The sequence below is a fragment of the Streptomyces atroolivaceus genome, assembly GCF_000717025.1.
GTDB lineage: Bacteria > Actinomycetota > Actinomycetes > Streptomycetales > Streptomycetaceae > Streptomyces > Streptomyces atroolivaceus.
Window position 1 is genome coordinate 1 of record NZ_JNXG01000028.1, and the last position, 48644, is coordinate 48644.

The window sequence follows — 48644 nt, forward strand, 5'->3', positions numbered from 1 at the left end:
ACCTCGCACCGCCCTTGCCCCCCACCCCGCCCCGACCTGCCACACCCGTACCCGTAGAGGAGCCCACCCATGACCACCGCCACCCTGACCGGTGTCTGCCCCGAGTGCGAGACCGGCCTCACCCTGCCGCCGATCCTCGTCGGCGAGACCCTGTCCTGCCCCGAGTGCATGCTGACCCTGCGTGTGGAGGCCATAGCCGACGGCAGACTGACCCTCGAGATGGTCGAGGTCACCCTGCGCGACTGGGGCCAGTGAGATGGGCGGAAAGGTCGCTGTCGTCGCGGACCGGCTCGGGTGGGAGGAACGCCAGCTGATGCGGGCGGCCCAGCCGGCCGGGCTGCGGATCGACTGGGTCAACGACGAGGACCTCAGCCTCGGATCCGCCGACTCCTCCCCGCTCGCCGGCTACGACGCCGTCCTGGTGCGCAGCCGCAGCTACACCCGCGGCGGACTCGTCGCCACCCTCGCCGAGGCGGACGGCACGCCCGTCCTGAACACCGCCGCCGCCATCCACGCATGCGAGAACAAGCTCGTCCTGCGTGCGGTGCTGCGCGAGGCGGGTGTCCCCGTACCGGACTTCCGCCTCGTGCTGTCCCGCAAGGACTACACCAAGGCGATGACCGACCTCGGCACCCCCGCCGTGCTCAAGCCCGTGTACGGGGGCATGGGCAAGCGGGTCACCCTGGTCCGCGACGCCGACCTGGCGCACTCGGTCTACGACTACGTCGAGGACCTGGGCCACGCCTTCGAGCAGGCATGCCTGCTCGAGCCCTACCTCGGCGGCGGCTCCGTGCGCTGCCTGGTGGTCGGGCGGGAGATCGTCGCCGCCGCCGAGTTCGAGAGCGCGGGCGCCGACTGGCGCAGCAACGCCGCACTCGGCAACCAGAGCCGCTCGCTGGCGCACGACCCGGAAGTGGCCAAGGTCGTCGACGCGGTCGTGGACCGGCTCGGCCCCGGCATCTACGGCGTCGACCTGTTCCGCACCGAGTCGGCCTACCTCGTCAACGAGGTCAACCACGCGCCCGCCTGGCGCGGGGTCGCCTCCACCACGGACACCGACATCTCGTCCGCCGTCATCCGTCACGTACAGGAGACCCTCGAATGATCCGAGCAGGAATCGTCGGAGCCTCCGGACTCGCCGGCGGTGAACTCATCCGGCTCGTGCTCCAGCACCCGGAGCTCGAACTCACCTATCTGGGCGGCAACTCCAGCGTGGGCCGCCGCCCCGCCCAGCTTCACCCCGGGCTGCGCCTCGACCTCGGCCTCACCGTCGAAGCGGTCGACGCGAACCGGATCGCCGAGACCTGCGACGTGGTGTTCCTGTCCACGCCCGCCTCGGTCTCGGCCCGGCTGGCCGCCGAGCTTGCCGACCGCGTCGCCTGCGTGATCGACCTCAGCGGGGCGTTCCGGATCCGGACCCCGGAGCTCCACCAGCGCTGGTACCCCGGGGTGCCGCGGACCACCGAGCTCGCCGACCGCTTCGTGTACGGGGTGCCCGAGCTGATCGGCGAGAGCCTGGAGTACGCCGCGCTGATCTCCGTGCCCGGCTGCTACGCCACGGCCCTCACGCTGGGACTGGCGCCCCTCACCCTGGGGCTCGGCCTGCCCCTGAAGACCGTCGTCGTGGACGGCAAGAGCGGCTCCAGCGGCGGCGGGCTGCACCTGCGGGTGCCCGACCTGCACCCCCTGCGCAGCGGTGCCATCGCCCCGTACGCACCCACCGGGCACCGGCACGCGGCGGAGGTGAGCGACTTCCTGGAGCGCAGCAAGCCAGGCGAGGTGGGCTCACTGTCCATGTCCGCGTACGGCGTCGGCCACGTGCGCGGCCTGATGACCAGCGCGTACGTCTTCACCGACGCGGAGGTCACCGAACGCGAGCTGCAGCGCGCGTACACGCGGTTCTACAAGGGCCACCGGTTCGTGCGGGTGCGGCGCCACACCGAGACGCTGATCCCGGTGCCCGACCCGCAGGCCGTCATCGGCTCCAACTACTGCGACGTGACGGTCCTGCACGACCCCGAGGGCGGGCGGATCGTCGTCCTGTCCGCCCTGGACAACCTGCTCAAGGGGGCCTCCGGGCAGGCGGTCCAGGCCCTCAACCGGCGCTTCGGCCTGCCCGAGGAGACGGGCCTGACCATGCAGCCGGTGATGCCGACATGACCACCACCGGCCTCCGCACCGCCCCCACCGTCGTCAAGCTCGGCGGCAGCTGCCTGGAGGACCTGGACGGCAGCTGGTGGGACGACCTCGCCGAGCACAGCGGGACCCGGCCCCTGGTCCTGGTGCACGGCTGGTCCAAGCCGCTCAGGAAGCTCGGCCCCCGCTACCGGGAGCCGTCCGCGATCCTGCGCGACCGCTACGGCAACCAGAGCCGCTGGACCACCCCCGAGGTCATCGCCGACATCAAGACCGTCAGCGCCGAGCTCGGTGCCGACGTCCTGGGCCGTCTGGAGGCGCGCGGCATCACCGCCGAACGGGTCCTGGGCAGCGACGGCCTGGTCACCGCCGGGCCCGGCGAGCGCTTCTGGTGGAAGGACAAGCAGCTCGTCGAGCTGGAGAACCTCGTCGGCCCCATCACCGACGTGGACCCCTCCGCCCTGAAGAACCTCCAGCCGGGGCACGCCTACCTGGTCACCCCACTGGCCAGGGACGCCGAGGGCCGCGAGGTCAACACCGACGGCGACCGGGCGGCCGCCGCCGTCGCCGGGGCCGTCGGCGCCCACGACCTGGTCCTGGTCACCGACGTCGCCCATCTGCTGATCGACGGGGAACCGGTCCGCGAGATCACTGCCGGCGCCGCGGCGGCCTTCCGCGACAAGGGCGCCACCGGCGGCATGCGCAAGAAGCTGCGCGCCGCGGGCGAGGCGCTGGAGGGCGGGGCCGGACGGGTCGTCATCGGCAGCGCCCCCGTCAGTGAGCTGCTCGCCGGCCGTGCCGGAACCGCCATCACGCGAACCTGAGGAGACCGACGTGGCGAAACCCCGCGTGCTCGTTGTCAACAACGGGACGCTCTCGCTCAAGCAACTGCGGGCCCGGCTGGAGGAGCTGGGCTCCGACACCGACCCGGTGTCGGTGGCCGGCATACCCGCCGGCCTCGGCGGCCGCTACCAGGCGATCGTGCTCAGCGGCACCAAGGTCCGCGCCTACGACCAGGAGTACTACAAGCCGCTCGTCGACCTGGTCCTCGGCTCCGACGTCCCGGTCTTCGGCATCTGCGGCGGCATGCAGATCCTCGCCGTCTCCCAGGGCGGCGTCCTGGCCGAGGGGCCGCAGCGCGTCGGCGGCTTCGAGGTGCGGGTCGACAAGGAGGAGCCGCTGTTCACGTACGTCAAGCCGACGGTGACGGTCTTCCACCGGCACACCCTGTACCTCCAGCAGGCCCCGCCCGGCTTCCGGTCCATCGGGCGCTCCGAGCACGCCCCGGTGGAGTTCCTGCGCTCCGACGACGGCCGGATCCTGGGTGCCCAGGCGCACCTGGAGTTCCGTGCCGACGGCCGGGAGATCCTGCGCGGCTTCACCGACCTGTACCGCTGAGCACACCCCGTACCGCTGTACGCACCACACCTTCTTGCTCACGATTGGGGAAGACACATGACTGACTGGGAAGCACGCGAGCCCGCCCTGACCACTCACCTGAGCGGCGCCGGCGGCGACATCAAGGGCTGGGTCGTCGTCGACTCGCTCGTCGACGGCCTCGCCATGGGCGGCACCCGGATGACGCCGGGGGTCACCGAGGCGGAAGTGGCCGGTCTGGCCCGTGACATGACCGTCAAGTTCACCCTCGCCGGACTGCGCATCGGCGGGGCCAAGGCGGGCATCGTCGCCGACGGCTCCGACCGCGAGACGACGTTCCGCACCTTCGGACGTACCGTCAAGCCGCTGCTGCACGGCGGAATCCACCTCGGCATCGACATGGGCGTCACCCCCGCCGACCGGGCGGTGTTCTTCGAGGAGGCCGGGTACGACCCGCGGTTCCGTCCCGGCGCTCCCGACATGCCGATCGACTGGCGCACGTACTACGAGCCCCTGATCGACTGCACCGGCCACGGCGTCGGCGTCGCCGCCGTCACCGCCCTGGAGGCCGGCGGGCGCACCGGGCCCGCCCGGGTCGTCATCCAGGGCTTCGGCGCGGTCGGCCGCGCGGTCGGGCGTTTCCTGGAGGAGCGCGGCCACGTGGTGGTGGCGGTCGCCGACGTGGCCGGCACCCTCAGCGCCGACCGGCTCCCGGTGGACGAGCTGATCGCCGTCACCGACGAGTTCGGCGCCATCGACCGCACCCGGCTGCCCTCGGGCGTCACCGTCAGCACCGAGTCGGACGCCTGGCTCGACGTCGAAGCCGACCTGCTCATCCTCGCCGCCCAGAAGCACGCGCTGAACGCGGAGAACGCCCACCGCCTGCGCGCCGGCCTGGTCGTCGAGGGCGGCAACATCAGCTCGTCCGACGAAGCCCGCGACAAGGCGGCCGCGGCCGGGGTCCTGCTGGTGCCCGGTGTCATCGCCAACATCGGCGGTGCCGCGTCCGCCGCGCTGGCCGTCACCCGCGTGGTGCCCTTCGAGCTGGCGGCCGAGGCCCGCAGGGCATGGGTCTTCGACTGGGTCGGCGACCGGGTCCGGCAGAACACCCGCGACCTGCTCGACATCGCCGGTGCCACGGCGGGCAACCCGCTGCCGGAGCTCCTCGCGGCACGCCGCGAGGAGCTGGCGCGATGACGTCGACCACCGCCGCCTTCCTGGCCAACGCGTCGGCCGCGGACCGCATGGCGGAGTACCGGCGGCGTGGGTGGTGGCGCGACGGGACCTTCCTCGACGACCTGCGCAGCCAGGCCCGCCGGCGGCCCCGCAAGCTCGCCATCGCGGGCCGCCGCCTGGACGAGGCCCGCACCGACACGCTCGACTACGCCGAGCTGTCCCGGCTGGCCGACCGGTTCGCCGGCGGCCTGCTCGAGCTGGGCGTCAAGCGCGGCGACGTGGTCGCCGTGCAGCTGCCCAACCGCTGGGAGATGGTTCCGCTGATGTTCGCCTGCATGGCGGTCGGCGCGGTCATCTGCCCCATCGCGCCGGTCTGCCAGGCAGAGGAACTGCGCCACCGTCTGGCGCTCACCGAGGCCAGAGTGTGTATCACGCTCCCCGAGTGGGAGGGCTACCCGCTCGCCGAGACCATCTGCGACCTCTCCGGGGAGCTGCCCCTCGAACACGTCGTGGTCGTCGACGGCCCGGGCCCCGAGGGCACGGCCGACTTCCACGACCACTTCGTCTCCCAGCACTGGGAGGAGCGGCTCATGGGTGACCTGGCGGGCCGTCAGCTCCGGCCCGACGAACCGTTCGTGGTGCTCTTCACCTCTGGTACGACCGGGTTCTCCAAGGGCGTGGTACACAGCCAGAACACCGTCCACTCGGGTGTACGGGGGTACGTCGACACGTTCCTGCTCCGCGACGACCTGGTGGCCGCGGTCACCACCCCGCTGGTGCACTACTCCGGCTTCGGCCAGGGTGTGCTCGCCGGAGTGATGCTGGGCGGCACCATCGCCTTCCAGGACGGCCCCGACCACGCGGGCCTGCTCGACCTGGTCGAGCGGTACGGCGCGACCCTGCTGTACGGCCCGCCGCCCACGCTCTCCGGCGTCGCCCGTGCCCAGAACGCCGACCCGCACGACGTCTCCAGCCTGCGCCACACGGTCACCGGCGCCGCGCCGGTGCTGATGGAGCTGGTCGACGAATTGCGCGAGACGTTTGGCGCCCGCACCTACTCGGTGTGGGGCATGTCCGAGTTCGGCCCGGTCACCATCAGCCGCCTGGACTACAACCAGGACTGGGCCGCGCACAGCCACGGACGGCCGATCGACTCCATGGAGATCCGCATCGACCTGTGCCACGACCCCAGCACGCGGGCCTCGGTGGGCCGGCTGCGGGTGCGCGGGGCGTCGCGGGCGCTGGGCTACTTCAAGCAGCAGGAGCAGTTCGACTCCGAACTCACCGAGGACGGCTGGTTCGACACCGGAGACGTGGCCCGTGAGGACGGGCGCGGCGGCATCCGGATCCTGGGCCGCTCCAAGGACACGATCCTGCGCGACGGGATCGTCGTCCCGATAGCGGAGCTGGAGGCGATCATCTCGCGCCACCCCAAGGTGGTCGAGGCGTCCGTCGTCGGACCCACCGGCCAGCTCGACGACCCGATCCTCGCGGTCGTCATCCCGGCCGACGGCGTCCCTCCGACGCTGGAGGAGATACGCGCCCATCTGCGCCGGGCCGACCAGGACGACCGGTTCCTGCCGGACCGTCTGGAGCTGACCGGCACCCTGCCCAAGACGCTCACGGGCAAGGTCCGGAAGATCGAGCTCAGGAAGCTCTACGCACACTCCTGAGCTTCCCGTTCACGTGCCGACACCCCCTTCCTTCCTACCCGTTGGAGCCTCGGATGCCTCATCCAGCGCCGGTGACGATGTCGCCGACCCTCGCCGCCGACGAGGCACTGATCCGCCGGCGGCTGGCCGGGGAGCAGGTCCTGTCCCTGGCCAGCGGGGAGATCGGCCTGCCGGTCCTGCCCGAGCTGGCGGAGCGGCTCGCACTCGCCGCGGACCACAACGCGTACGGCCCCGTCGCCGGGTCTCCGGCGCTGCGCGCCGCGGCCGCCGGCTACTGGGAGCGGCGTGGCCTGGCCACCACCGCGGACGCGGTGGTGGCGGGGCCGGGCAGCAAGCCGTTGCTGTTCGCCCTGATGCTGGCCGTCGGCGGAGACGTCGTGGTGCCGGTGCCGAGCTGGGTCAGCTACGCGGCCCAGGCCCGGCTGGGCGGACTGCGTCCGGTCCCGGTCGCCACCCGGCCGGGTGAGGGCGGTGTCCCGGACCCCGGGCGGGTCCGGGAGGCGGTGCTCCTCGCCCGGGCGGCCGGGCACGATCCGCGCTGCGTGGTGGTCACGCTGCCCGACAACCCGACGGGCACGATCGCCTCGCCCGCCACGGTCGAGGAGCTCGCCGAGGTCGCCAGGGAGCTGGACCTGGTGATCGTCTCCGACGAGATCTACTGCGACCTGGTCTACGACGGCGCCCGGCCGGGTGTCTCCCCGGCCGTGTTCGCACCCGAGCGCACGGTCGTCACCACCGGGCTCACCAAGAGCCTGGCGGTCGGCGGCTGGCGCCTGGGCGTGGCCCGGCTGCCCGAAGGCCCGCTGGGCGAGCGGGTGAAGGGGCGGCTGCTCGGTGTGGCCAGCCAGATCTGGTCGAGCACCGCGGCGCCCGTGCAGGCCGCGGCGGCCTGGGCGTTCACCGAGCCGCCCGAGGTCGTCGCGCACGTCGCCGCCGGCCGCAGGCTGCACGGGACGGTGGTCCGCGCCGTGGGCTCGCTGTTCACCGCGGCGGGCGCCGAGCTGGCGCCGGTCCGTGCGACCAGCTACCTCTACCCCGACTTCGAGGCCGCTCGGCACCACCTCGACCGGGTCCACGGGATCCGTGACGGCGACGACCTGGCCCTCGTGCTCGGCGAGCGCTACGGCGTCGGGGTGCTGCCCGGCTCCGCGTTCGGCGAGTCCCCCGGCCCGCTGCGCGTCCGGGTGGCCACCAGCCGCCTGTACGGAGAGAGCGACGCCGAGCGTACCCGGGCCCTGTGCGCCGCCGACCCCCTGCGGCTGCCGTGGATCAGGGCCTCCCTGGAGCGCGTCGCCGAAGTCCTGACCGACCTCACCGGGGTGTGCGTCGCCCCGCCCGCCCTCCGAAACCGCCCGTAGCACGGCGGCCGCGCACCACCACCCATCTCTTCTCTCCCAGGAGGCCCTTCCGTCATGTCCATCCTCTTCGAAGCCGAGTACCAAGGACGTCGTTACGCGGGAACCGGAATCCCCGAGGCGGGCCGGGCCCACACCCTGCACGCCGTCGAGGACGGTCAGCTGCGCGCCGCGTTCCTCGCGGGAGGTGCCGAGGCCGCGCTCGCCGCCGCCACGAGCGGTGCCGAGACCGTCTCGGTGACCCCCGGCGACCCCGGGCTGAGGCTGCTCCCGCCGCTGCTGCCCACCGCCACCAACAACGCGCTGGTCAACGGATTCATGGGCACGCACCGCTCCAAGTTCGACCACGATCCCGAACCCGACGAGGAGTTCGTGGCACCGAACTACTACATGAAGGGCTTCGGCTCCTGGCTGCGCGTGTCCGACGAGCCGCTGATCACCCCCGCCGACCCGATCTGGCTGATCGAGGAGCCCGAGGTGGTCCTCGTGTACGTCAACGGCGAGGACGGCACCCCGCACTACGCCGGCTACACCTTCGGCAACGACCTGAACGACATCGGCCTGCACCTGAAGAACCCCTGGGCGTACACCCCGTACGCCAAGCTCTGCGAGACCTCGGTGCTCCCCTGGCTGTTCCTGGACGAGCCGCCGCAGAACGTGACGGGCCGGGTCGTCGTCGAGCGGGACGGTGCCACGGCGTGGGAGGGCCCGTTCTCCTGCGGGGCCGACTCCATCTTCCACCGGTTCGAGGACATGGCGGAGCACCTGTTCTCGTACCCCCTGCTGCGCCAGGCCGGGCTGGTCACGTACACCTTCCTGGGCGCCGACAAGGCCACCTACCACGACGGGTTCCGCGTCGAGGACGGCGACCGCCTGGTCCTCGACGTGACCAGCCACGGTGTGGTCCTCGCCAATACCGTGCGGTACGGGACTCAGACCGCGACCGGCTCCGCAGGCCCGTACCTCCCACCGTCGTCGCGCCCGTCCGTGTCGCGCACGGCGTCCAGGTAACCGGAGATCGCGTCCCGGTTGCGGGTCAGGCACCGGATGCGCTCGGTCATCCGGTCCCGCTCCCGCTCCAGGAGCTCGATGGTCTCCGGCGCGGCGTCCGGCACGTGGATCATCCGCGGATCGTTGATGCACGGCAGGATCTTCTTGATCGCCCGCGTCGGCAGTCCCGCCTCCAGCAGGCCGCGGATCTGCAGGACCCGGTCCACCGTGCGTTCCGCGTAGTCGCGGTAACCGTTGGGCGTCCGGTCCGGTACCAGCAGGCCCTGCTCCTCGTAGTAGCGGAGCAACCTCCGCGGGGTACCGGTGCGATCGGACAGCTCCCCGATGCGCATGTGCCCTCCTTCCGTCCCCGTCCACTCGACCGACTTGACATTCACATCAATGTGAGGGTTTGAGGATTCAATCATGTCAACATCCCAACCAGAGCTGCTGGACAACACCTCCCCGGCACCCGGGCAGCGCAAGCTGCCCATGTCCCCCCTTCTGGCGCTCGCCACAGCGGCGTTCATGGGCATTCTGACGGAGGCGCTGCCCGCCGGCGTGCTTCCCGAGATGGCCCGTGACATGTCCGTCAGTGAATCGGCCATGGGCCAGGCGCTGACGATCTACGCCATCGCGACCGGTGTGTCGGCGATCCCGCTGGCCATCACCACCGCCACCTGGAACCGCAAGTGGCTCCTGATGCTGTCGGTGACGACCTTCGCCGTCGCCAACACGGTCACCGCGATCTCCTCGAGCTACGCGCTGACCATGGGGTTCCGGTTGATCGCCGGTGTCGCCGCAGCGGCCGTCTGGGCCGAACTGGTCGGCTACGCACGCCGGTTGGCGCCCCCGCACCTGCAGGGCAGGGCCATCGCCATCACCATGGCGGGCGTACCCCTCGCTCTCTCGCTCGGCATTCCCCTCGGTACGTTCCTGGGCGGCCTGTTCGGCTGGCGCCTCACCTTCGGTCTGGTCACGGTCGTCTCGGTGGTCCTGCTCGCCTGGATCTGGGCCACCGTCCCGGACGCCGCCGGCCAGAAGCCCGGCGCCCGCGAGCCGATCCTGAGGGCGCTCCGGCTGCCCGGCGTCGCCGCCGTCCTGTTCGTGGTCGCGGCCTACGTGCTCGCCCACAACATCCTGTACACGTACATCGCCACCTTCCTCGACACGTACGACCACGGCGACTCCCGCGACATCGTGCTGCTGGTCTTCGGCATCGCCTCCGTGGTCAGCATCTGGGTCACCGGCGCACTGGTGGACCGCAAGCTGAGGATGCTGACCGTCGCCAGCTCCGTCCTGTTCATCATCGCCTCGATCATGCTGGTGATCCTCGCCGGCAACCTGTGGGTCGTCTACGCCGCGATGATCCTGTGGGGCCTGGGCTGGGGCGGCGTCACCACCTTGCTCCAGACCGCCGTCACGGACGCGGGCGGCGACCGCGGCCAGGCGCTCCTGGTCACCACCTGGAACTCGTTCATGGCGGGAGGCGGCGCCGTGGGCGGCATCCTGCTCGACGTGCACGGCCCGAAGTCCTTCCCCTGGAGTGTCCTGGCCCTGATGCTCCCGGTGCTGCTCGTCGTGGTCCTCGGGCGGCGGCACGCCTTCCCCGCGAAGCGTCCCAGCTCCGGCTGACGCCCGCCCTCCGGGCGGACGCCCCGGCCCCGTCCCGGGGCGTCCGCCCGGCCCCAGGCGCGCCACGGCCCGGACCGCCTCCACATCCCCCGTCCGGCGGACGGGTCACGGCGCCGGAAAAGGCCCCGTTCTCGGCATTCCGAGAACGGGGCCTCTCCGCTGCCCTCCAGGCGGTGTGACGGGTGGTCAGCCCGGACCGATCTGGAACCCGACGCTGCGGACGGTCAGGATCCACCCGCTGGAGCCGAGCTTGCTGCGCAGGTTGCACACATGGGTGTCCACGGTCCGCCGGGACCAGGAGCCGCCCCAGACCTCCTGCATGATGCGGCTGCGGGAGATGACGTCGCCCGGGTTGCTCGCCAGCAGGTACAGCAGGTCGAACTCCTTGCCGGTCACCTCCACCCGGCGCCCGGACACGGCCACCTTGCGCGACCCGCGGTCCACCAGCAGGTCGCCGTGGATCACCACATGTCCCTCCTGGCGGGGCAGGCGCGGCCGCACGCGGCGCATCACGGCGCCCATACGGGCCATCAGCTCCGGGAAGCCGTACGGCTTGACCATGTAGTCGTCGGCACCGGCCTGCAGGCCGAGTACCCGGTCGAGCTCCGAGCCCCGCGCGGTCAGCGCGATCACGGGGGTGTCGTCGAACTGCCGGATGGCCCGGCACACCTCGATGCCGTCCAGGTCGGGCAGCTCCAGGTCGAGCAGGACCAGGTCCGCCTCCCTGTAGGCACGTAACGCCGCGACGCCGGTCTCCGCGCTGGTCACGGCATGCCCGTGGCGCTGCAGTCCGCGCATCAGGAGTTCGGTGTCGGCCGGGTCCTCCTGCACGACCAGTACGTTCCAGCCCCGGGGTTCGTCGACCGTGCGCATCGCGCCATTTCCTCGCCCTGTGGGGCGCGCCCGCGTGTGTGTGCCGCGCGCCAGCAGGCCGGCCGGGTCAGTCATAGCCCTTCCCCCCTCGGATCCTCGGCTTTGACTCAACGACGCATCAAATTCAATACCTGCAAGGATGTTTCTGTCAAAGGGTTCACAGAGGATGAGATGCCCAACTTAAGGACGTTATGAGGCAATCTGATGCGCCGAAGCGGACCGTGATGGTCGCAGTGCGCTTACGGTGGCATGTTGACACACGCGGATAAGGGGGGCATTTCAGCCAGCTAAGTTAACTCACTGGTGAAAATTGATTCTCCTAGGTATTTAATGTCTCCATGTCTCCGTCCCAGCCGCAGACCTCCCCGCAGGGGTGCTCGACTGCGCACCCGCCTCCCGTGGTCTGCCGAACCCGTAAGCAGGAGCGTTCCGTCCGCACCCGAAGAGCCCTGGTCCACTCGGCGGCCGAGCGGTTCGAACGCCACGGATACGAAGGAACGAAGCTGAGTGAGGTGAGCGAGGGGGCCGGAGTCACCACCGGCGCCCTGCACTTCCACTTCCGCAACAAGGCCGACCTGGCCGGGGCCGTGGAACACGCGGCCATCCGCAACCTCTACCGCGTCGCCCGCCGGACCCAGTGCGAACACACCGATGCTCTGGCCGAACTGAGCGCCCTTTCCTATGCGCTGGCGCATCTTCTGCACCAGGACGTGGTGTCCCGGGCCGGCTTCCGGCTCAACTACGAGACGTCGGGCCGTACCCGGCTGAGCATCCATCAGGAGTGGCAGAGCTGTGTCCAGCGGCTCCTCGTCCAGGCCGACGAGGAGGAGGGGGCGCCGCTCGGCACGCTGCCCCTGTGCGAGCTCACCGACACCGTGGTCGGAGCCACCACCGGCTTCGCGCTGCTGGCCCGCGACAACCGCGTCTGGCTGTCCCCGAAAGTGCTCACCGGCTTCTGGCGCGCCGTACTGCCGGGCTGCGCCCTGGAGCCGAACGGTGACGGGGACGGTTGAACTCGGCGCGTACCCGCACGTATCCTACGGTTGTGGAGATTCTGTGGAGGCGCGCTCCGTGGGTGTTCCAGACGCAGCGGGGGAACCGGTCCGCCGGACGTTTCTCCAGCGTGAAGTCGATGTCCCGGCACGGGAATCGATGTACGCCCGCAGGCGGGTTCCTTGCCGGGTGCGCTCCCGCGGGCGTGCCGCGTCCCGGTGAACTCGACACCGGAACGCGGCCGGACGCGGGCGACCCGGACAGCGGGAAGCACCTTCCGTCGGAGCCCGAAGTCCCCCACATCGCTTTCCCGGGCCCCTCGTCGCCGTTTCCGTAGTCCCGAGACAGACGCCTCACCCACCGTGCGCGACGCGGCCCTCACCAGCCGTCGCCGACGCTGCTGGAACACCGGCCGAACGCCCCCCGCCCGCCACGTGCCCCTCGTGCGTGCGTGCACGCTCACGGACCGCCGGAGCGGTATCCGTCCCGTTCCCGGCCACTTCGCCGGCACGGTGCAGGACTGAACACGCCCCACCCCGGACCCGAGCCACCGCGACGGTCCGGGCCGGAACGGCGCATACCCGAACCCCATGCGCGCCGTCCCCGCCGCACCCACGCGGAAGCGGCGACACCGCACACAACACCCGTGCTCCGAGGGGCGGCCGGGACGTCCGTCGTACGTCAGCAGTGCCGGCCCCGGCCGGCGGGTGCCGCGCGGCACCCGCGGGTGGACCGGCCTGTCCCGCAGTGCTCTTCCTTTCGCCCCACCACCCCGCGCCTGCCACGCGGCCCCTGCACGCGGCCCGTGTGCGCGCCCATGACCGAGAGGGTTCCGAACCATGAGCATCCGAACCACGGCGACCACGACCTGCCCGATCCACCTCGACGCCTCCGGCGCCGACCCGCACGATGAGATCGCCCGCATCCGTGAGCAGGGTCCGGTGGTCCAGGTCGCCCTCCCCGGAGGCATCCTGGCCTGGTCCGTCACCAGCATGGAACTCCTCAAGCAGCTGATGACCGACCCACGGGTCTCCAAGGACGCCGAACAGCACTGGCCGGCCTGGATACGCGGTGAGATACCCGCCAACTGGCCGCTCGCCCTGTGGGTTTCCGTCCGCAGCATGATCACCGCCTACGGTGAGGACCACGTCCGGCTGCGCAAGCTCGTCGCCCAGGCCTTCACCGCCCGCAACATCAGCACGCTCCGGCCTCGCATCGAGGAGATCACGCGGGTGCTCCTCGACGGCCTCGACGAGCTGCCGAAGGGCGCCGAGGTCGACCTGCGCGCCCGGTTCGCCGTGCCGCTCCCCGTCCAGGTCGTCTGCGATCTCCTCGGCATCCCCGGGGAGATGCGCGGACGGCTGCAGGAGACCATCGGCCTGACCTTTCTCACCTCGGTCGGGCCGGCCGCGAACGAGGAGAACATCCGCGAGCTGTACGGGGTTCTGGCCGCGCTCGTCACCGCCAGACGCGAGACGCCCGGCGACGACCTGATCACCCGCCTCGTCGCCGTACGCGACGAGAAGGACGGAACAGGCCTCAGCCAGCAGGAGCTCCTCGACACCCTGCTCCTGATCATCTCGGCCGGCTACGAGACCACGGTCAACCTCCTCGACCACGCGGTCCACCGCCTGCTGAGCAACCCGGCCCAGCTGGAACTCGTCCGCTCCGGCCGTGCGGCCTGGGAGGACGTGGTGGAGGAGACCCTGCGCTGCGAGTCGTCCGGCTTCCACGTCCCGCTGCGCTACGCCGTCGAGGACTTGGAGATCGGCGGCGTGCGCATCGCCCAGGGCGACCCGATCCTGGTGTCCGTGGCCGGGGCCGGACGCGATCCGCAGGTGCACGGACCCGACGCGGCCGAGTTCGACATCACCCGCCCCACCCGCCGCGAACACATCACCTTCGGCTACGGAGTCCACCACTGCATCGGCGCACCGCTGGCGCGCATGGAGGCGGTCGTCGCCCTGAAGGCCCTCTTCGGCCGTTACCCGGACCTGCGCCTGGCCCGCCCCGGTGAGGACCTGCCGTTGCTGCCGAGCTTCATCACCAACGGCCACCGGGAACTGCCGGTCCGCCTGAGGTGACGCCGGAGCGCCGGGCGGCGTCGCACCGGGGGATGCGGCGCCGCCCGGCCGGGCCCGCGTGAACATATCGGTGAGTACGGAAACGGGGGAGCGCGGAACCGCCCCACGGGGGAGCGGGCCCGGGCGCACGGCTCTCGTTCTCCGCGCGGCGGGCCGCTCAACTGCCGGGGAAGCAGTGTGCGTGGTCGTCCGCCCAGCCGCGGAACGTGCCCGCGGCGCGGCCCGTCAGCGAGGCGAGTGCGTCGCCGCGCAGCGTCTTGCCGCCCCCTGCCTGCAGGGCCGCCCGCTTCAGGAGCGCCTCGACCACGGGGGGCGGGTAACCGTGTGCCAGGCGCTCGCGTGCCTCCCGGACCGTCCACTCGCGGAACCGCAGCGGGCGCCCGAGTACGTCACCGAGGATGCACGCCTGCTGACGGGCGCTGAGCTGCTCGGGACCGACGAGTGTGTATGTCCTGCCCGCGTGTCCTCTCTCCGTGAGCGCCCGCACGGCGACCCGGGCGACGTCGCGCGGGTCCACCGGCGCGTTGGACGCGTTGCCGTACAGCGCGCCCACCGTGCCGTCCCGTCCGATGCTGTCGGCCCAGGACAGGGTGTTCGACATGAACGCCCGTGGGCGGAGCAGGGTCCAGCCGGTCCCGCAGGAGCGCACCTCCTCCTCCATGACCCTCTGGCGAAGGGTGAGGAAGTCGTCGGTGTCGTCCTCGACGACCGCTGCCGACAGCTTGACCACGTGGCCGACGCCCTCGGCGACGGCGGCTTCCAGGAACCGCTCGTCATGGGGCTCGGCCGGGTGGCAAGTGACCAGGAACGCGGCCCGCACCCCGCTCAGCGCTCTCGCCAGCGAGTCGGGCCGGGCGAAGTCCGCGACGACGGTCTCCACCCGGGGGCCGGACACGGCGGGGCGCGCGGGGGTGCGGCTCATCAGCCGTACGGCATGGTCCGCCGCGAGCTGCCGCGCCACCTCCCGCCCCACCGTGCCGGTGGCGCCGGTGACCAGGATCAAACCGGTCTCCGGGGCTGTCCCGCCGAGAAGACCGAGGTGAACACAGCTTGCCCGTCCTGGTGCCCGGTGACCTTCATCGTCCAGTCGGCCCCCGACAGGGAGACGTCGGTGACCTCCATGAGCAGGGGCCGGGAGAACTCCGCGTACCGGTGGAAGGTGTTGTCGCCGGTCCAGGGCACGAAGGCGGAGGGACCGATGGTGGCGTGCGCGGCCTGGCGGGCAGCCTCGATGAGGACCATGCCCGGCACGTGGTCCTTGGGGCCCTGGTAGAGCGTGCGGTGACCGGTGTCGATCTTGAGGATCCAGTGGCCCCAGATACCGGTGGGAAGGAGCAGGACGTCCTCCGAGCGGAGGCGTCCCACGAGTTGGGCCGGCACATCGGGTGCGTACTGCCGGGGCAGGGGCTGCTGTGTGAAGGCGCCCCGCACACGACGGTAGGCGCGGGCACTGATCAGGTTGATCCGGCTGACACCGGTGCCGGCCTCCCGGCCGTCGCGGCCGACCGTGACGGTGGCGCGCATGCCGGACAGCATGTGTCCGCGGTAGGTGAGTTCGTCGAAACCGACCTCGATCTCGACGTCCGGCTTGCGGCCGACGAGAAGGTGCTGGGGCCGGCAGGTGAAGTCCAGCGAGTGCATCAGGTAGTGCGTGTCGAGTGGGACGTCGTAAGCGGCATGACCGAGCAGAATCGTACTCTGACGCATGGATTCCACCAGCAACAGCGGATCGTGGTATCCGCCGACCGGCGCGAAGAACGGGTGTTCTTCGGGCCAGTTGCCTTCGACGAGGAAACGGTGCTCCGAGAGGCGTTTCCAGTGCGTCGGTACGACGTCCTGCGGTCTCTCGCGGTGTGCCCACTGCATGGGCACGGAAGTGGGCTTCCGGGCGCCAGCGTTGATGATGTCTAACACGATCCCCCCAAGGAAACGTTGTTGGGGCGCAACGTTACGTACCCCAGGATATTCTTTTCAACGGCTTGAAGTGTGACGCGAATCACACTGTCCGGAATCGAATAAGTGCAGGTCACAAGTGATCTAGAGGCGATCTTACGTTTTGTGAATGTTTTGAGTGGGCTGGAAGGTGTGCCTCCGGGAGGCGCAGGATCGCCTTTCGGGCGACAGATTCGTACGTTAACGTTTTTCCCGCTTCCGGAGCACAGAGCGAGGGATGAACTTGACCAAACAGGACCGGGCCGCTCGAACCCGGCAGAAACTCATCGAGGCCGCCGCGATCGTCTTCGACCGGCGCGGCTACGAGGCCACCACCCTCAGTGAGATCGCCACCGCAGCCGGAACGACCAAGGGGGCCATCTACTTCCACTTCAGGAACAAGGACGACCTGGCTCAGATAATCCTCGCCGAGCAGCAGCAGACCGAGGAACTTGCCCTGAGGCCGCAGCCCGTCAAGCTCCAGGAGCTCGTCGACTCCGGGATGGTCTTCGCCGAACGCCTGCGTACCGACCCGCTGGTCCGAGCCAGTGTCCGGCTCAGTCTGGACCAGCAGGCCACCGGCATCGACCGCGGCGGTGTGTTCCGCGCCTGGCGGGACGCCAACCTGGCCATCCTCCAGGAAGCTCAGGAACGAGGTGAACTCCGTTGCCACGTAGACCTTTTGGCGACAGCGGAACTGTTCGTGGGCACCTTCGCGGGTCTCCAGCAGATGTCGCAGCTACTCAGTGACTACGACGACCTGCCGGACCGTGTGACGGTGCTGCTGACGCACCTCATGCCCAGCATCGCCGTCCCCCCGGTGCTCGGCGTGCTCGACATGTGCGCGCAGCGCGGCGCCCACCTGATTGCGGCAGCGAAGCCGGGAGGAGGCGGGGACTCCGTGGTGGTGGAGCCGGCCGCCGCGCAGGGCTGACGCCGCCGCACTTGTTGTCACCTGGGTGCGGGCGGAGTCCCCGCGTGCTCGAGAGCGTGGCGAGGGCGGGGAGCGGCATGATCATGTCCGCGGTAGCGGTAGCCGCAGCCGCATGCGGGGGCGAGGATTTCGGGAAGGAGTCGGGCCGATGCGCCGCAGACCTGCCCTGACGGGTGGGCGCTCGGGCCTGACCGGCTATGTCCGGTGGCGCGGGCGGCCCGACGCCTTCTTCGCGCCCTGATCCCTCGACGTACCGGCCACGCTCCTGGCCTTCTTCGCCGTTGGCTTCGCTGCGGACGCCTTCTTGGCCACGGCCTTGGCGGGGGCGGTCCTCCTCTTCGGTGCCGCGGATCCGGCTGCCGTCTTCTTGCCCCGGCTCTCCTTGTCCGCGGGATCCGCGCGACGGGGCCTGTCCGCATCGGTGGAGGCGTGCTCCGGGGCACGGCGCCGCCGGCGGGCGGCCGGGCGCTCAGGTTCTTCCTCCTCTTCCGCCCCGTCCTCCTCGCCGTCGAGCTCTTCCTCACCGACATCCTCGACCGCGTCCGCGGCGCCGCTGCCCACGTCCTCCACGGCGCCGCCCGCTCCGCCGCCCACGTCCTCCACGGCGCCGCCCGTGCCCGCACCGACGTCCTCCACGGCGCCGCCCGTGCCCGCACCGACGGATTCGACCGCGGTCCCCGCTCCCCGGCCGACCTCGTCCACAGCCGCGCCGGCGCCCTTGCCCAGCTCTCCCGCCGCCCGGCCCGTACCGGCCCCGACGTCCTCGACCGCCGCACCCACGCCCCGCGTCAACTGCTCGAGGATCTGGGGGTTCCTGTCCACCGTGGCGAGCAGCCGGGTCACGATGGCGGCGATGTGGTGGAGCCGGACCTTGAGCTGTGCCTGGACATCCACACCTTCGATATCCAGCTGGACCCGCCCGAGCCGCACGTCCGCCCCGACGTTCAGTTTCAGGAGGTCCAGCACCTCCGCCTGCAGGGAGACGTGGGCCTCCAGGTCGTCGACCTCCAGCTCCAGCTTGTCCACATGGAGGGCGGGAACGTCCAGGAAGACGTCCGACGGTCCGGCGTCGGTACCGTCGTCCTGCGGAACCGCGATCTCGGCGTCCGGGTTCCGGCCTCCGTCGCCCTGGCGGCCCTTGTGGCCGGCACTCTCGGAGCTGGGCATGATGCGCGCACTCCCTCGGTAGATTCCGGGCAGATGCTCACGTCCAAGTGTCGACCGGGCGAAACCAGGACGCAATCGCCGCTGCCGGACGGCGCGGTCCGCCCCCGCAGGCCTGGTGCGAGGGCGGGGGCGGACCGGGCGGGAGATCCGGCCGGCTCTCTAGCTGTAGCTGATGTCCGACTCGGAGTAGCGGCAGTACGTGCCGTCGGGGCCGCTGCCCACCTCTTCCGGCTCGTCACCGTCGTCGTTGCCCTCGTAGCGGACGCACGGCTCGATCTTCTTGCTGCTGTCGCCGTGGATCCGGATCGAGCTCAGCGTGGCGGTGTCCCCGTAGTTGCTGTTGATGCCCACCAGGGACTTGCCCGGGGCCGTGACGTCGACGTCCTTCAGGACGATGTCACGCTTGTACATCGTGGAGCAGTTGCCGCAGGACCGGACGAGCTTGCCGAAGTCCTCGACCTGGAAGCCCGAGACAGTCAGCTTGCCCGCGCCGTTGAACTGGAAGACCTTGTCCTCGGCTCCCTTGGCGCCGCCGCCGGTCACCGTGTACGTGGAGCTCGACGACTTGCCCTTGAAGGAGGCGGCGTCCTCGCCGACGTCCGTCCACCAGACGTTCTCGAGGGTACAGCTGCCGGAGCAGTGCACGCCGTCGGCGGCGGGGGAGCCCAGGACGACGTTCTTGAGGGTCGCCCCGTCTGCCAGTTCGAAGAGGGCGTCCTGGCCCTCCTCCTGACCGTCGCCGCCGAGGTCTCCCTCGCCGTAGAACTCCTTGAGGTCGCCGTCGTACGTCCCCGAGACCTCGATGGTCTTCGAGACGCCCTCGCTGCCGCTCGGGGTGGGCCACTCGGCGACTGCGGCCGTCGCCGCGCCGGCGGGCTGGAGCATGACGTTCGTGGCCAGGGCGGCACCGGTGAGGCCCAGAGCCGCGGTCAGCGCGGCGGCCATGCGGCGCTTGCCTTTGCGTCGGCGGTGCGTGTGCGCGCGTTCACTCATGTTGGCTGGTCCTGATTCCTAGGAGGTGGGGGGAGCTCTTGCACACCTGAGTCGCCACCGTCCATGGAAGGGTTGCCGGGTTTCGGAATCGTTTCCTCCGGCGCCCCGGCGGCGCTGCCGCGCGCTCAGCGCGTCTCGGTGAAGCCGCCACCCACCGAGGTCTGTCCACCCGTCACACCCGCACGGGCCGTGTAGTCGTCCCGCCCCGTGTCGCGGGTGCCCTGCGCGTGGTTGTACTGCCCCGCGAAGGTGTGCGTACCGGTCGGCACGCTCCGTCCCGGCTTCAGACTCCAGCGGTAGACGAGGAAGCCGTCCTCCTCGCGCGCCGACGCCGCGAAGTCCTGTTCCGGCAGGGAACGCCAGGAACCGGTGGTGTTCACCCCGCCGTTCAGCGCGATCCGTAGCTCCACGGTGAGCGCGGACAGCGGCCGGTCCGTCTTGACCGTCACTTCGCTCTGTGCCCAGAAGTCGTTGCTGTTCGGATTCACGGAACCGTCCGACCACAACGGGCCCTTCCCGGCGGGCAGCGCACCGCCCCGGTCAGGGGACGGCGACACCGGGCCGGGTGACGTGGGCTCGGCCGCGACCCGCTGTCCGCCCGCCGGCTCCTCCTGGCCCGCCGACGTGACCGCGAACGCACCTGCCGTCAGCACCCCGCACACCGCCACCGTCGCGCCGGCGACCCGCAGCCACGGCGTCGGCGTGCGCGGAGCGCGCGCGGGACGAGCCGGCGGCTCCTGCGCCATGCCGCGCTCGATCCGGGCCAGCATCCGGGCCCGGTCGGGGCGGTGCGCAGCGGCGGCCGTGCGCAGCCGCTCACGCAGGTCCTCGTCCATCACTGCCTTCCTCCGGTGCGCTGTCCGGCAGCCGCCACCTGTACCCGTACCGCCGGCGCCTCGGGCCCGAGCAGCCGCTGGAGTTCCGCCACACCACGCGAGGTCTGGCTCTTCACCGTACCCACCGAGACCCCGAGGACCAGAGCGGTGTCCCGTTCGGACAGGTCGAAGGCGTGCCGCAGCACCACGCACGCACGCTTGCGGAACGGCAGCCGCCGCAGGGCCCCTTGGACGTCGACCACGGCCGACACGTCGGGCCCGTCCGCCGCGTAGCCGTCCCCGGCCCCGCGGGGCGCCCAGAACAGTGCGATTCTCCGGCGCTCGCGCACCGCGCTGCGGATGCGGGTGCGGGCCAGGTTGGCGACGACCCCTCTCGCGTAGGCCGCCGGGTGGTCGGCGCCTCTGACCCGGTCCCAGCGGTGCCAGAGCGCCATGAGCGCGTCGGCGGCCAGGTCGTCCGCCGCATCGGCCTCACCCGTCAGCAGGTGGGCGAGCCGGGCGAGTTCGGCGTAGTGCGCCTCGAAGAACGCGTGGAACTCGGCGGCAGCAGCATCATCCAGGACTGTGCCCACGGGTACCTCTTCTCTGCACGGGATCCCTGCGCGCTCGAACGGGTTGTGTACGTTCCCAACTCCGTTCGCGGGGCGAGAGCGTACCAACGCGTACCCCGGAAGCGCTTCGACGCGTGTGCGCCTCCCAGTAAGGCGTAACGCGGCGAAAACCTGAACCCCCCTGCGCCAGGTGAACGAACCGGGGGACCCCCGTGTCGCCCCCTCACGACACGGAGCCCCCCTTGGATCACCCGGCCGTACGGCCGAGTCCAGCCAGTGCAGCGGCCTTCATGGCCCCGTGGTCCTCGATCTCCTGCCGCCACTTCTCGCGGCTCTTCCTCTCCGCGTCCCCTTGAACCTCCGCCGCGGCTTCGGCCAGGCGGGCCTCCTGCTGACACACCAGGTCGTCGCCTGCGAGCGTCAGCTCGGTGCGCCCCACGGAGCGCTGCCCGGCCGGGTCCCCGTCGGCCTTCTCCAGAAGCCGCCCCGTTTCGGCGCGGGGATCCGACAGGCCTCGGTAGGTGTGTCCCTTCTCCGCCATACAGCCGGCCCACGCCTGCTCCGCCTCGCGGAAGCCGGGCGTCTTCCGGACAGTGCCGGCGATGTCGTTGGTGAGGGCCTCCATGAGGTGGTGCAGTTCCGTCCAGCGCTTTCCGAACACCGCGCCGCTCGCCGCCTGGACGCAGGACCGGGGGTCGTACCGTATCTTCACGCCGTCCGGAAGGGTGAGGGTGCGGTGGTGCTTCTCGTCGCCCACCAGCGCCTTCTGCCACGCCGTGCGGTCGGTCTCGGACAGCGCGGAGAGGTGTGAGGCGTTCGGATCCTGCGGGCGGTCCACCACCTGCTCGGCGGTGATGCCGTAACCGTCCTCGCGGGCCCGGTCGGCGTCCAGCAGGCCGTAGGGGTTCTCCGCGACGAGCCTGTAGGGATCGGACACCGGGACCGCTCGGTAGACATGGCCTCGTCCGCGCATGCAGGAGCGGACCTGCTCCTCCTCGGACCGGTGCAGGGCGCCGGCCTGGGCAGCGGAGAAGTGGACGGCTCCCGACAGGGGCCGAGGAAGTCCGGGTTCCCCACCGCCGGGCCCCTCGTGGCCGGATGCCCCGCATCCGGCCACGAGGAGGCATGCTGCGGCGGCAGGCCACAGCTGTCGCCTCATCGGGTCAGCACACCCACCTGTTGGCGGCGATTCCGTGCGCGAAGCGGCCGTCGGAGAAGTAGGTCTGCAGCGTGGCGATGCTGGCACCACGCTGGAGGAGGTAGGTCCGGCCCTCGTAGTTCTTCAGCGTGTAGATCCGGACGTCACAGTCGTTGCCGCGGTTGTAGACCGAGCCGGCGTTGTTGAACTTGTTGTACTGCCGCAGGTCCGCATTGTTGCCGAAGACCTCGCCCGGGTCGCCCGCGTAGCTGGTCGCGAGCCACGCACACAGCGCTCCCGCGCTGCAGTCCGACTTGGCGGCCTGCGCCGGTGCGGCCGTCGCGGCCACACCCAGCCCGGCCAGCAGGACGGCCCCCGATGTGACAGCTGCCTTCGCTCGCAGTCCGATGAACTTCTTCATGCCTTTCCCCCTTCAGGACTTTCACGATCGCCCACGGACGTGCACCGGAACTCTGCGGTCCCGTGCGCCGTGTTCGGTGCAAGCCACTCTCGCCCGGGACCGCCCCGCCCGGCCACACCGTTGCGTCTGACCGCAAAAGCCGGGGTGAAGGGGGAGGAAGGAGTGCTCCAGACCCCTTTCGGCGCGCGTACGTGCCGCGCAGGACGTAACACGGGGAAAACCTGAAATCCCCGTGACCGGTGAACAATTCGGCTGACCGCCGCGTGATCCGCACACAAGGAGGAGTGCCATGCCGGAAAGACCTGATCCCGCCGTGCCCGTGCGCAAGACCGAGGGAGCCGCGGTGCCGGCGCCGTCGGCGTCCCCGGAAACCCCGGTCACACCGACCGGGCGCCGTGGCGCTGTCGACCACTTCTTCTCCATCAGCGCCCGGGGTTCCGACTTCGGCCGTGAGATACGCGGCGGCTTCGCCACCTTCTTCACGATGGCGTACATCCTGGTGCTCAACCCGATCATCCTCGGTTCGGCCGAGGACAAGTTCGGCAACCACCTCTCGGGCCCCCAACTCGTCACCGCCACCGCCCTGGTGGCCGCCGTGATGACCGTCGTCATGGGGATCGGCGGCAATCTTCCGCTCGCGCTCGCAGCGGGGCTCGGCCTCAACGCCGTCGCGGCCTTCCAGCTCGCGCCGCTGATGAGCTGGCCCGACGCGATGGGCCTCATCGTCATCGAGGGCCTGCTGATCTGCGTCCTGGTGGTCACCGGGCTGCGCGAGGCGATCATGCACGCGATCCCGCCGTCCCTCAAGCGGGCCATCAGCGTCGGCATCGGGCTCTTCATCGCCTTCATCGGGTTCGTCGACGCCGGCTTCGTCACCCGGATCCCCGGCGAGACCGGCGCCGTCCCCGTCCAGCTCGGCGCCACCGGACATCTCTCCGGCTGGCCGGTGCTGGTCTTCTGCCTCGGTGTGCTGCTCACCGTCGCGCTGCTCGCCCGCAGGACGAAGGGCGCCATCCTCATCAGCATCGTCGTGACGACCTTCGTGGCCGTCGTCATCGACGGGATCGCCGACATCGCCCCCGCCGCGTGGGGCCTGACCGTGCCGGCGGTACCCGACGACCTGGTGGCGGCACCGGACTTCGGACTGATCGGTTCCTTCAGCCTCTTCGGGGCGTTCCAGCACGTCGGCGTCATCACCGTGGTGCTGCTGGTCTTCACCCTGCTGCTGAGCGACTTCTTCGACACCATGGGCACCGTCGTCGGCGTCTCCCACGAGGCCGGACTCCTCGACGAGGACGGCAAGGTGCCGCACCTGGGCAGGGTGCTCCTGATCGACGGCGCGGCGGCGGTCGCGGGCGGTGCCGCCTCCGCTTCCTCCGCCACGTCCTACGTCGAGTCCACCGCAGGTGTCGGTGAGGGCGCCCGCACCGGCTTCGCCTCCCTGGTCACCGGTGGCCTCTTCGCCGTGGCACTGTTCCTCACCCCGCTGGCCACGATCGTCCCCGCCCAGGCGGCGGCGCCGGCTCTGGTCGCGGTCGGCTTCATGCTGATGGCGCAGGTGCGGCACATCGAATGGGAGAAGTACGAGATCGCCATCCCGGCCTTCCTCACGATCGCCGTGATGCCGTTCACCTACTCGATCACCAACGGCATCGGCGCGGGCTTCGTCGCCTACGTCGTGATCAAGGCCGTTCTCGGCAAGGCCAAGGAGGTCCACTGGCTGCTGTGGGGCACCGCTGGCCTTTTCGCGGTGTACTTCGCGATCGACCCGGTCGAGCAACTGCTCGGAGTGAGGTAGCCGACGGCGGCGTCTGTGCCCCGCCGTCGACGAAGGCGACGGGGCACAGACGGGGGGACCGGAGCCGGACCGGTCCCGCGATTACTCGATGTCGAGGTCGATGACCTGGTAGAACGCGTGCGCGGTGTCCGCTACCTCCCACACCGACAGGAGCACGTGGTAGCCCCGGCGGTCCTCGGGAAGGGTGACGCTGTGGACGGTGGGGTCCTCGGGAAGGAGGTCGTCCGCCGACCAGTACGGCTGTCCGCTGTTCTGGTACGTCGCGATCGGTGCCGGGTCGAACTGGGCCCGGGACAGCGGCTTCGACGGGTCCCAGCCGTCCTTGGTGAGGAAGTAGTTCCACCGGCGGGTCTTGTGCGGGGCGTGGTAGGCCCAGGTGATGTCCAGGGCCTCACCCGAGCGCACCGGGTGCTTCTGCCATCCCTGCTGCGAGTCGGGCTCGTCGAGCTTGGCGGCGAAGTCCTTCCCGGCACTGGCGATCCGGCCGTCCTCCGGGGGCCGCGCGTTCACGACGTCGTCCGGTGCGTACGGGTCCCGGAGGCCGGATTCCGTCCCGGGGAAGAACTTTCCGGCCTCCAGGCCCGCGGCCTGCCAGTCCGCGAGGTGCAGTTGAGCCCTGGACTCGGGCTTGGTGACCGCACCGTGCCGCGCTTCTCGTTCCACAGATCTCTCCTTGAGCTGCGAGGGGCACCCCATCGGGGCCCCGTGCGCACAAGGTATCCATACGACTACTCTCTGTGAAGACGAGACGCTCCTGATCACTCCATGGGGTGGGTAAGCCGATCATCACCCCATGGCTGTCCGAACCGGGTGGACCGGTTCCGCCGCCCGGTGTCGTGACGGTTCAGCGCCCCAGCGCCGCCTTCATCATCTTCTGCGCGACCGGTGCGGCCAGCCCGTTGCCGCTGACCTCGGACCGGGCCGCTCCGGAGTCCTCGACGACCACCGCGACCGCGACCTGCTTGCCGGTGGAGTCGTCCTTCGCGTACGAGGTGAACCAGGCGTACGGCGTGTTGCTGTTGTCCACGCCGTTCTGCGCGGTTCCCGTCTTGCCGCCCACCTCGGCGCCGTCGATCTTCGCGTTGCTTCCGGTCCCCTCGTCCACGACGGTGACCATGGCGCTGCGCAGCTGCTCGGCCGTCGACTCCTTCACGACCCGCTCGCTCTCGCCGTCCGGGAACTCCTGCAGCGTGGAGCCGTCGCCGCCCGTCACCTTCGAGACCATGTGCGGCGAGGCCAGCTCACCACCGTTGGCCAGAGCGGCCGAGACCATGGCCATCTGCATCGGGGTCGCGGTGACCTCGAACTGCCCGATGCCGGTCAGCGCCGTCTGGGCCTTGTCCATACCGGTCGGGTACACGCTCTGCGACGCGCGCACGGGCACGTCCAGCTCCTCGGTGTCGAACCCGAACGCGTCCGCCATGGCCTTCAGCTTGTCCTGGCCGAGATCCGCCGCCACCTTCGCGAAGACGTTGTTGCACGAGTACTGGAGCGCGGTGCGCAGCGTGGCGTTCTCGCAGGGGGCCGAGGGGTTCTCGTTCGAGAGGACCGTGCTCGTGCCCGGCAGGGTGTACGGGTCCGGGCTGTCCGTGGGCTCGTCGACCGAGCCGTACAGGCCGTTCTCCAGAGCCGCCGACGCCACCACCAGCTTGAACGTCGAGCCGGGCGGCAGCGGCTGCCGCAGCGCCCGGTTCACCATCGGCTTGCTCTCGTCGTCGAGGAGCTTCTGCCAGGCGTCGCCGTCGCCCGTCCCGCTGATGTCGGAGGGATCGTACGAGGGGGAGGAGACCATCCCGAGGATCCGCCCGGACTCCGGATCCATCGCGACCGCAGCGCCCCGGTCGTCACCGAGTGCCTCGAAGGCAGCCTTCTGCACGTCCGGGTCGATGGTCGTCAGTACGTCGCCGGGGGCCGTCCGCTCGCCGGTGATCAGATCAGCCGGATTCTTGAGCCGGTCGTCGGTGCCGTCGAGGACGTCGCCGTAGATGCCCTCGAGCTGGGTGGCGCCGTAGGCCTGCGAGCTGTAACCGGTGACCGAGGCGTACAGCTCACCCTGGGTGTAGGTGCGCTTGTACCGGAGGTCGTCGCCGTGTGTCTCCTTCGAACCGGTGACCGGAGAGCCGGCCACGATGATGTTCCCGAGCGGCTGCGCGTACTGCGCGATCGTGTTCCGCCGGTTGTGTTCGTCGTCTGCGAGCGCCCGGGCCTCGTACGCCTGTACCCAGGTCGCCCGCACCAGCAGGGCGAGAACCATGAGCAGACAGAAGACCGAAGCGCGCCTGATCGTCTTGTTCATCCCGCTGGAGGGACGAACGGGGGTCCCGGGGGCGTTCCCGTTCGTGTTCCTTCTCACCGGTTTCTCAGGCGCTCACCCGTTCCAGCCGCTCACCCGTCCCAGGCACTCGCCCGTTCTTCAGGTGAGCGCTCCGGCCGCCCGGCGCTCAGAGCCTGCGCGTCGCCAGGGTGAGCCGGTCGCGGGCGTCGAAGAGGGCGTCCTTGACCATCTGCTCGTGCGCCGGTGTGAGCCGGGCGACCGGCACCGAGCAGCTGATCGCGTCGCGCGCCGGAGTGCGGTAGGGGATCGCGACGCCGAAGCAGCGCAGCCCCAGGGTGTTCTCCTCGCGGTCCACCGCGTATCCCTGCTCGCGGATGAGGTGCAGCTCCTCGATCAGCTTCTCGCGGTCGGTGAGGGTGTGTTCGGTCAGCGCGGGAAGCGTCTCGGGCAGCATCTTGCGCACCTGCTCGTCGCTGTGGGTCGCCAGCAGCGCCTTGCCGAGCGAGGTGGAGTGCGCCGGAAGCCGGCGGCCGACGCGGGTGAAGGGGCGCAGGTAGTGCTGGGACTGCCGGGTGGCGAGGTACACCACGTTCGTCCCGTCCAGCCGGGCCAGGTGGATGGTCTCCGTGGTGTCGTCGGAGAGCCGGTCCAGGGTGGGGCGGGCGGCCGCGACGACCTCGTCACCGTCGATGTACGAGGTGCCGACGAGCAGGGCGCGCACACCGATCCCGTACCGCGTGCCCGTGGCGTCGGTCTCCACCCAGCCGAGTTCCACCAGTGTCCGCAGCAGCATGTAGAGGCTGGACTTGGGGTAACCGACGGCCTCCTGCACTGCGGCCAGCGAGTGCATCCCGGGGCGCCCCGCGAAGTATTCGAGGAGCTCCACCGTCCGTACAGCGGACTTGACCTGCGCCCCACCGGACTCGCCTACCGACATGCCTTATGCCCCTTCCAGCCTTCTTGTACGACCCTGCGACTTCTTGCAACCACGAGCGCCCGGAAATAGAGTTCCCGTGTATTCACGTTCAGGAACGCTGTTCAGAATACCGAACAACTTCTCCTGTGTGGCAGTGGACCGGAAGGAAATACGGTGGCAGCAGCACCAGTCTGGAGCGTCGACCCCCGAACGGGGAACCCGCGTGAGCAGGTTGCGGTGGAGGCTACAGCGGAGGAGGTCGACCGCGCGGTCCGTGCGGCGCACGCCGTCCGCGGAGCGCTGGCCGACCGCACCGTGCGTGCCGCGTTCCTGCGGACCGCGGCCGACCTGCTCGCCGAGGCCCAGGAACACGTGATCGAGGCGGCCGACGCGGAGACCGCGCTCGGCCCCGCCCGGCTGACCGGTGAACTCGCCCGCACGGCAGCACAGCTGCGGGCCTTCGCCGAGGTCGTCGACGAGGGCGCCTACCTCGACATCCACATCGACCACGAGGACGGCAGCCGGACCCCGCCCTGGCCGGACCTGCGCCGCTACAAGATCCCGCTCGGGGTCGTCGCCGTCTACGCCGCGAGCAACTTCCCACTGGCCTTCTCCGTCCCGGGCGGCGACACCGCGAGCGCGCTCGCGGCGGGCTGCCCGGTCGTCGTCAAGGCGCACCCCGACCACCCCGCGACCTCGGAGATCTGCGCCTCGCTCCTGCGCAGGGCCGCGGCGCAGCACGGCCTGCCCGAGGACGTCCTGACCGTGCTCCACGGCTTCGAGGCGGGTGTCGAGCTGGTGAAGCACCCGCTCGTCTCCGCCGCCGGTTTCACCGGCTCGATCCGCGGTGGCCGCGCCCTGTTCGACGCCGCGGCCGCCCGGCCCGCCCCGATCCCCTTCCACGGCGAGCTCGGTTCGCTCAACCCCGTCGTCGTCACCGAGGCGGCGGCCACCGAGCGCGGTGAGCAGATCGGCGCCGGGCTCGGCGGCTCGATGACCATGGGCGCCGGACAGTTCTGCACCAAGCCCGGCTTCGTGTTCGCCCCGTCCGGCGAGGCCGGCGACCAGCTGCTGAAGTCGCTGACCGAGACGGTGAGCGGTACGGGCGCAGGGGTCATGCTCGACCACCGGATGCGTGACGCCTTCGTCCGCGGAGTGGCCGAACGGGCCGCGCTCCCGGACGTGGAGGCCCCGGTCACCCCGGGCGCGGGCGGCGAGCACACGGTCGCCGCGGGCTTCCTCACCGTGCCGGCGCAGCGGCTGGTCCAGGAGGGACCGCACGACGCGCTCCTGGAGGAGTGCTTCGGCCCGGTCACCGTCGTCGCGCGTTACGACTCCGCGGACGAGATCACCGCCGTGCTCTCCCGCCTTCCGGGTAACCTCACCGCCACCCTCCACATCGCCACGGAGGAGGCCGACGGCAGCGCCGCCGGTCTGCTGGCCGAGCTCACCCCGGTGGCCGGACGCGTCCTGGTCAACGGCTGGCCGACCGGTGTCGCCGTCGCCCCCGCCCAGCACCACGGTGGCCCCTACCCGGCCACCACCTCCACCTCCACCTCGGTCGGCGCCACCGCGATCGAGCGCTGGCTGCGCCCGGTCAGCTACCAGTCGACGCCCGAGGCGTTGCTGCCGCCGGAGCTCCGCGAGGACAACCCGCAGAACCTTCCGCGCCGGGTCGACGGGCGCCGCTCATGACGGCCGTACGGCTGCCCGAGCTCCCCTTCGCCCTGGAGTCCCACGGGCCCGAGGGTGAATGGGCGTACGAGGGCGGCGTGCTGACCGGCTCGGCGGGTGCGAAGCAGGACCGTTTCGTCCCGCCGGGCGGTGACACCCTGGAGCCCGCGAGCGACGCGCCGCGCCTGCTGGGGGCGGCTCCGGACGGTGACTTCCAGCTGATCGCCCGGGTGAGCGTCGGATTCGCCGCCGCCTTCGACGCGGGGGTGCTCTACCTCCACGTCGGGGAGCGGGAGTGGGCGAAGCTCTGCCTGGAGCTCTCCCCGGAGCGCCCCACGGTCTGCACCGTCGTCACCCGGGGCCAGTCAGACGACGTGAACTCCGCCGTCGTGGAGGGCGACAGCTGCTGGCTGCGGCTCAGCCGCACCGGTGGCGCCTTCGCCTTCCACGCCTCGGCGGACGGTGAGCGGTGGACCTTCGTCCGGCTGTTCACCCTCGGCACGGAGGAGGAGCGGGCCGCCGCCCGTATCGGCTTCCTCGTGCAGTCACCGACCGGCGACGGCTGCACGGCGACGTTCGACCGGATCGCCTTCCGGCCCAACGGCCCGGGGGACCTGCGCGACGGCAGCTGACGGACCGCGTGCGCGAACGGAGGGCCCGGATCCGAGAGGATCCGGGCCCTCCGCGCGCCAGGGGGCGTGTGGGGCCGGTGTTCCCTCGGCGCACTCGACGTCCGTTACCGGCGAGGGGTCCGTGACGTGACGGGTCACATATCGAAGCGTTCCCCTACGTACGTGAATCCCTCTTCTCTGCCCGGCAACCTTGTGCGTCCCGGGCGGCGACACATGAGTGCACTCGCACTTCGTCGTACCGAGAAAGGGATCCCCCCATGCGCACCCATCTCCGCAGCCGTCGAAGCCGCATCACGGCGCTCGCCGCAGCCGCCACCGTCGCGTCCCTCACCGTCGCCGTGCTCCCCGGCTCCGCAGGCGCCGCCGAGTCCAGCCCCATCGGTTTCGGCGCCGGCACGACCGGCGGTGGCAACGCCTCCGCGGTGACGGTCAGCAGCCTGTCCGCGTTCAAGTCGGCCGTCGCGGGCGACACCGCCAAGACCGTCAAGGTCAGCGGAGTGATCTCGCTGAGCGGCCAGGTCGACATCGGCTCCAACACCACCGTGCTCGGCGTCGGCTCCTCATCCGGATTCACCGGCGGCGGCCTGCGTCTCAAGAGCGAGACGAACATCGTCATCCGCAACCTCAACATCAGCAAGCCGGTCGCCCCCGCCGACGGCATCACCGTGCAGGAGTCCTCCAAGGTCTGGATCGACCACAACTCCTTCTCCGCGGACCGTGACCACGACAAGGACTACTACGACGGCCTGCTGGACATCACGCACGCCTCGGACAACGTCACCGTGTCCTGGAACACCTTCAAGAACCACTACAAGGGAAGCCTCGTCGGACACAGCGACAACAACGGCGACGAGGACTCAGGCCACCTGAAGGTGACGTACCACCACAACCACTTCCAGAACGTCTTCTCGCGCATCCCCAGCCTCCGCTTCGGCACCGGGCACGTGTACAACAACCTCGTGGAGGGCGCCGACACGGGCGCGCACTCCCGGATGGGCGCGCAGATGCTGGTCGAGAACAACGTCTTCCGAAACACGAAGGTCGCCGTCACCACCAACCGCAGCAGTGACGAGGACGGCTACGCGGTGCAGCGGGGCAACGACCTCGGCGGCGCGAAGGTCGAGATCTCGCAGGCCGGCTCGTTCACCTCGCCGCCCTACGGCTACACGCCCGAAGCCGCTTCCGCCGTGTCCGCCTCGGTGACCGCGGGGGCGGGCGCCGGCAAGATCTGACGCACGGTGGGGTGCGCGGCCCGGACGCGGGCGGCGCACCCGCTCGGCCTCAGGACCCGGCGGCGTACCGCACGAAGTCGGCCCAGCCGCTGGGGCCTACGGCGAGGTGGGGGCGGGTCAGGTCCTTCGAGTCGCGGACGAGGACGGCGCGGTCCGTAGTGGCGACCTCGACGCAGGCTCCTCCCTCGTTGGAGCTGCGGCTGCTTCCGACCCAAGCACCCTGGGCATCCTCGACACTCATCGCAGCAACTCCTTGATGGCAGTCAGGGAGTCGTCGGACGGTGTGAGTGCCTGGGCCCTGATGCTGCCGTGGCGTGCGGCCACGATACGGACTTCGTCGGGCTCGGTGATGAACCTGCTGACGTTCTGTACTTCCACGTATGCCAGTTGGGAGCGTCCTCCGGGCGTCAGAAGAATGAACGGCCCGCCCAGACCGGCGTGTTCAGCACGAGAGGTCGGCATCACCTGCGACTCCGGAGTCCTGAGCTGTCCGAGTGCGAGCAGCTGCTCCAGCTGCGCTCCGTGCACTGCCTCGCCGCCGATCGAGCGCTGCCCGATCCCCTGAACTCAGTGCTGGACCAGGCCCCCGACCGGCACGGGAGCGACATGCCCGGTCGGCGGAACGGTCCGGGCCAGGGCGAGGCCGACGTCGACCAGTGACGACCGGCCGAGGCCGGGGACCTCGGCGACCGGTGTCCAGACCGACTGGGCGGTCTCACCGTTCGGCTCGGGCCGGATACTGCCGCCGGTGATGCGGACCTGGTAGAAGACGCCGACGTTCTGGAGCTCGGGCCGGCCGGGCAGGCGGCGCTCCGCCGCAGGGATCACCCTGGAGTCCACGCCCAGCAGACGCTCGACGACGGCGTCCAGGCCGGTCTCCTCGGCGACCTCCCGGATCACCGCGTCGAACGGGTCCTCCGCGTGCTCGACCCTGCCGCCGGGAAGGGTCCAGGTCCTCATGCCGTCCGGCCGCACGGCATGGGCGAGCAGCACCCGCCCGTCCTCCACGCACACGGCGTACGCCGCCAGTCGCAGGTCCATCCCCGAAGGCTACGCCCGCACCCCGCAGGCCTGTTGGTCTCTACAAGCGCCGTGCCGTGCTGTTCGCGCCGTCGATCGACTCCCTGACGATGTCCGCGTGCCCCGTGTGCTGGGCAGTCTCCTGGAGGAGGTGCAGAAGGATCCGGCGTACCGGCCAGTGATGGACGACTCCTGGCTCCCAGGGTGTCTCCGGCAGGGGCACCTCCTTGTCGGGGTCCGCCTTCGTGGCGGCCTCGTCGGTGGCGAGGGCGGCCGCCTCGTAAGCGGTACGCAGGCCGGCGACCGTGGCGCCCTCCGGCGCCAGGTACTGGCCCATGTCCCACATTCCGTCAGGGGTCCGGCCGATGGTGTCGGTGAGGATGTGCGTCCAGACCCGTTCACCCCGGGTGAGGTGGTTCATGATGCCGCCGAGCGTCAGCTCGCTCACGGTGGACCGCTCGGTGAGCTGGGTGTCCGTGACGTCCTGCACGGTGATGAGGAGGAGCCGGCGCGCTTCGCCCAGTGCGGTCAGGAGCCCCTCGGTCTCAGGTGTCATGACGGGCACCGTAGAGGGGCAACAGGTCGGAATCCGTCCTGTTGCGCCGAGCCGAGGGCGGAGACGGGCGGGGTCGCCGTGGTGACAGGGCACAGGCAGGGCGGTCCTCCCGGCGTGCGGGCCGGCGGCAGGCTGCTCCGGGGGACAGCCCCCTGCCCGGTGCTGCCCGGAACCGGGAATCAGTCGATCCATCCGTACGTTGAAGCGGCGGCGGAGGCTCTCTCCGCACCGGTCACAGCAGAGCTGGAGAGTAGAAGAGTCATGCGCGTCGAGATATGGAGCGACATCGCCTGCCCGTGGTGCTATGTCGGAAAAGCGCGGTTCGAGAAGGCGCTGGCCGGCTTCGCCCACCGTGACGGGGTCGAGGTGGTCCACCGCTCCTTCGAGCTCGACCCCGGCCGCGCCAAGGGCGACATCGAGCAGGTCGTCGACATGCTGGCGCAGAAGTACGGGCGCACTCCCGAGGAGGCCCGCGGCATGGAGGCCAACGTCGCGGCGAACGCGCAGGCCGAAGGGCTCGGGTACCGCACCGAGGGGCGCGACCACGGCAGCACCTTCGACATCCACCGGCTGCTCCACCTCGCCAAGGCGCGTGGACGTCAGGACGAGCTGCTGACCCTCGTCTACCGGGCGAACTTCGCCGAGGAGCGCTCGGTCTTCGACGACGCGGTACTGGCCGACCTGGCCGTCGAGGCGGGTCTCGACGCCGATGAGGCGCGTGCGGTACTGGCCGACCCCGGGGCGTACGCCGATGACGTCCGGGCCGACGAGCGTGAGGCCGCCGAGCTGGGTGCCAACGCCGTGCCGTTCTTCGTGCTCGACCGGCGCTACGGCATCTCCGGCGGGCAGCCCGCGGAGGTCTTCACCCAGGCCCTGGAGCAGGCGTGGAAGGACCGTGAGGTCTCCACCCTGACCCAGGTCGGAGGGGACGCGGCGGCCTGCGACGCGGACGGGGCCTGTGAAGTACCCCGGGCTGATCCGTCCGACCAGCGCGTATAAGGACTTCTTGGGCGCGCCGCTCAAACTCACGTGATTGACGCGAGGTTGAGCGGCCGTCAGGCTGTTCGGCATGGAGACTTCTGCGATCGACCAGGCCAGGGCCACCGAATTCGCATCCGGAACCACCTATCTGAACACCTCCAGCTGTGGACTGCTGCCCCGTCGTGCCGTCGCGGCCGTCAAGGCGCTGGCCGACGACGTCGCGGCAGGGGTGGGGGGCGGGACGATGAGCTTCGACGCGGTGGACTCCGCCCGCGCCTGCTTCGCCGGGCTCGCCGGAGTCACGCCCGCACGGGTGGCCGTCGGCGGCTCCGTCGCGGCCCATGTCGGACTCGTCGCGGCATCCCTCCCGCCCGGTGCCGAAGTCCTCGCGCCGGCCGGTGAGTTCAGTTCCGTCGTGAGCCCCTTCGCCGTGCGCGGCGACCTGAGGATGCGCTACGTCCCGCTGGCCGAACTGGCCGACTCCGTACGGCCGGGGACCGCGCTCGTCGCCTTCTCGGCCGTCCAGTCCGCCGACGGCCGGGTCGCCGACCTGGACGCGGTCCGCACGGCCGCGGCCACGCACGGGGCCCGGACGATGCTCGACGCCAGCCAGTCGGCCGGATGGCTGCCGCTGGACGCCGGAGCGTACGACTACACCGTCACCGGCGGGTACAAGTTCCTCATGTGCCCCCGGGGCGCGTCCTTCCTGACCGTGACGGAGGAGGCGCAGCAGACCCTGCCCACGCCCTGTGCGGGCTGGGTCGCGGCCGAGGACCGCTGGAACAGCACGTACGGGCCGGTCGAGAAGCTCGCCGTCGACGCCCGCCGTTTCGACGAGCCGGTCGCCTTCCTCGCCTATCACGGGGCCGAGCAGTCCCTGGACCTGCTGGCCGGGATCGGGGTGGACGCCGTGTACACCCGTGCCACGGCGCTCGCCGCCCGCTTCCGGGAGGGGCTGGCGTCGATCGGGCACGAGGCGGTGCCCGGCACCTCCGCGATCGTCGCCGTACCCGGCCTGGGCGGCCGGGAGCCCGGCCTGGCGGCGGCCGGGGTGATGGTCTCCGCCCGGGCGGGCAATCTGAGGGCGGCCTTCCACCTGTACAACACCGAGGCGGACGTCGACCGCGCCCTGGACGTGCTGTCCGGCTGAGCCGGGGCCGCGGGCTACCGCGCGGGGCAGTCCCCGGTCTCCTGGCAGAGGTTCTCCTCCACCATGGCGAGCAGCCGGGTAAGTTCCGCGCGCTCGGCCGGGCCGAGCCCCGCGAGGGTGTGCTCCTCCAGGTCCGACCATGCGTCGCGCACCTCGGCGTGCAGGGCGCAGCTCTCCTCGGTCGCCTCGACCAGGACGGCCCGCCGGTCGTCCGGGTCGGGGCGGCGGCGCACGTGACCGGCCTGTTCGAGACGCTGGAGCATCTTCGTGACGGTGGACGGGTCGAGGTCCATGGCCTTGATCAGCTCGGCCTGGCGGACCGCTCCGGTGTCCCACAGGTGCATCATCAGGAACTCCTGGCCCGGGTAGAGCCCGAGCCCCTTGAGGAGTCGGCCCGCCGTGATCCTGTGCAGCCTGGCGACCCGGGAGACGGCGTGGCTGACGGGGCCGGCGAGCGCCGCGCTCGGCAGCCCGCCGGTGCAGGCGGAATCGGCGGGGACGGTGCTGTCGGCCTTCATCGGGACTCCTCGGGGCGGTGTCGCTGTCCGGTCCGAAGCCGGGTTCATGACGTCCTCGTGAACTTTACATTGGTCGGCCAATTAATAGGTTACAGTGACGGCGGTCGGTTACTTGGCCGACCACATAAATGGCTTCGGAGGCTCTCATGACCACCGTGTTCGATCCCGTCGACCTCTCCGGTACGCAGCTCTCCAACCGCATCGCCCTCGCGCCGATGACCCGCAGCCGGGCCGGCGAGGGGGGCACGGCCACGGACCTCACCGTCGACTACTACACCCAGCGCGCCTCGGCCGGGCTGATCATCACCGAGGGGATCCAGCCCTCCGTGGTCGGCCAGGGGTATCCGTCCACCCCCGGCCTCCACAGCGCCGAGCAGGTCACCTCATGGCGCAAGGTCACCGACTCCGTGCACGCGGCGGGCGGCCGGATCTTCGCCCAGATCATGCACGCGGGCAGGATCGGCCACCCCGTCCTGCTGCCGGACGGGCTCATCCCGGTGGCGCCCTCCCCGGTCGCCGCGCCCGGCCAGGTCTACACCCACGTGGGGCCCAAGGACTTCGTGGAGCCGCACGAGCTCACCGGCGCCGAGATCCGTGCGACGATCGCCGACTTCGTCACGGCCTCCCGCAACGCGGTGGAGGCAGGCTTCGACGGTGTCGAGCTGCACGGTGCCAACGGTTACCTGATCCAGCAGTTCCTGGCGCCCAACACCAACCTGCGCACCGACGAGTGGGGCGGCTCCGACCCGGCCCGCATCCGCTTCGCCGTAGAGGTGGTCAGGGCGGTCGCGGCCGAGATCGGCGCCGAGCGGACCGCGCTGCGCATCTCGCCCGGGAACCCCTACAACGGTATCGAGGAGCCCGAGCCGGACGCCGTCTACACCGCGCTCGTCGCGGAGCTCGAGCCGCTCGGACTCGCCTACCTGCACGTGCTGGAGCAGGCCGGGACCCGCGAGCTGACGCTCGCTCTGCGCAAGCAGTTCACCGGGACCCTCGTCATCAACGTGTTCTCCGAGGGGCCGACCGGTCCCGAGCACCACACGGTGATCGACGACGGGATCGCCGACATCATCGCCTACGGCGCGCTGTTCCTCGCCAACCCGGACCTGCCGGCCCGGCTGAAGGCCGGCGGGCCCTTCAACACTCCGGACCCCTCCACCTTCTTCGGCGGTGACGCGAAGGGCTACACCGACTATCCGGCCCTGTCGGTCTGAGGTCACGTCCCGCGGAGGGCCGGGCCGTGGGTCCGTTCGGGGTGGGCGGAAAACAGTAGCCATGGACATAGTAGCTATGTACTCTATTTTCCATGAGCAAGGGTTCACGTCCACCGGGGCCCACGCCCGGTTTTCTGGTGTGGCGGCTCGCCAACAAGTGGCGCGTCGCGGTCGATCGCGCGGTGGCCCCGCTGGGCCTCACCCACGCCCAGTACTCGCTGGTCGCGTCGCTGTACGGCATGCAGCGCGCGGGGGAACGGCCCAGTCAGCGGCGCCTCGCCGACCACACCGGCCTGGAGGCGTTGTACGTCTCGAAGCTGGCGCGCGCCCTGGAGACGGCCGGCCTGATCGAGCGCACCCGCGATCCCCGTGACCCGCGTGCCGTGCAGCTCGCCCTCACCGAGCGGGGCGAGACCGTCACGCGGCAGGCGGTCACGGTGGTCCAGGAGCTGCACCAGCAGTTGCTGGAGCCGCTCGGTGGCCTCGGTGCCCCCCGGACACGCGCGTTCACCGATGAGCTGACGACCCTGCTCGACGCACCTCTCGCTCCATCCGTACCGAACGACGAGAGCACTCAGGGGACAACGCCATGACCACCGCCGCATCCACCACCGCACCCCCCGCCGACGCCCGGGTCCTCGGCCTGGCCCACTACGCCGCCCGCGGCGTCCTGGAGCACGCCCTTGCCCGGCACGGCGCCACCTTCCAGCAGCAGATCGCCCTGCGCGCCGCAGTGGCCGCCGACGCCCCGCAGACGGCGGACGATCTCATCACCCAGGTCCGGGGCTTCCTCAAGGCGGATCCGGCCGGGATCCGCGTCACCCTCGACGAGCTGCTGGCCGAACAGCTGCTCGTCGAGGACGGTGCGCACCTGCGCCCCACGGCAGCGGGGCGCGAGCTGCTCGCCGCCGTCGCCGCGGAGACCGCCCCCGTCTCCGCCCGCATCTGGGGCGGGATACCGGCCGAGGACCTGGCCGCCGCCGGCCGCGTCCTCGCCCTGGTCACCGAGCGCGCCGACGCGGAGCTCGCGGCGCTGACCGCCTGACCGCCCCGGACGTGCCGCGGGCCTACGCCGAATCCCGGTGCACCAGCTCCGTGGGGAGGATGACGGCGGCCGGGTCCTCCCCGCCGATCTGCGCCAGCAGGACCCGCACCATCTCGGCGCTGATCCGGTCCCACGGCTGGCGGACAGTCGTCAGCTCCGGGCGCGCCCCGAGCGCCGCGGGCGAGTCGTCGAAACCGCCGACCGCGATGTCCTGCGGCACCCGCCTGCCCGCCCGCTCCAGCGTGCTCAGCACCCCCTGTGCCATCAGGTCCGACGCGACGAACACCGCGTCCACGTCGGGCGCCCGCTCCAGCAGCAGCGCGGCCGCCGCCTCTCCGCCCGCCCGGCTGTAGTCGCCCGGCACGATCAGGGCCTCGTCCACGGGCAGCCCGCACTCGGCGAGCGTCTCGCGGTAACCCGCCAGCCGGTCCACGCCGCCCGGGGTGTCCAGCGGCCCGGTGACCGTGGCGATCCGACGGCGCCCCGACTCGTGAAGGAAGCGCACCATGTCCCGGGCGCCGTTGCGGTCGTCAGCCGCCACGTAGCTGACCCGTGACCCCTGCCCGAGCGGCTTCCCACAGGCCACGAGCGGTACGCCGGCCTCGTGCAGCTGGGCCGCGACCGGGTCGCCGGAGTGGCTGGAGACCAGCAGCACCCCGTCCACGTGCCCGGCGATGTAGCGCATGTTGCGGCGGCGTTCCGCCTCCGTGCCCGCGATCATCAGCAGCAGCGGGATGTCGTGCGCGGCGAGCGCGGTGGTGCAGCCGCGCAGCAGCACGTTGAAGTTCGGGTCCTCGAAGAAGCGCTCCTGGGGCTCGGTCAGCAGGAACGCCACCGAGTCGGAGCGTCCGGTGATCAGGGACCGGGCGTGCCGGTTCACCGTGTAACCGGTCCTGCGTATGGCGGACTGAACCGCTTCGAGCGCGGCCGGGCTGACGTTGTGACCGCCGTTGAGCACCCGGGAGACGGTGCCCCGGGAGACCCCGGCCTCCCGGGCGACGTCGTGGATCGTCGGCGGCCTGCGGCGTCCCGCGCCGTTCTGTTCTGTGCGGCTCATGGTGCTTGATCTTTCATGAAGAAGTGCCCTGTTGAGGAGCTGTCAGGACTTTACGGCGCCGGAGAGCAGGTCGAGGCTCCAGAACCGCTGGATCGCGAGGAACAGGGCGATCAGCGGGATGATCGCCAGCAGCGCGCCGGTGATGACCAGCGTGTAGAGCGCCGGAGTGTTCGAACCCTGCTGGAGCAGCGTGTAGAGCCCCAGGGTGACCGGGAACTTCTCGTCGTCGCCGAGCATGATGTAGGGCAGCAGGAAGTTGTTCCACACCGCCACGAACTGGAACAGGAACACCGTCACCAGCCCCGGCAGCATCATCGGCAGCGCGATGGTCCGGAAGATCCGCCACTCACCGCCGCCGTCCATCCGCCCCGCCTCGATCACGTCGGCGGGTACGGCGGCGGCCGCGTAGATCCGGGCCAGGTAGACGCCGTACGGGGAGAGGATCAGCGGCAGCAGCACCGAGAGGTAGGAGTCGGTCATGTCGACCTCGGCCAGCAGCAGGTACTGCGGTACGGCGAGGATCACCGGAGGCATCAGCACCCCGGCGAGCAGGACGTTGAAGACGGTCTCCTTCCCGCGGAAGCGGTACACGGCCAGCGCGTACCCCGAGACCGCGGACACCGCGGTGGAGAGCAGCGCGCCCGCCCCGGCGTAGAAGGCCGAGTTGGCCATCCACTTCCAGTACACCCCGTCGCGGTACTCCGTGAGGTCGGCGACGTTGTCGGTGAAGCCGGAGCCGGGCAGGAAGGTGAAGGTGGAGAACAGCTCGCTGCCGGACTTCGTCGAGGCGACCAGGACCCAGGCGACGGGCAGCAGGCAGTACAGGGCGCCGAGGAGCAGCGCGGCGGTCGGTACGAGCGGGAGGCGCCGGCGGCCGGGGGCGGCGAGGGGCTGGGTGCTCATCGGGAGTCTCCCTGCTTCGTACGGGAGTTGGCCGCCTTGAGGAAGCCGAAGGACAGGGCGAGGGTGGCGACGGCGATGATGACCGCCTGGGCCGCCGCCGCGTGGATGTCGTTGTTGACGAAGGCGTCCTGGTAGACGTTCATCAGCGGACTCCAGGTGGTGGAGAGCGAGTTGGTCAGCGGCTTCAGTGTCGTGGGCTCGCTGAAGACCTGGAGCGTCGCGATGATGGAGAAGAAGAAGGTCAGGATCAGGGACGGCGCCACCATCGGGATCTTGATCCGCAGTGCGATCTGCAGCTGCGAGCAGCCGTCGAGCCGTGCTGCCTCGAAGATCTCGGCGGGGATCGCCCGCAGCGACGTGTAGATCACGATCATGTTGAAGCCGGTGCCGCCCCACACCGCGATGTTGGCGAGCGACAGGTACAGCGGTCCGCCGTCCAGCAGATCGGGCTGCGGAAGCCCCATCGCGTCGAGCAGGTACAGGAAGGGGCTGACGTCCGGCAGGTACAGGAAGCCCCACATCAGCGCGGCGATGACACCCGGGATCGCGTACGGCAGGAAGATCGCCAGCCTGGTGAAGCCGCGCAGCCGGAGCCCGTCGGTGTCCAGCAGCAGGGCGAAGAGCAGGGCGAGACCGAGCATCACGGGCACGACGATCGCGCCGTAGCCGAGGATGCGGAGCGCGCCGTGCAGCAGCTCCGAGTCGGAGAGGGCGTCGGTGTAGTTGGAGAGCCCGGCCCAGATCTCCTCCCGGGCGCCCTTGCCGAGGCCGAGTCCCTTGACCTCGGTCCTGCGGAAGCTGAGGTGGACGGCGTAGCCGATGGGCAGGGCGAAGAAGAGCAGGAACAGGACGGTGGCGGGGACCAGGAAGGCGTACGGGGCGCTCTTGACCCCGTATGCCCTCCTGCGGGGTGTACGTGTCACTCCGAGACCCCGAAGCCCTGCTTCTTCAGGTCCGCGACGGTGGCGTCCTGCATGGCGGTCAGTGCGGGGCCGAAGTCCGACCTGCTCTTGGCGGCCGCGGCGAAGTTGTCCTTGAAGGCGCTGTACGCGACGTTGACGTTCGGGCCCCAGGCGGCGGGGGCGGTGCCCTTGGCGATCTTTGCGGCCTCGGTGTAGAAGCCGGGCTGGTTGGAGAAGTAGTCCGGGGCCTTCGAGAGCGAGCCACCGGTCTGGGCGGCCGTCGCGGCGGGGTAGATGCCGCCCTCCTTGACCAGCGCGGCGAGCGCGGTCGGGTCCGTGTTCAGCCACTTCGCGAAGGTGGCGGCGGCCTTCTTGTTCTTCGAGTCGTTGGTGACGGCGGTGGAGGAGCCGCCCCAGCTGCCGGTGACGTTCTCACCGGCGGTCCACTGGGGGAGCGGTGCCATGGCCCACTTGCCCTTGGTCTCGGGCGCGGCGGTGGTCAGGGTGCCGGGCGCCCAGACGGCGCTGACCCAGGCGACCTGCTTGCCGGTGTTGAGCGCCTTGTTCCAGGCCGGGGTGTACATCGGCTGGTTGTCGATGGCGCCCTCCTTGACCAGGCCGCCCCAGAAGTCGGCGACCTTCCGCGTGGCCGGGTCGTCGATGGCGACCTTCCACTTGTCGCCGCCCGTGGTCCACCACTTCGCGCCCGCCTGCTGGGCGAGACCCGCGAAGAGGCCCGAGTCGTTGGAGGAGAAGGTCGTGAGGGCCTTGTCCGGCGCCTTCTCCTTCAGCGCGCGGGCGGTCCCGGCGAACTCGTCCCAGGTGGTGGGCACGGTCAGGCCGTACTGCTCGAAGAGGTCCTGGCGGTAGTAGAACATCAGCGGGCCCGAGTCCTGCGGCAGCGCGTACAGGGCGTCCGAGCCGAGAGTCGTCTGCTGCCAGATCCCGTCGGCGAACTGGCTCTTGGCGTCCCCCGCCTCCTCGGATATGTCGGCGAGGACGTCGTTGGACACCAGGGTGGGAAGTGCCTGGTACTCGGCCTGGACCAGGTCCGGGGCCTTGTGCGCCTTGGCCGCCGTGATGATCTTGGTGACCAGGTCGTCGCCCGACGCCTGCTTCTTCACCGTGACGGTGATGCCGGCTTCCTTGCCCGGACCCTTGTTCCAGATGTCCGCGACCTTGTCCAGGCCGGGCGCCCACGCCCAGTAGGTCAGGGAAGCCGGACCGGAGGCTGCCGGCTCGTCGCCCCCGTCGTCCGAGCCGCAGCCCGAGAGCAGGGCGGTGGCGGCGAGTGCGGCGGCGGTGGACACCGCGACGGTGCGGTATTTCATGGTTTCTCCCCTGACGAGACGAACAGACGCATCGGCGGACTGGCCGGTATGGCGCTGTGAGCGTTCACAGTAGAGAAACGAAACCGACACTTGTCAATGGTTGTTGCTGTGCGGTTATGTTGGCCCTGCGCCGCCGAGAGTGTGTGTGCACGTTCCCAGAAGTTGTCCCAAAGAGCCAGGAGCTGTCCATGCCGCACTCAGAATCCGCTCCCTACCCGGCCGGCCTGCACAAGCTGGCCTTCGGCGGCGACTACAACCCCGAGCAGTGGCCCGAGGAGGTCTGGCACGAGGACGTCCGCCTGATGCGCGAGGCCGGCGTGACCATGGTCAGCGTCGGGATCTTCTCCTGGGCGCTGCTGGAGCCCGAGCCGGGCACCTACGACTTCGGCTGGCTCGACCGCCTCCTGGACCTGCTGCACGTCAACGGCATCCGCGCCGACCTCGGCACCCCCACCGTCGCCCCGCCCGCCTGGTTCTACCGCGCCCACCCCGAAGCCCTGCCGGTCAGCCGGGACGGGGTCCGCTACGCCTTCGGATCACGCGGCGCCATCTGCCACAGCTCGGCCCCCTACCGCGCGGCGGCGGCGAACATCACCGAGCAGCTCGCCCGCCGCTACGGGAACCACCCCGCCCTCGCGATGTGGCACGTCCACAACGAGTACGGCGTCCCGGTCAGCGCCTGCTACTGCGACAGTTGCGGCGCGCACTTCCGCCGCTGGCTCACCGCACGGCACGGCTCGGCCGACGCGGTCAACGAGGCCTGGGGCACCGCCTTCTGGGGCCAGCGCTACCGCAGCCTCGACGACATCGACCCGCCCCGCACCACCCCGACCGTCGGCAACCCGGCCCAGCAGCTGGACTACGCCCGCTTCGCCGACGCCACCATGCGGGAGAACTTCACCGCCGAACGCGACATCCTGCACCGGCTGGCGCCCGGAATCCCGGTCACCACCAACTTCATGACCGCCCTCAGCCAGTGCGAGTCCGTCGACTACTGGGCCTGGGGCCGCGAGGTCGACATCGTCTCCAACGACCACTACCTGATCACCGACGGCCGCCGCACCCACGTCAACCTCGCCATGGCCGCCGACCTCACCCGCTCGGTGGCGGGCGGCGCGCCCTGGCTGCTGCTGGAGCACTCCACCAGCGGCGTCAACTGGCAGCCCCGCAACCCCGCCAAGCGCCCCGGCGAGATGGCCCGCAACAGCCTCGCCCACGTCGCCCGGGGTTCCGAGGGCGCGATGTTCTTCCAGTGGCGGCAGTCCCGGCGCGGCGCCGAGAAGTTCCACTCCGCGATGGTCCCGCACGCCGGTACCGACACCCGGATCTGGCGCGAGGTGAGTGCGCTCGGAGCCGGGCTCGGCCTCCTGGAGGGCATCAGGGGCACCCGGACCGTCGCGGACGTGGCGATGATCTGGGACTGGCAGTCCTGGTGGGCGCAGGGCCTGGAGTGGCGCCCGAGCGAGGAGCACGACGCCCGCGAGCGCGCCGACACCTTCTACGCCTCGCTCTACGACCGGCACCTCACCGTGGACTTCGCCCACCCGGACGCCGACCTCTCCGGCTACCCCCTGGTCGTCGTCCCCGCCCTCTACCTGGCCACCGAGGAGACCGGCCGCAACCTGCGCCGGTACGTCGAGAACGGCGGCACCCTCGTCGTCTCGTACTTCTCCGGCATCGTCGACACCGACGACGCGGTGCACCCCGGGGCCTACCCGGGCGCGCTGAGGGACGTACTCGGCCTGACCGTCGAGGAGTTCGCCCCGCTCGCCGTGGGCGGGGCCGTCCGCCTGATCACCCCCGAGGGTGCCACCGAAGGCCCTGAGCTGACCGGGGACCTCTGGTCGGACGTGGTGGTCCCGCGCGGCGCCGAGACCGTCTGGTCGTACGCCGACGGCATCCCGGCCGGCCGGCCCGCCGTCACCCGGAACAGCCTCGGCGAGGGCACCGCCTGGTACATCTCCACCCGGCTCTCCGGCCCGGACCTGGACGCCGTCCTGGACCGCGCGGCCGCCGACGCGGGCATCGAGCCGCGCACGAGCCTGCCGTACGACGTCGAGGTCGTACGCCGCACCGGTGAGAGCGGCACCTACCTCTTCGTGATCAACCACAGCGACACCGACGCCGGCGTGGCGCTGGACGCCGCAGGCACCGAACTCCTCACCGGGGAGCCCGCCGTGGACAAGCTCGCCGTTCCGGCGGGCGCGGTCCGCGTCGTACGGCTCGACGGCTGAGGCGCACAAGGCACCCGAGGTACAGCACGCCACGCCGAGGCGCCCGAGCCGCACCGCAGGGCGCCGAGGTGGGCACCTACCCGCGTCATCCCCACAACGGTCGAAGGGACATCGACTATGTACGGAACAACGCACACCCGCGCCAGAGCGGCCGGGGCGGTGGCCGCACTCTCGGGCCTCGTGTTCGCCGCGCTCCCCGCACAGGCCGCCCACGCGGCCACCACCCCCGTCAACACCGGATTCGAGTCGGGCACGGCCGGCTGGTCGACGTACTCCGCCGGCGGGCAGAACGCCGCCTCCTTCACCGAGGCCGGCGGGCACGGCGGCAGTACCCGGCTCAGCCACTGGTCCGCCTCGGCGTACAAGGTCGAGACCTACCAGTACCTGAGCGGGCTCACCGACGGCACGTACACCCTCAGCGCCTGGGTCCGCTCCGGTGGTGGGCAGAACTCCGCCTACATCGCCCTGCGCAACTGCGGGGCCGCCGAGCAGCGCACCGACCTGCCGCCCACCGCGAACGGCGCCTGGATCCGGCTCGTCACCTCCGTCAAGGTGACCGGCGGGGCCTGCACCATCAGCCTCAACTCCGACGCGCACGCGGGGGAGTGGGCCAACTTCGACGACATCACCTTCGGCCGGGGAAGCACCGGGCTGAGCGTGAAGGGCGGTGACCTCTCCACCCTCCCGAAGAACGAGGCGTACGGCGCGACGTACAGGGACGCGAGCGGCAGGGCCGGGGACGCCATGAGCATCCTCAAGAGTTCCGGCATGAACCACGTGCGCCTCAAGGTGTGGGTGAACCCGGCCGACGGCTACAACGACAAGGCCCACGTCCTCGCCATGGCCAAGCGCGCCAAGGCCCTCGGCATGAAGACGCTCATCGACTTCCACTACTCCGACGCCTGGGCCGACCCGGGCAAGCAGATCAAGCCCGCCGCCTGGGCAGGACACAGCTACAACCAGCTGCGCACCGACGTCTACAACCACACCTACGACGTGCTGAACGCCCTGAAGGCCCAGGGGACCACGGCCGACATGGTGCAGATCGGCAACGAGACCAACGCCGGAATGCTCTGGCCCGAGGGCTCCACCGACAACTGGTCACAGCTGGGCGGCCTCCTCACCTCCGGGGCGAACGCCGCGAAGGCGGTCTCCTCCGGCACGAAGGTGGCGCTGCACCTCGCCGAGGGCGGCGACAACGCGGGCACCCGCTGGTGGTTCGACAACGCCGTGGCGCAGAAGGTGCCGTTCGACGTCATCGCCCTCTCGTACTACGGCTACTGGCACGGCTCGCTGTCCGAGCTCCAGACCAACCTCGACGACGCCGCCTCCCGCTACGGGAAGCCGGTACTGGTCGCCGAGACGGCCTACGCCCACACGCTCGCCGACGCCGACGGCCTGGAGAACAACGTGGCCACCGCCGACCAGCTGGTCACCGGCTACCCGGCCACCCCGGCCGGCCAGGCGGCGAACCTCCGGGACGTCATGAACGTCGTCGAGGCCGTCCCGAACGGCCGGGGACTGGGCGCCGTGTACTGGGAGCCCGCCTGGACCGCCGCGAAGGGCAGCGGCTGGGACCCGGCCGACCCGTCCTCGGGCAACGCCTGGGAGAACCAGGCGGTGTTCGACTACAACGGCAGGCTGCTCCCTGCGGCGGCCTGGTTCTCGCACAGGTAGGCGTCCACGCCGGTCCGGTCACACTCCGCGTCGCTGATCCCCCGGTGGACCTCGGCGCGGAGCCCGGTCACCAGCTCCCGCAGCCGCGCCCGCGCGGCCGCCGGCCCACGTAGATCACCGGTCGTCCAGCGGCGCACCGTGCCACTTCCACGACGTGACACGGTCGCGGCCCGGCAGATCCGCACGGCCGGTGCACCAGAGCAGCACGGTCCACCGGTCCTCGTCGTCCGGGGCGTCGGGGAAGAGCCTGGCCAGCACCCGGTCGCAGAGGTCCCGGGGCGGGGCCCAGGAGAGCGACAGTCCCGCGGCGACGTCGTAGGTGTGTACGAGGGTCTCCACGACGCCCATCGCGGCGAAGCCCTCCGGGTCGGAGAGCCCGAACACGTGGTGGGAGCGGACGTCCGCAGGGGTCGTACGCACCATCGCCGTCAGGAGGGCGCCGCTCGACTCCAGCGTCTGGAGCAGCCCGGACGTTCCCGCCCCCGGGTCCGCGAAGACCGAGTTCCCGGGGCCGCCCTCGCGGTCGGGCGCGTACCGGTACGGCACCTCACGGTCCTGCGGGGGCCTGCGCCCGCCCAGCTGGACGGCGTACGCGAAGAGGTCGTCGCTCAGGTGCTCCACGGTCTCCCAGCAGTCCCACGTCAACGACCCGGCCGGGACACGCCAGTTGTCCGCCGGGGACTTCGCGAGGGTGTCGACCGCGAGCCGCACGGCCAGCGTGACGTCGTCGGCGGTGACGGGCAGCCGGGCGCCCGTCAGCGCGGCACGTTCGCGTGCACCGCACTCCACGCAGAACTCGTTACCCTCGGGATCGGCCAGGGTCGCCCACCCCCGGCCGTCCGGCTTGCGGTGGTCGGCGACCAGCGTGGCGCCGAGGGCCAGCAGCCGCTCGACCTCCTCGTCACGGGTGCGGTCCTCGGGACGGACGTCCAGATGGACCCGGTTCTTGGCGCTCTTGGACTCAGGCACGGTGACGAAGAGCAACGCGGCCCCCGGTGCCTCCACGAGAGCCTCGGGATCGCCGGGCGCGTCGTCGTCAGACACGGGCGAGCCGAGCACCTCGGCCCAGAAGCCGGCCAGCTTGTAGGCGTCGGCGCAGTCGATGGTGATGTGCTGTACGAGCGAAGTCATGGGCGCCACTGTCTCCGCTGACCCGGGCCGAGGTCCAGCGAGTTGCACGGCCGCCGGGAGCGGCTGGGCTGGGTGGCGGGTTCCTCGAACAGGTTCGTCAGCCAGAGCTTTCGGTCGGCGGCGATGCGGTGGGCGGGGTGCAACGGGTCAGGGAGTTCGGCGAGCGCGTTGATGATCGCGCAACCACGGGTGCTGGTCCGCTCCGGATCCGCAGTGCGTCGAAGGGGGCCCGGCCTCGACGGGGCCCTCGCAGGGTACAGGGTCCGCTTGGTCACCCCTGAGTGCTCGACGAGCCCCGCCGCTCAGACCACGCCGAACGCCCCGGCCTTGACGCCCGTCACGAAGGAGGCGAAGGAGGTGGCGGGCAGGTTCAGTACGGGGCCGCCCGGGTTCTTGGAGTCGCGGACGGGGACCACGCCGTGCGGAACGGCGAGGTCGGCGGCCACCTCGACGCAGGCGCCGCCGTTGTCGCTGTAGGAGGACTTGGTCCAGCGGAGGGTATCGGTCGTCACGGAGCGCCCTTTCGTAACTGGCTGATCATGGCAACGGATGCCGCCTGAGGCATCGATTCGGCCTGTAGTTGATGGTAGGCCGTCAGCATGGGCAGGACGGAAGTGCTTTCGCGTTCGAGCTGACCGCGCTGGGCGGACTCGGCGTAAGACATGAGCGAGCGGTCCGGCATCGTCAGGACGTACAAGGGCAGGTTGAACGTGCGGCGTGCTCCCATGGAGTAAGGCGCGATCTGAAGCACGGTGTTCGGCAGCTCGGCGAAATCGATCAGTCGTGCCAACTGCATGTCCCACGCCTCCGGTTCGCCGATCGGGCGACGGATGCAGCTCTCGTCCAGCACTGCAAGCACGATCGGTGCGATGGGGCGAGACACGGCCGCCTGCCGCTGCTCGATGGTCTTCACCCGCTCATACGCCTGCTCAGGGGTGATGGCTCCGCGCTTGACGGCACTGTCCGCCAGCTCTGATGCGTACGCCGGTGTCTGAAGGAGGCCAGGGATGACCCCGATCTCGAAGAGTCGGATCTCCGACGCCCGGCCCTCGAACCCGACATACTCCGGGAACCCCTCCAACAAGGCGCCGTTGCGCATGGAACGGAACAACTGCCCGAACGTGTCGCCCGTACCGAGCACCTTGTCGACCCTCTCCGCGAAGCGAAGAGTCGGCGGTTTGCGATTGGTTTCGACAGCCGAGACGTGCGTTCCGGAGTACCCCATCGCTCGGGCCAGTTCGTCTTGTGTGTATCCGTACCCGTCCCTCGACCTGCGCAGACGTTCCCCGAACGCTGCGGATGCCGAAACGTCAGGGTCAAGCTCCTTGCGGTTCAACGGCGTCCCTCTGACTCTTCCTTCGACTTCCACCAGTTGAAGACATGCCGACCCTAGGGCACGGTGAAGCCTCCCCGTAGCGGATCAGCTACAGAGAGGAGTTGTTCGTGCCTGGAACGAATGGTCTTCGGGGCGGGCAGGAAGCCCCACGCCCCCCGGCCCCCGGCACCCTCGTCGTGGACACCGCCCGTGATGACCGGGTGGGTGAGTTCCGAGGAGTCGCGGGCCCCCGCTGGTCGCTGCGCCCTGTCCGGGGCGGGGCCGAATGGGAGGTGGACCCGGCGTACGTACGGCTCGCGACGCCCATAGAGCGCCTCCGGGCGGAGACCGCGCGATGCAACGCCCGGAGTGAAGGGCGTTTCCTGTGAGCGGAGTCGACCCGCGCCTCGCTCGTCAGGACGGCGACCCGTTCATCTCGTTCCCACTGACGGCTCCGGAGTCCGTGCCCGGGTGTCCCGAGTGCGGCCGTCTCGTGTGCGCCGAGAAGCTGGCCGACGAGCAGGCCGACCCGTCCAGGGCGACGGACGAGCGTGTCAGGCTCCGTGCGCACCTGGAGGCCGAACACGGGGTCCCGCGCCCGCAGACCGGGGCACTGACGGGGGACGACCCGGAGCGGAGCCACACGCGGGGAGGACGCGGGAAGGGCGGGACGCCTGATGCGTCCCGCCCCACCTGACCGTCGTACGCCCCTACTTCACCGGCGTGAAGTCGCGGGCTCCGATGAACTCGGGCCGGCGGATCGGGGCGGCGAAGGGTTCCTGCGCCGTGTTCTCCACGCTGTTGAAGACGATGAAGACG

At 70.7% G+C, this 48644-nt stretch carries 51 protein-coding genes and 2 pseudogenes; 26 read left to right on the forward strand and 27 right to left on the reverse strand.

What is annotated here, in order from left to right; genetic code table 11:
- The first annotated feature begins 69 nt into the window (after window positions 1–69).
- Genes OO67_RS34245 through OO67_RS34285 form a run of 9 tightly spaced genes read left to right on the forward strand, consistent with a single transcriptional unit; the run spans window position 70 to window position 8728 of the window.
- Window positions 70–255: a lysine biosynthesis protein LysW gene (locus OO67_RS34245; protein ID WP_033305744.1), complete on the forward strand. Its 186-nt coding sequence runs from the start codon at window positions 70–72 to the stop codon at window positions 253–255.
- 1 nt (window position 256) lies between these two features.
- Window positions 257–1105, forward strand: coding sequence for an ATP-grasp domain-containing protein (locus OO67_RS34250; protein ID WP_033305745.1), 849 nt, complete (start codon window positions 257–259; stop codon window positions 1103–1105).
- Entirely contained in the window at window positions 1102–2160 is a 1059-nt protein-coding gene (argC, locus tag OO67_RS34255) for an N-acetyl-gamma-glutamyl-phosphate reductase (RefSeq protein WP_033305746.1), read from the forward strand. Before OO67_RS34250 ends, argC begins: the two co-directional genes overlap by 4 nt.
- The gene (locus tag OO67_RS34260) at window positions 2157–2960 is read left to right on the forward strand and encodes an amino acid kinase family protein (protein ID WP_033305747.1); all 804 of its coding nucleotides are present in this window, start codon (window positions 2157–2159) and stop codon (window positions 2958–2960) included. Before argC ends, OO67_RS34260 begins: the two co-directional genes overlap by 4 nt.
- Window positions 2961–2970: 10 nt before the next feature.
- Complete coding sequence (locus OO67_RS34265; protein ID WP_033305748.1) at window positions 2971–3534, forward strand: type 1 glutamine amidotransferase; 564 nt, start codon at window positions 2971–2973, stop codon at window positions 3532–3534.
- A gap of 57 nt (window positions 3535–3591) precedes the next feature.
- On the forward strand, window positions 3592–4710 hold the full coding sequence (locus OO67_RS34270; protein WP_033305749.1) for a Glu/Leu/Phe/Val dehydrogenase dimerization domain-containing protein: 1119 nt from the start codon (window positions 3592–3594) through the stop codon (window positions 4708–4710).
- On the forward strand, window positions 4707–6362 hold the full coding sequence (locus OO67_RS34275; protein ID WP_033305750.1) for an AMP-binding protein: 1656 nt from the start codon (window positions 4707–4709) through the stop codon (window positions 6360–6362). The genes OO67_RS34270 and OO67_RS34275 overlap by 4 nt, the downstream gene beginning before the upstream one ends.
- Before the next feature lie 53 nt (window positions 6363–6415).
- Window positions 6416–7720: a pyridoxal phosphate-dependent aminotransferase gene (locus tag OO67_RS34280; RefSeq protein ID WP_208861127.1), complete on the forward strand. Its 1305-nt coding sequence runs from the start codon at window positions 6416–6418 to the stop codon at window positions 7718–7720.
- Window positions 7721–7774: 54 nt separating this feature from the next.
- A complete protein-coding gene (locus tag OO67_RS34285; protein WP_051710196.1) occupies window positions 7775–8728 on the forward strand; it encodes a fumarylacetoacetate (FAA) hydrolase in 954 nt (317 codons plus the stop codon).
- On the opposite strand, the gene OO67_RS34290 is transcribed toward OO67_RS34285, so the two are convergent.
- Window positions 8650–9060, reverse strand: coding sequence for a MerR family transcriptional regulator (locus OO67_RS34290; protein ID WP_051710199.1), 411 nt, complete (start codon window positions 9058–9060; stop codon window positions 8650–8652). The two genes, OO67_RS34285 and OO67_RS34290, sit on opposite strands and share 79 nt — an antisense overlap.
- Before the next feature lie 73 nt (window positions 9061–9133).
- Between OO67_RS34290 and OO67_RS34295 the strand changes: the two genes are divergently transcribed.
- Window positions 9134–10342: an MFS transporter gene (locus tag OO67_RS34295; protein ID WP_051710202.1), complete on the forward strand. Its 1209-nt coding sequence runs from the start codon at window positions 9134–9136 to the stop codon at window positions 10340–10342.
- Between the two features lie 186 nt (window positions 10343–10528).
- On the opposite strand, the gene OO67_RS34300 is transcribed toward OO67_RS34295, so the two are convergent.
- Window positions 10529–11215, reverse strand: a complete 687-nt coding sequence (locus OO67_RS34300) for a response regulator transcription factor (RefSeq protein WP_244300454.1) — start codon at window positions 11213–11215, stop codon at window positions 10529–10531.
- A gap of 338 nt (window positions 11216–11553) precedes the next feature.
- On the opposite strand from OO67_RS34300, the gene OO67_RS34305 reads away from it, so the two are divergent.
- The gene (locus OO67_RS34305; RefSeq protein WP_078598494.1) at window positions 11554–12228 is read left to right on the forward strand and encodes a ScbR family autoregulator-binding transcription factor; all 675 of its coding nucleotides are present in this window, start codon (window positions 11554–11556) and stop codon (window positions 12226–12228) included.
- Window positions 12229–13047: 819 nt separating this feature from the next.
- On the forward strand, window positions 13048–14292 hold the full coding sequence (locus tag OO67_RS34310) for a cytochrome P450 family protein (RefSeq protein WP_033305752.1): 1245 nt from the start codon (window positions 13048–13050) through the stop codon (window positions 14290–14292).
- Window positions 14293–14449: 157 nt separating this feature from the next.
- On the opposite strand, the gene OO67_RS34315 is transcribed toward OO67_RS34310, so the two are convergent.
- Window positions 14450–15295, reverse strand: a complete 846-nt coding sequence (locus tag OO67_RS34315) for an NAD(P)H-binding protein (protein WP_033305753.1) — start codon at window positions 15293–15295, stop codon at window positions 14450–14452.
- The gene (locus OO67_RS34320) at window positions 15292–16158 is read right to left on the reverse strand and encodes a ScbA/BarX family gamma-butyrolactone biosynthesis protein (RefSeq protein WP_051710205.1); all 867 of its coding nucleotides are present in this window, start codon (window positions 16156–16158) and stop codon (window positions 15292–15294) included. Before OO67_RS34320 ends, OO67_RS34315 begins: the two co-directional genes overlap by 4 nt.
- Window positions 16159–16462: 304 nt before the next feature.
- Between OO67_RS34320 and OO67_RS34325 the strand changes: the two genes are divergently transcribed.
- The gene (locus OO67_RS34325) at window positions 16463–17158 is read left to right on the forward strand and encodes a ScbR family autoregulator-binding transcription factor (RefSeq protein WP_244300455.1); all 696 of its coding nucleotides are present in this window, start codon (window positions 16463–16465) and stop codon (window positions 17156–17158) included.
- Window positions 17159–17353: 195 nt separating this feature from the next.
- Here the strand turns inward: OO67_RS34325 and OO67_RS34330 are convergent, their stop codons facing one another.
- The 6 genes from OO67_RS34330 to OO67_RS34355 form a co-directional block, all read right to left on the reverse strand.
- On the reverse strand, window positions 17354–18325 hold the full coding sequence (locus OO67_RS34330; RefSeq protein ID WP_033305755.1) for a hypothetical protein: 972 nt from the start codon (window positions 18323–18325) through the stop codon (window positions 17354–17356).
- Between the two features lie 159 nt (window positions 18326–18484).
- A complete protein-coding gene (locus OO67_RS34335; RefSeq protein ID WP_033305756.1) occupies window positions 18485–19318 on the reverse strand; it encodes a pectate lyase in 834 nt (277 codons plus the stop codon).
- Between the two features lie 125 nt (window positions 19319–19443).
- On the reverse strand, window positions 19444–20154 hold the full coding sequence (locus OO67_RS34340; RefSeq protein WP_033305757.1) for a hypothetical protein: 711 nt from the start codon (window positions 20152–20154) through the stop codon (window positions 19444–19446).
- Window positions 20154–20726, reverse strand: coding sequence for a SigE family RNA polymerase sigma factor (locus OO67_RS34345; RefSeq protein ID WP_033305758.1), 573 nt, complete (start codon window positions 20724–20726; stop codon window positions 20154–20156). The genes OO67_RS34340 and OO67_RS34345 overlap by 1 nt, the downstream gene beginning before the upstream one ends.
- 226 nt (window positions 20727–20952) lie before the next feature.
- A complete protein-coding gene (locus OO67_RS34350) occupies window positions 20953–21864 on the reverse strand; it encodes a hypothetical protein (protein WP_157841776.1) in 912 nt (303 codons plus the stop codon).
- Window positions 21865–21868: 4 nt separating this feature from the next.
- Window positions 21869–22264, reverse strand: a complete 396-nt coding sequence (locus tag OO67_RS34355; protein ID WP_033305760.1) for a peptidase inhibitor family I36 protein — start codon at window positions 22262–22264, stop codon at window positions 21869–21871.
- 289 nt (window positions 22265–22553) lie between these two features.
- Here OO67_RS34355 and OO67_RS34360 point away from each other — a divergent pair, with 289 nt between their 5' ends.
- Complete coding sequence (locus OO67_RS34360) at window positions 22554–24062, forward strand: NCS2 family permease (protein WP_033305761.1); 1509 nt, start codon at window positions 22554–22556, stop codon at window positions 24060–24062.
- 81 nt (window positions 24063–24143) lie between these two features.
- Here OO67_RS34360 and OO67_RS34365 read toward each other — a convergent pair whose 3' ends face one another.
- The 3 genes from OO67_RS34365 to OO67_RS34375 all read right to left on the reverse strand — a co-directional run bounded on the left by OO67_RS34365 (window position 24144) and on the right by OO67_RS34375 (window position 27274).
- Entirely contained in the window at window positions 24144–24725 is a 582-nt protein-coding gene (locus OO67_RS34365; RefSeq protein WP_033305762.1) for a lytic polysaccharide monooxygenase auxiliary activity family 9 protein, read from the reverse strand.
- Window positions 24726–24906: 181 nt separating this feature from the next.
- Window positions 24907–26358, reverse strand: a complete 1452-nt coding sequence (locus OO67_RS34370) for a peptidoglycan D,D-transpeptidase FtsI family protein (protein ID WP_033305763.1) — start codon at window positions 26356–26358, stop codon at window positions 24907–24909.
- Window positions 26359–26503: 145 nt separating this feature from the next.
- On the reverse strand, window positions 26504–27274 hold the full coding sequence (locus OO67_RS34375; RefSeq protein WP_033305764.1) for an IclR family transcriptional regulator: 771 nt from the start codon (window positions 27272–27274) through the stop codon (window positions 26504–26506).
- Between the two features lie 153 nt (window positions 27275–27427).
- Between OO67_RS34375 and OO67_RS34380 the strand changes: the two genes are divergently transcribed.
- The 3 genes from OO67_RS34380 (at window position 27428) to OO67_RS34390 (ending at window position 30791) form a co-directional block, all read left to right on the forward strand.
- Window positions 27428–28948 (forward strand): aldehyde dehydrogenase (NADP(+)), encoded by a 1521-nt coding sequence (locus OO67_RS34380; RefSeq protein ID WP_078598496.1) that lies wholly within the window; start codon window positions 27428–27430, stop codon window positions 28946–28948.
- Window positions 28945–29559 (forward strand): DUF1349 domain-containing protein, encoded by a 615-nt coding sequence (locus OO67_RS34385; protein WP_033305766.1) that lies wholly within the window; start codon window positions 28945–28947, stop codon window positions 29557–29559. Before OO67_RS34380 ends, OO67_RS34385 begins: the two co-directional genes overlap by 4 nt.
- A gap of 257 nt (window positions 29560–29816) precedes the next feature.
- Window positions 29817–30791 (forward strand): pectate lyase family protein, encoded by a 975-nt coding sequence (locus OO67_RS34390; RefSeq protein ID WP_033305767.1) that lies wholly within the window; start codon window positions 29817–29819, stop codon window positions 30789–30791.
- Between the two features lie 49 nt (window positions 30792–30840).
- Here OO67_RS34390 and OO67_RS34395 read toward each other — a convergent pair whose 3' ends face one another.
- The 4 genes from OO67_RS34395 to OO67_RS34410 are packed head-to-tail and all read right to left on the reverse strand — an operon-like array spanning window position 30841 to window position 32367.
- Entirely contained in the window at window positions 30841–31032 is a 192-nt protein-coding gene (locus OO67_RS34395) for a DUF397 domain-containing protein (protein WP_033305768.1), read from the reverse strand.
- A complete protein-coding gene (locus tag OO67_RS40305; RefSeq protein WP_341864670.1) occupies window positions 31029–31349 on the reverse strand; it encodes a Scr1 family TA system antitoxin-like transcriptional regulator in 321 nt (106 codons plus the stop codon). Before OO67_RS40305 ends, OO67_RS34395 begins: the two co-directional genes overlap by 4 nt.
- A 9-nt stretch (window positions 31350–31358) precedes the next feature.
- Entirely contained in the window at window positions 31359–31832 is a 474-nt protein-coding gene (locus OO67_RS34405; RefSeq protein WP_033305769.1) for an NUDIX hydrolase, read from the reverse strand.
- Between the two features lie 40 nt (window positions 31833–31872).
- Window positions 31873–32367: a mycothiol transferase gene (locus OO67_RS34410; RefSeq protein WP_033305770.1), complete on the reverse strand. Its 495-nt coding sequence runs from the start codon at window positions 32365–32367 to the stop codon at window positions 31873–31875.
- 261 nt (window positions 32368–32628) lie between these two features.
- Between OO67_RS34410 and OO67_RS34415 the strand changes: the two genes are divergently transcribed.
- Together OO67_RS34415 and OO67_RS34420 are read left to right on the forward strand one after the other, a co-directional pair.
- On the forward strand, window positions 32629–33366 hold the full coding sequence (locus OO67_RS34415) for a DsbA family oxidoreductase (protein WP_033305771.1): 738 nt from the start codon (window positions 32629–32631) through the stop codon (window positions 33364–33366).
- 70 nt (window positions 33367–33436) lie between these two features.
- Window positions 33437–34498 carry an aminotransferase class V-fold PLP-dependent enzyme gene (locus tag OO67_RS34420; RefSeq protein WP_033305772.1) on the forward strand — a complete coding sequence of 354 codons (1062 nt, stop codon included), beginning with the start codon at window positions 33437–33439 and terminating at the stop codon, window positions 34496–34498.
- A gap of 14 nt (window positions 34499–34512) precedes the next feature.
- Here the strand turns inward: OO67_RS34420 and OO67_RS34425 are convergent, their stop codons facing one another.
- Entirely contained in the window at window positions 34513–35016 is a 504-nt protein-coding gene (locus tag OO67_RS34425) for a MarR family winged helix-turn-helix transcriptional regulator (protein ID WP_033305773.1), read from the reverse strand.
- Window positions 35017–35162: 146 nt separating this feature from the next.
- On the opposite strand from OO67_RS34425, the gene OO67_RS34430 reads away from it, so the two are divergent.
- From OO67_RS34430 to OO67_RS34440, 3 genes are all read left to right on the forward strand, one after another.
- Window positions 35163–36230, forward strand: coding sequence for an alkene reductase (locus OO67_RS34430; protein WP_033305774.1), 1068 nt, complete (start codon window positions 35163–35165; stop codon window positions 36228–36230).
- Between the two features lie 92 nt (window positions 36231–36322).
- Entirely contained in the window at window positions 36323–36823 is a 501-nt protein-coding gene (locus OO67_RS34435; RefSeq protein ID WP_033305775.1) for a MarR family winged helix-turn-helix transcriptional regulator, read from the forward strand.
- The gene (locus tag OO67_RS34440; RefSeq protein ID WP_033305776.1) at window positions 36820–37275 is read left to right on the forward strand and encodes a hypothetical protein; all 456 of its coding nucleotides are present in this window, start codon (window positions 36820–36822) and stop codon (window positions 37273–37275) included. Before OO67_RS34435 ends, OO67_RS34440 begins: the two co-directional genes overlap by 4 nt.
- Before the next feature lie 22 nt (window positions 37276–37297).
- Here OO67_RS34440 and OO67_RS34445 read toward each other — a convergent pair whose 3' ends face one another.
- From OO67_RS34445 to OO67_RS34460, 4 genes are read right to left on the reverse strand one after another with little or no spacing between them, the layout of a single operon-like run.
- Window positions 37298–38332, reverse strand: a complete 1035-nt coding sequence (locus OO67_RS34445; RefSeq protein ID WP_033305777.1) for a LacI family DNA-binding transcriptional regulator — start codon at window positions 38330–38332, stop codon at window positions 37298–37300.
- A gap of 42 nt (window positions 38333–38374) precedes the next feature.
- Window positions 38375–39235, reverse strand: coding sequence for a carbohydrate ABC transporter permease (locus OO67_RS34450; RefSeq protein ID WP_033305778.1), 861 nt, complete (start codon window positions 39233–39235; stop codon window positions 38375–38377).
- A complete protein-coding gene (locus OO67_RS34455) occupies window positions 39232–40158 on the reverse strand; it encodes a carbohydrate ABC transporter permease (protein WP_033305779.1) in 927 nt (308 codons plus the stop codon). The genes OO67_RS34450 and OO67_RS34455 overlap by 4 nt, the downstream gene beginning before the upstream one ends.
- Window positions 40155–41468 (reverse strand): ABC transporter substrate-binding protein, encoded by a 1314-nt coding sequence (locus OO67_RS34460; RefSeq protein ID WP_033305780.1) that lies wholly within the window; start codon window positions 41466–41468, stop codon window positions 40155–40157. The genes OO67_RS34455 and OO67_RS34460 overlap by 4 nt, the downstream gene beginning before the upstream one ends.
- A gap of 188 nt (window positions 41469–41656) precedes the next feature.
- On the opposite strand from OO67_RS34460, the gene OO67_RS34465 reads away from it, so the two are divergent.
- Both OO67_RS34465 and OO67_RS34470 read left to right on the forward strand, forming a co-directional pair.
- A complete protein-coding gene (locus OO67_RS34465) occupies window positions 41657–43702 on the forward strand; it encodes a beta-galactosidase (RefSeq protein WP_033305781.1) in 2046 nt (681 codons plus the stop codon).
- A 117-nt stretch (window positions 43703–43819) separates the two neighbouring features.
- Entirely contained in the window at window positions 43820–45379 is a 1560-nt protein-coding gene (locus OO67_RS34470) for a glycoside hydrolase family 53 protein (protein WP_033305782.1), read from the forward strand.
- A 114-nt stretch (window positions 45380–45493) separates the two neighbouring features.
- Here the strand turns inward: OO67_RS34470 and OO67_RS34475 are convergent, their stop codons facing one another.
- From OO67_RS34475 to OO67_RS34485, 4 genes and pseudogenes are all read right to left on the reverse strand, one after another.
- On the reverse strand, window positions 45494–46510 hold the full coding sequence (locus OO67_RS34475) for a VOC family protein (RefSeq protein ID WP_033305783.1): 1017 nt from the start codon (window positions 46508–46510) through the stop codon (window positions 45494–45496).
- A gap of 71 nt (window positions 46511–46581) precedes the next feature.
- Window positions 46582–46803, reverse strand: a pseudogene (locus OO67_RS40950) (TetR family transcriptional regulator); the annotation flags it as partial.
- Between the two features lie 9 nt (window positions 46804–46812).
- Window positions 46813–47022 (reverse strand): DUF397 domain-containing protein, encoded by a 210-nt coding sequence (locus OO67_RS34480; RefSeq protein WP_033305784.1) that lies wholly within the window; start codon window positions 47020–47022, stop codon window positions 46813–46815.
- Window positions 47019–47846 (reverse strand): helix-turn-helix domain-containing protein, encoded by an 828-nt coding sequence (locus tag OO67_RS34485; protein ID WP_033305785.1) that lies wholly within the window; start codon window positions 47844–47846, stop codon window positions 47019–47021. Before OO67_RS34485 ends, OO67_RS34480 begins: the two co-directional genes overlap by 4 nt.
- A 107-nt stretch (window positions 47847–47953) precedes the next feature.
- Between OO67_RS34485 and OO67_RS37485 the strand changes: the two genes are divergently transcribed.
- Together OO67_RS37485 and OO67_RS34490 are read left to right on the forward strand one after the other, a co-directional pair.
- Complete coding sequence (locus OO67_RS37485; RefSeq protein ID WP_078598498.1) at window positions 47954–48214, forward strand: hypothetical protein; 261 nt, start codon at window positions 47954–47956, stop codon at window positions 48212–48214.
- Complete coding sequence (locus OO67_RS34490; protein WP_033305786.1) at window positions 48211–48522, forward strand: hypothetical protein; 312 nt, start codon at window positions 48211–48213, stop codon at window positions 48520–48522. The genes OO67_RS37485 and OO67_RS34490 overlap by 4 nt, the downstream gene beginning before the upstream one ends.
- Window positions 48523–48535: 13 nt before the next feature.
- Here the strand turns inward: OO67_RS34490 and OO67_RS38420 are convergent.
- Window positions 48536–48644 (reverse strand): annotated as a pseudogene (locus OO67_RS38420) (ectoine hydroxylase); the annotation flags it as partial.

What these genes read in the sequence shown, in the direction of transcription:
- OO67_RS34295 (WP_051710202.1), top strand. Translation starts at nt 9,134, where the DNA reads ATGTCAACATCCCAACCAGAGCTGCTGGACAACACCTCCCCGGCACCC.
- OO67_RS34465 (WP_033305781.1), top strand. Translation starts at nt 41,657, where the DNA reads ATGCCGCACTCAGAATCCGCTCCCTACCCGGCCGGCCTGCACAAGCTG.
- OO67_RS34475 (WP_033305783.1), bottom strand. Translation starts at nt 46,510, where the DNA reads ATGACTTCGCTCGTACAGCACATCACCATCGACTGCGCCGACGCCTAC.
- OO67_RS34425 (WP_033305773.1), bottom strand. Translation starts at nt 35,016, where the DNA reads ATGAAGGCCGACAGCACCGTCCCCGCCGATTCCGCCTGCACCGGCGGG.
- OO67_RS34450 (WP_033305778.1), bottom strand. Translation starts at nt 39,235, where the DNA reads ATGAGCACCCAGCCCCTCGCCGCCCCCGGCCGCCGGCGCCTCCCGCTC.
- OO67_RS34330 (WP_033305755.1), bottom strand. Translation starts at nt 18,325, where the DNA reads ATGCCCAGCTCCGAGAGTGCCGGCCACAAGGGCCGCCAGGGCGACGGA.
- OO67_RS34350 (WP_157841776.1), bottom strand. Translation starts at nt 21,864, where the DNA reads ATGAGGCGACAGCTGTGGCCTGCCGCCGCAGCATGCCTCCTCGTGGCC.
- OO67_RS34375 (WP_033305764.1), bottom strand. Translation starts at nt 27,274, where the DNA reads ATGTCGGTAGGCGAGTCCGGTGGGGCGCAGGTCAAGTCCGCTGTACGG.
- OO67_RS34415 (WP_033305771.1), top strand. Translation starts at nt 32,629, where the DNA reads ATGCGCGTCGAGATATGGAGCGACATCGCCTGCCCGTGGTGCTATGTC.
- OO67_RS34290 (WP_051710199.1), bottom strand. Translation starts at nt 9,060, where the DNA reads ATGCGCATCGGGGAGCTGTCCGATCGCACCGGTACCCCGCGGAGGTTG.
- OO67_RS34305 (WP_078598494.1), top strand. Translation starts at nt 11,554, where the DNA reads ATGTCTCCGTCCCAGCCGCAGACCTCCCCGCAGGGGTGCTCGACTGCG.
- OO67_RS34390 (WP_033305767.1), top strand. Translation starts at nt 29,817, where the DNA reads ATGCGCACCCATCTCCGCAGCCGTCGAAGCCGCATCACGGCGCTCGCC.
- OO67_RS34420 (WP_033305772.1), top strand. Translation starts at nt 33,437, where the DNA reads ATGGAGACTTCTGCGATCGACCAGGCCAGGGCCACCGAATTCGCATCC.
- OO67_RS34245 (WP_033305744.1), top strand. Translation starts at nt 70, where the DNA reads ATGACCACCGCCACCCTGACCGGTGTCTGCCCCGAGTGCGAGACCGGC.
- OO67_RS34395 (WP_033305768.1), bottom strand. Translation starts at nt 31,032, where the DNA reads ATGAGTGTCGAGGATGCCCAGGGTGCTTGGGTCGGAAGCAGCCGCAGC.
- OO67_RS34370 (WP_033305763.1), bottom strand. Translation starts at nt 26,358, where the DNA reads ATGAACAAGACGATCAGGCGCGCTTCGGTCTTCTGTCTGCTCATGGTT.
- OO67_RS34360 (WP_033305761.1), top strand. Translation starts at nt 22,554, where the DNA reads ATGCCGGAAAGACCTGATCCCGCCGTGCCCGTGCGCAAGACCGAGGGA.
- OO67_RS34460 (WP_033305780.1), bottom strand. Translation starts at nt 41,468, where the DNA reads ATGAAATACCGCACCGTCGCGGTGTCCACCGCCGCCGCACTCGCCGCC.
- OO67_RS34405 (WP_033305769.1), bottom strand. Translation starts at nt 31,832, where the DNA reads ATGGACCTGCGACTGGCGGCGTACGCCGTGTGCGTGGAGGACGGGCGG.
- OO67_RS34445 (WP_033305777.1), bottom strand. Translation starts at nt 38,332, where the DNA reads ATGAGCCGCACAGAACAGAACGGCGCGGGACGCCGCAGGCCGCCGACG.
- OO67_RS34440 (WP_033305776.1), top strand. Translation starts at nt 36,820, where the DNA reads ATGACCACCGCCGCATCCACCACCGCACCCCCCGCCGACGCCCGGGTC.
- argC (WP_033305746.1), top strand. Translation starts at nt 1,102, where the DNA reads ATGATCCGAGCAGGAATCGTCGGAGCCTCCGGACTCGCCGGCGGTGAA.
- OO67_RS34435 (WP_033305775.1), top strand. Translation starts at nt 36,323, where the DNA reads ATGAGCAAGGGTTCACGTCCACCGGGGCCCACGCCCGGTTTTCTGGTG.
- OO67_RS34275 (WP_033305750.1), top strand. Translation starts at nt 4,707, where the DNA reads ATGACGTCGACCACCGCCGCCTTCCTGGCCAACGCGTCGGCCGCGGAC.
- OO67_RS34320 (WP_051710205.1), bottom strand. Translation starts at nt 16,158, where the DNA reads ATGCAGTGGGCACACCGCGAGAGACCGCAGGACGTCGTACCGACGCAC.
- OO67_RS34430 (WP_033305774.1), top strand. Translation starts at nt 35,163, where the DNA reads ATGACCACCGTGTTCGATCCCGTCGACCTCTCCGGTACGCAGCTCTCC.
- OO67_RS34260 (WP_033305747.1), top strand. Translation starts at nt 2,157, where the DNA reads ATGACCACCACCGGCCTCCGCACCGCCCCCACCGTCGTCAAGCTCGGC.
- OO67_RS34280 (WP_208861127.1), top strand. Translation starts at nt 6,416, where the DNA reads ATGCCTCATCCAGCGCCGGTGACGATGTCGCCGACCCTCGCCGCCGAC.
- OO67_RS34325 (WP_244300455.1), top strand. Translation starts at nt 16,463, where the DNA reads ATGAACTTGACCAAACAGGACCGGGCCGCTCGAACCCGGCAGAAACTC.
- OO67_RS34285 (WP_051710196.1), top strand. Translation starts at nt 7,775, where the DNA reads ATGTCCATCCTCTTCGAAGCCGAGTACCAAGGACGTCGTTACGCGGGA.
- OO67_RS34355 (WP_033305760.1), bottom strand. Translation starts at nt 22,264, where the DNA reads ATGAAGAAGTTCATCGGACTGCGAGCGAAGGCAGCTGTCACATCGGGG.
- OO67_RS34410 (WP_033305770.1), bottom strand. Translation starts at nt 32,367, where the DNA reads ATGACACCTGAGACCGAGGGGCTCCTGACCGCACTGGGCGAAGCGCGC.
- OO67_RS34300 (WP_244300454.1), bottom strand. Translation starts at nt 11,215, where the DNA reads ATGCGCACGGTCGACGAACCCCGGGGCTGGAACGTACTGGTCGTGCAG.
- OO67_RS34385 (WP_033305766.1), top strand. Translation starts at nt 28,945, where the DNA reads ATGACGGCCGTACGGCTGCCCGAGCTCCCCTTCGCCCTGGAGTCCCAC.
- OO67_RS34340 (WP_033305757.1), bottom strand. Translation starts at nt 20,154, where the DNA reads ATGGACGAGGACCTGCGTGAGCGGCTGCGCACGGCCGCCGCTGCGCAC.
- OO67_RS34310 (WP_033305752.1), top strand. Translation starts at nt 13,048, where the DNA reads ATGAGCATCCGAACCACGGCGACCACGACCTGCCCGATCCACCTCGAC.
- OO67_RS34470 (WP_033305782.1), top strand. Translation starts at nt 43,820, where the DNA reads ATGTACGGAACAACGCACACCCGCGCCAGAGCGGCCGGGGCGGTGGCC.
- OO67_RS34270 (WP_033305749.1), top strand. Translation starts at nt 3,592, where the DNA reads ATGACTGACTGGGAAGCACGCGAGCCCGCCCTGACCACTCACCTGAGC.
- OO67_RS34250 (WP_033305745.1), top strand. Translation starts at nt 257, where the DNA reads ATGGGCGGAAAGGTCGCTGTCGTCGCGGACCGGCTCGGGTGGGAGGAA.
- OO67_RS34335 (WP_033305756.1), bottom strand. Translation starts at nt 19,318, where the DNA reads ATGAGTGAACGCGCGCACACGCACCGCCGACGCAAAGGCAAGCGCCGC.